The 57,671-nt window shown below is 38.1% G+C and carries 54 protein-coding genes and 1 tRNA gene (2 of these 55 running past the window's edge); 23 read left to right on the top strand and 32 right to left on the bottom strand.

Annotated elements, in window-relative coordinates; all coding sequences use genetic code 11:
• The 3 genes from hemL to J580_RS13250 all read right to left on the bottom strand — a co-directional run.
• On the bottom strand, positions 1 to 396 hold the beginning of the coding sequence (gene hemL, locus J580_RS13260; protein ID WP_032004478.1) for a glutamate-1-semialdehyde 2,1-aminomutase. Its footprint begins 903 nt before the window's first position; 396 of the gene's 1,299 nt are visible here — the first part of the coding sequence; the start codon lies at positions 394 to 396; the stop codon falls past the left edge of the window.
• Positions 397 to 438: 42 nt separating this feature from the next.
• Positions 439 to 1,050, bottom strand: coding sequence for a thiamine phosphate synthase (thiE, locus tag J580_RS13255; protein WP_032004477.1), 612 nt, complete (start codon positions 1,048 to 1,050; stop codon positions 439 to 441).
• A gap of 115 nt (positions 1,051 to 1,165) precedes the next feature.
• On the bottom strand, positions 1,166 to 1,549 hold the full coding sequence (locus tag J580_RS13250) for a DUF962 domain-containing protein (protein WP_081403646.1): 384 nt from the start codon (positions 1,547 to 1,549) through the stop codon (positions 1,166 to 1,168).
• Positions 1,550 to 1,714: 165 nt separating this feature from the next.
• Here J580_RS13250 and J580_RS23820 point away from each other — a divergent pair, with 165 nt between their 5' ends.
• Positions 1,715 to 3,178, top strand: a complete 1,464-nt coding sequence (locus J580_RS23820) for a CYTH and CHAD domain-containing protein (RefSeq protein WP_032004472.1) — start codon at positions 1,715 to 1,717, stop codon at positions 3,176 to 3,178.
• 35 nt (positions 3,179 to 3,213) lie between these two features.
• On the opposite strand, the gene J580_RS13240 is transcribed toward J580_RS23820, so the two are convergent.
• On the bottom strand, positions 3,214 to 3,846 hold the full coding sequence (locus J580_RS13240) for a hypothetical protein (RefSeq protein WP_016140335.1): 633 nt from the start codon (positions 3,844 to 3,846) through the stop codon (positions 3,214 to 3,216).
• Positions 3,847 to 3,953: 107 nt separating this feature from the next.
• On the opposite strand from J580_RS13240, the gene J580_RS13235 reads away from it, so the two are divergent.
• A complete protein-coding gene (locus J580_RS13235; protein WP_002118682.1) occupies positions 3,954 to 4,337 on the top strand; it encodes a DUF3144 domain-containing protein in 384 nt (127 codons plus the stop codon).
• A 61-nt stretch (positions 4,338 to 4,398) separates the two neighbouring features.
• On the opposite strand, the gene J580_RS13230 is transcribed toward J580_RS13235, so the two are convergent.
• The 4 genes from J580_RS13230 to J580_RS13215 all read right to left on the bottom strand — a co-directional run bounded on the left by J580_RS13230 (position 4,399) and on the right by J580_RS13215 (position 10,733).
• Positions 4,399 to 7,161: a M16 family metallopeptidase gene (locus J580_RS13230; protein ID WP_032004470.1), complete on the bottom strand. Its 2,763-nt coding sequence runs from the start codon at positions 7,159 to 7,161 to the stop codon at positions 4,399 to 4,401.
• A gap of 122 nt (positions 7,162 to 7,283) precedes the next feature.
• The gene (locus tag J580_RS13225) at positions 7,284 to 8,099 is read right to left on the bottom strand and encodes a PhzF family phenazine biosynthesis protein (protein ID WP_032004468.1); all 816 of its coding nucleotides are present in this window, start codon (positions 8,097 to 8,099) and stop codon (positions 7,284 to 7,286) included.
• Positions 8,100 to 8,248: 149 nt separating this feature from the next.
• Positions 8,249 to 9,643, bottom strand: coding sequence for an L-cystine transporter (locus J580_RS13220; RefSeq protein ID WP_032004466.1), 1,395 nt, complete (start codon positions 9,641 to 9,643; stop codon positions 8,249 to 8,251).
• 208 nt (positions 9,644 to 9,851) lie between these two features.
• Positions 9,852 to 10,733, bottom strand: a complete 882-nt coding sequence (locus J580_RS13215) for a LysR family transcriptional regulator (protein WP_016146078.1) — start codon at positions 10,731 to 10,733, stop codon at positions 9,852 to 9,854.
• A 96-nt stretch (positions 10,734 to 10,829) separates the two neighbouring features.
• Between J580_RS13215 and J580_RS13210 the strand changes: the two genes are divergently transcribed.
• Together J580_RS13210 and J580_RS23170 are read left to right on the top strand one after the other, a co-directional pair.
• Entirely contained in the window at positions 10,830 to 12,008 is a 1,179-nt protein-coding gene (locus J580_RS13210) for a YbfB/YjiJ family MFS transporter (RefSeq protein ID WP_032004464.1), read from the top strand.
• Positions 12,005 to 12,130, top strand: coding sequence for a hypothetical protein (locus J580_RS23170; protein WP_014207334.1), 126 nt, complete (start codon positions 12,005 to 12,007; stop codon positions 12,128 to 12,130). Before J580_RS13210 ends, J580_RS23170 begins: the two co-directional genes overlap by 4 nt.
• Before the next feature lie 35 nt (positions 12,131 to 12,165).
• Here the strand turns inward: J580_RS23170 and icd are convergent, their stop codons facing one another.
• The gene (icd, locus tag J580_RS13205; protein WP_005067916.1) at positions 12,166 to 13,422 is read right to left on the bottom strand and encodes an NADP-dependent isocitrate dehydrogenase; all 1,257 of its coding nucleotides are present in this window, start codon (positions 13,420 to 13,422) and stop codon (positions 12,166 to 12,168) included.
• Positions 13,423 to 13,618: 196 nt separating this feature from the next.
• Here icd and J580_RS13200 point away from each other — a divergent pair, with 196 nt between their 5' ends.
• Positions 13,619 to 14,407, top strand: coding sequence for an rRNA large subunit pseudouridine synthase E (locus J580_RS13200; RefSeq protein ID WP_005067912.1), 789 nt, complete (start codon positions 13,619 to 13,621; stop codon positions 14,405 to 14,407).
• Between the two features lie 115 nt (positions 14,408 to 14,522).
• Here J580_RS13200 and J580_RS13195 read toward each other — a convergent pair whose 3' ends face one another.
• Both J580_RS13195 and J580_RS13190 read right to left on the bottom strand, forming a co-directional pair.
• Positions 14,523 to 16,760, bottom strand: coding sequence for an NADP-dependent isocitrate dehydrogenase (locus J580_RS13195; RefSeq protein ID WP_032004463.1), 2,238 nt, complete (start codon positions 16,758 to 16,760; stop codon positions 14,523 to 14,525).
• A gap of 400 nt (positions 16,761 to 17,160) precedes the next feature.
• Positions 17,161 to 18,864, bottom strand: coding sequence for a M61 family metallopeptidase (locus J580_RS13190; RefSeq protein WP_032004462.1), 1,704 nt, complete (start codon positions 18,862 to 18,864; stop codon positions 17,161 to 17,163).
• Positions 18,865 to 19,034: 170 nt separating this feature from the next.
• On the opposite strand from J580_RS13190, the gene J580_RS13185 reads away from it, so the two are divergent.
• The 9 genes from J580_RS13185 (at position 19,035) to J580_RS13145 (ending at position 29,732) form a co-directional block, all read left to right on the top strand.
• Positions 19,035 to 20,354: a D-alanyl-D-alanine carboxypeptidase PBP6B gene (locus tag J580_RS13185; protein ID WP_032004461.1), complete on the top strand. Its 1,320-nt coding sequence runs from the start codon at positions 19,035 to 19,037 to the stop codon at positions 20,352 to 20,354.
• A gap of 98 nt (positions 20,355 to 20,452) precedes the next feature.
• Complete coding sequence (locus J580_RS13180) at positions 20,453 to 21,739, top strand: NAD(P)/FAD-dependent oxidoreductase (protein WP_032004460.1); 1,287 nt, start codon at positions 20,453 to 20,455, stop codon at positions 21,737 to 21,739.
• Positions 21,740 to 21,874: 135 nt separating this feature from the next.
• The gene (locus J580_RS13175; RefSeq protein ID WP_002118581.1) at positions 21,875 to 22,357 is read left to right on the top strand and encodes an FKBP-type peptidyl-prolyl cis-trans isomerase; all 483 of its coding nucleotides are present in this window, start codon (positions 21,875 to 21,877) and stop codon (positions 22,355 to 22,357) included.
• Between the two features lie 118 nt (positions 22,358 to 22,475).
• A complete protein-coding gene (locus J580_RS13170; protein ID WP_032004459.1) occupies positions 22,476 to 23,918 on the top strand; it encodes a cryptochrome/photolyase family protein in 1,443 nt (480 codons plus the stop codon).
• Positions 23,919 to 24,112: 194 nt separating this feature from the next.
• The gene (locus J580_RS13165) at positions 24,113 to 24,856 is read left to right on the top strand and encodes a hypothetical protein (protein ID WP_002118735.1); all 744 of its coding nucleotides are present in this window, start codon (positions 24,113 to 24,115) and stop codon (positions 24,854 to 24,856) included.
• Entirely contained in the window at positions 24,856 to 25,752 is an 897-nt protein-coding gene (locus J580_RS13160) for a hypothetical protein (protein ID WP_032004458.1), read from the top strand. The genes J580_RS13165 and J580_RS13160 overlap by 1 nt, the downstream gene beginning before the upstream one ends.
• Positions 25,739 to 26,989 carry a glycosyltransferase family 2 protein gene (locus J580_RS13155; RefSeq protein ID WP_032004457.1) on the top strand — a complete coding sequence of 417 codons (1,251 nt, stop codon included), beginning with the start codon at positions 25,739 to 25,741 and terminating at the stop codon, positions 26,987 to 26,989. Before J580_RS13160 ends, J580_RS13155 begins: the two co-directional genes overlap by 14 nt.
• Positions 26,990 to 28,834: a hypothetical protein gene (locus tag J580_RS13150; RefSeq protein WP_032004456.1), complete on the top strand. Its 1,845-nt coding sequence runs from the start codon at positions 26,990 to 26,992 to the stop codon at positions 28,832 to 28,834.
• Positions 28,812 to 29,732, top strand: coding sequence for a hypothetical protein (locus tag J580_RS13145; RefSeq protein WP_005073204.1), 921 nt, complete (start codon positions 28,812 to 28,814; stop codon positions 29,730 to 29,732). The genes J580_RS13150 and J580_RS13145 overlap by 23 nt, the downstream gene beginning before the upstream one ends.
• Here J580_RS13145 and wecB read toward each other — a convergent pair.
• Together wecB and J580_RS13135 are read right to left on the bottom strand one after the other, a co-directional pair.
• On the bottom strand, positions 29,717 to 30,859 hold the full coding sequence (wecB, locus tag J580_RS13140) for a non-hydrolyzing UDP-N-acetylglucosamine 2-epimerase (RefSeq protein WP_032004455.1): 1,143 nt from the start codon (positions 30,857 to 30,859) through the stop codon (positions 29,717 to 29,719). The genes J580_RS13145 and wecB overlap by 16 nt on opposite strands.
• Before the next feature lies 1 nt (position 30,860).
• The gene (locus J580_RS13135; protein ID WP_032004454.1) at positions 30,861 to 32,078 is read right to left on the bottom strand and encodes a tetratricopeptide repeat protein; all 1,218 of its coding nucleotides are present in this window, start codon (positions 32,076 to 32,078) and stop codon (positions 30,861 to 30,863) included.
• A 267-nt stretch (positions 32,079 to 32,345) separates the two neighbouring features.
• On the opposite strand from J580_RS13135, the gene J580_RS13130 reads away from it, so the two are divergent.
• Entirely contained in the window at positions 32,346 to 33,047 is a 702-nt protein-coding gene (locus J580_RS13130; protein ID WP_002118524.1) for a VIT1/CCC1 transporter family protein, read from the top strand.
• 117 nt (positions 33,048 to 33,164) lie between these two features.
• The gene (locus tag J580_RS13125; protein ID WP_032004452.1) at positions 33,165 to 34,211 is read left to right on the top strand and encodes an NAD(P)H-dependent flavin oxidoreductase; all 1,047 of its coding nucleotides are present in this window, start codon (positions 33,165 to 33,167) and stop codon (positions 34,209 to 34,211) included.
• A gap of 37 nt (positions 34,212 to 34,248) precedes the next feature.
• Here J580_RS13125 and dusB read toward each other — a convergent pair whose 3' ends face one another.
• Entirely contained in the window at positions 34,249 to 35,274 is a 1,026-nt protein-coding gene (dusB, locus tag J580_RS13120; protein ID WP_032004451.1) for a tRNA dihydrouridine synthase DusB, read from the bottom strand.
• An 83-nt stretch (positions 35,275 to 35,357) separates the two neighbouring features.
• On the opposite strand from dusB, the gene J580_RS13115 reads away from it, so the two are divergent.
• Positions 35,358 to 36,566: a DUF1615 domain-containing protein gene (locus J580_RS13115; protein ID WP_050675757.1), complete on the top strand. Its 1,209-nt coding sequence runs from the start codon at positions 35,358 to 35,360 to the stop codon at positions 36,564 to 36,566.
• Entirely contained in the window at positions 36,533 to 37,189 is a 657-nt protein-coding gene (locus J580_RS13110; protein ID WP_005067866.1) for an HAD-IB family hydrolase, read from the top strand. Before J580_RS13115 ends, J580_RS13110 begins: the two co-directional genes overlap by 34 nt.
• Before the next feature lie 26 nt (positions 37,190 to 37,215).
• Here the strand turns inward: J580_RS13110 and proB are convergent, their stop codons facing one another.
• From proB to uvrB, 8 genes are all read right to left on the bottom strand, one after another.
• Positions 37,216 to 38,349, bottom strand: coding sequence for a glutamate 5-kinase (gene proB / locus J580_RS13105; RefSeq protein WP_002118789.1), 1,134 nt, complete (start codon positions 38,347 to 38,349; stop codon positions 37,216 to 37,218).
• Between the two features lie 15 nt (positions 38,350 to 38,364).
• On the bottom strand, positions 38,365 to 39,585 hold the full coding sequence (gene cgtA, locus J580_RS13100; protein ID WP_002118576.1) for an Obg family GTPase CgtA: 1,221 nt from the start codon (positions 39,583 to 39,585) through the stop codon (positions 38,365 to 38,367).
• 179 nt (positions 39,586 to 39,764) lie between these two features.
• Positions 39,765 to 40,439, bottom strand: coding sequence for a hypothetical protein (locus J580_RS13095; RefSeq protein WP_005073191.1), 675 nt, complete (start codon positions 40,437 to 40,439; stop codon positions 39,765 to 39,767).
• Between the two features lie 11 nt (positions 40,440 to 40,450).
• A complete protein-coding gene (locus J580_RS13090; RefSeq protein WP_032004447.1) occupies positions 40,451 to 41,176 on the bottom strand; it encodes a hypothetical protein in 726 nt (241 codons plus the stop codon).
• A 149-nt stretch (positions 41,177 to 41,325) separates the two neighbouring features.
• Positions 41,326 to 42,783: a glyceraldehyde-3-phosphate dehydrogenase gene (locus J580_RS13085; RefSeq protein WP_002118702.1), complete on the bottom strand. Its 1,458-nt coding sequence runs from the start codon at positions 42,781 to 42,783 to the stop codon at positions 41,326 to 41,328.
• Positions 42,784 to 42,999: 216 nt separating this feature from the next.
• Positions 43,000 to 43,947 (bottom strand): EamA family transporter RarD, encoded by a 948-nt coding sequence (rarD, locus tag J580_RS13080; protein ID WP_014207355.1) that lies wholly within the window; start codon positions 43,945 to 43,947, stop codon positions 43,000 to 43,002.
• Between the two features lie 110 nt (positions 43,948 to 44,057).
• The gene (locus J580_RS13075; RefSeq protein ID WP_017402788.1) at positions 44,058 to 44,645 is read right to left on the bottom strand and encodes a lipocalin family protein; all 588 of its coding nucleotides are present in this window, start codon (positions 44,643 to 44,645) and stop codon (positions 44,058 to 44,060) included.
• 93 nt (positions 44,646 to 44,738) lie between these two features.
• A complete protein-coding gene (gene uvrB / locus J580_RS13070; protein ID WP_002118463.1) occupies positions 44,739 to 46,760 on the bottom strand; it encodes an excinuclease ABC subunit UvrB in 2,022 nt (673 codons plus the stop codon).
• Between the two features lie 179 nt (positions 46,761 to 46,939).
• Here uvrB and J580_RS13065 point away from each other — a divergent pair, with 179 nt between their 5' ends.
• Both J580_RS13065 and J580_RS13060 read left to right on the top strand, forming a co-directional pair.
• Positions 46,940 to 47,731 carry a hypothetical protein gene (locus J580_RS13065; RefSeq protein WP_002118650.1) on the top strand — a complete coding sequence of 264 codons (792 nt, stop codon included), beginning with the start codon at positions 46,940 to 46,942 and terminating at the stop codon, positions 47,729 to 47,731.
• 175 nt (positions 47,732 to 47,906) lie between these two features.
• Positions 47,907 to 49,346: a sensor domain-containing diguanylate cyclase gene (locus tag J580_RS13060; protein ID WP_032004442.1), complete on the top strand. Its 1,440-nt coding sequence runs from the start codon at positions 47,907 to 47,909 to the stop codon at positions 49,344 to 49,346.
• A gap of 29 nt (positions 49,347 to 49,375) precedes the next feature.
• Here J580_RS13060 and J580_RS13055 read toward each other — a convergent pair whose 3' ends face one another.
• Entirely contained in the window at positions 49,376 to 49,555 is a 180-nt protein-coding gene (locus J580_RS13055; protein WP_002118942.1) for a hypothetical protein, read from the bottom strand.
• Between the two features lie 208 nt (positions 49,556 to 49,763).
• On the opposite strand from J580_RS13055, the gene J580_RS13050 reads away from it, so the two are divergent.
• Positions 49,764 to 50,999 carry a pyridoxal phosphate-dependent aminotransferase gene (locus tag J580_RS13050; protein ID WP_002118408.1) on the top strand — a complete coding sequence of 412 codons (1,236 nt, stop codon included), beginning with the start codon at positions 49,764 to 49,766 and terminating at the stop codon, positions 50,997 to 50,999.
• 52 nt (positions 51,000 to 51,051) lie between these two features.
• Here the strand turns inward: J580_RS13050 and J580_RS13045 are convergent, their stop codons facing one another.
• Entirely contained in the window at positions 51,052 to 51,894 is an 843-nt protein-coding gene (locus tag J580_RS13045; RefSeq protein WP_017480581.1) for a DMT family transporter, read from the bottom strand.
• A gap of 239 nt (positions 51,895 to 52,133) precedes the next feature.
• Here J580_RS13045 and J580_RS13040 point away from each other — a divergent pair, with 239 nt between their 5' ends.
• A complete protein-coding gene (locus J580_RS13040; protein WP_017480580.1) occupies positions 52,134 to 52,571 on the top strand; it encodes a PaaI family thioesterase in 438 nt (145 codons plus the stop codon).
• 15 nt (positions 52,572 to 52,586) lie between these two features.
• Here J580_RS13040 and J580_RS13035 read toward each other — a convergent pair whose 3' ends face one another.
• The gene (locus J580_RS13035; protein ID WP_017386246.1) at positions 52,587 to 53,018 is read right to left on the bottom strand and encodes a hypothetical protein; all 432 of its coding nucleotides are present in this window, start codon (positions 53,016 to 53,018) and stop codon (positions 52,587 to 52,589) included.
• A 41-nt stretch (positions 53,019 to 53,059) separates the two neighbouring features.
• Entirely contained in the window at positions 53,060 to 53,206 is a 147-nt protein-coding gene (locus J580_RS23165; protein ID WP_079381033.1) for a hypothetical protein, read from the bottom strand.
• Between the two features lie 46 nt (positions 53,207 to 53,252).
• Between J580_RS23165 and J580_RS13030 the strand changes: the two genes are divergently transcribed.
• Positions 53,253 to 53,328, top strand: a tRNA-Asn gene (locus J580_RS13030).
• Between the two features lie 169 nt (positions 53,329 to 53,497).
• Here J580_RS13030 and J580_RS13025 read toward each other — a convergent pair.
• The 6 genes from J580_RS13025 to era form a co-directional block, all read right to left on the bottom strand.
• A complete protein-coding gene (locus J580_RS13025) occupies positions 53,498 to 54,256 on the bottom strand; it encodes an SDR family oxidoreductase (protein ID WP_017480579.1) in 759 nt (252 codons plus the stop codon).
• 273 nt (positions 54,257 to 54,529) lie between these two features.
• Complete coding sequence (locus J580_RS13020; protein WP_017480578.1) at positions 54,530 to 55,174, bottom strand: tRNA-(ms[2]io[6]A)-hydroxylase; 645 nt, start codon at positions 55,172 to 55,174, stop codon at positions 54,530 to 54,532.
• 6 nt (positions 55,175 to 55,180) lie between these two features.
• Positions 55,181 to 55,906: a pyridoxine 5'-phosphate synthase gene (gene pdxJ, locus J580_RS13015; RefSeq protein WP_017386244.1), complete on the bottom strand. Its 726-nt coding sequence runs from the start codon at positions 55,904 to 55,906 to the stop codon at positions 55,181 to 55,183.
• Positions 55,907 to 55,919: 13 nt separating this feature from the next.
• Positions 55,920 to 56,633 (bottom strand): DNA repair protein RecO, encoded by a 714-nt coding sequence (gene recO, locus J580_RS13010; protein WP_032004439.1) that lies wholly within the window; start codon positions 56,631 to 56,633, stop codon positions 55,920 to 55,922.
• Between the two features lie 9 nt (positions 56,634 to 56,642).
• On the bottom strand, positions 56,643 to 56,846 hold the full coding sequence (locus J580_RS0104270) for an NF038104 family lipoprotein (RefSeq protein WP_005067833.1): 204 nt from the start codon (positions 56,844 to 56,846) through the stop codon (positions 56,643 to 56,645).
• Between the two features lie 17 nt (positions 56,847 to 56,863).
• On the bottom strand, positions 56,864 to 57,671 hold the 3' portion of the coding sequence (era, locus tag J580_RS13005) for a GTPase Era (RefSeq protein ID WP_014207367.1). Its footprint extends 215 nt past the window's final position; only the last 808 of its 1,023 coding nucleotides appear in the window; its start codon lies off the right edge, out of view; the stop codon is at positions 56,864 to 56,866.

The following is a 57,671-nucleotide window of genomic DNA, read 5'->3' as shown; positions in this document are numbered from 1 at the left end:
ATAACCACGCGCTAAACGAATAGCCGTCATGGTAGCTTCTGTACCCGAGTTAGTCATACGCACCAATTCAATGGATGGCATGATTTCACAGATAATATCTGCCAATGTTGTTTCGTGTACGGTTGGTGCACCAAAACTTAAACCGTCTTCTGCTGCTGTTTGTACAGCCTTAATAATCTCTGGATGAGCATGACCTAAAATCATTGGCCCCCAAGAACCAACATAGTCAACATAACGCTTACCATCCACATCCCATAAATAAGCACCTTTTGCTTTCTCGATGAAAACTGGTGTTCCTCCAACGCCATTAAAGGCACGTACCGGAGAGTTCACACCACCTGGAATGTGTTTGCTGGCTTGTTTAAATAACTGTTCTTGCTTTGGAGATAAACTCATGGAAATGCTCGTCTTAAATATCTAAAAAATAATTTTGAAAGCTTAAGAAAATAATTGTGCCCACGCCTGTACACGGGCAGGAATTTCAGCAGTTGATCGACCTAATATATCACTAATGACTGCACACAGGTCAGCCCCTGCCTCAATCACAGGTTGTGAGTTTTCAACAGTTAAACCACCAATCGCACAAATTGGTACATCATATTGAGCTGCTGCCTGCTTAATTACTTCGATCCCCACATTACCTGCTTCAGGTTTTGTAGAAGTCGCGTAAACCGCACCAAACGCAACATAAGTTGCACCATCGGCAATAGCTTTTTGGGCAAGTTCTAATGAATTTAAGCAAGTACGGCCAATAATGACACCTTCTGGTAACTGCGATTTTGCATCGGTGATTTCACCATCGCTTTGACCTAAATGCACACCTAAACCAAACTGAGCAGCCAGTTTTAGGTCATCATTAATGACAAAAGGAACCTGATATTTTTCACATAATTGTTTGATCTGTTCAACTTCAGCCAGCTGGTCGGCTTTGTCAACTTTTTTACGGCGGTACTGTAAAATTGCGATTTGACGGGTTGCGAGTGCGGTGTCTAATTTTTCTAATAATAATTGGATTGGGTCATCATTGGTAATGAGGTATAAACCGCGCATACTCTACTCTCGCTTTTGAAAACTTCGCTAGTATAACGGATTTATAAGTCATCATAAGTACCGATTGATATAGGCTTACCAGTACCAATCGGTATATTTAGAATAGATATAAAAATTAGCTCGGTATTTTATCGTGCTTACGATCAATCAAACTTAATCGACCAGTCGCTACGTCAGATAGCATTCGCCAATCAGAAATAAAGCTATAGAAAGGCTGTTTAAAACTGGCAGGCTTATTTTTTTCAAACGCAAAATGTCCAACCCAAGCATTTGCATAACCCGCTACCAAACCATAGAGTACATATTTGGCTTGCTTCTTACGGACTGCTTTTGAAAAAAAGTATAGACCAATGCTACTGCCCACCACATGCAAACGTCTGCTCATGATATTACGGTGTTCAGTTAAATAATAACGATAAAATTCCTGATAGTTTTTAATCGGCAATTCAAACTCTGGCTGAGCTTCATGGCTAAAGTTTACTGGTGCATTCACGATCATCTTCCTGATTTTTATTTGATCAAAACCTCACCTGATTGTACACCTAAATAAAAGTGTAGCGTCATATGTTTGATTGTAACTTTCTCTATCAAAATCATTATTTTTAACGCTAAGCTATTATACTTATTCAAGATAGTCTAAATACCTGATTCAGGGAGATATATTATGGTCGAAGTCGAACTAAAGTTTCAGTTACCTGAATCGAAGAAAAAAACTGTCCAGCAATACTTAAAAAAACACAAAGCAAAGAACATCCACTTACAGGCAAAGTATTACGACACTCCTGATCGATTACTTGCAAAAAACGGTATGGCCTTACGTTTACGTAAAGAAGATGATCAATGGGTACAAACATTTAAAGCGGCAGGTCAAAGCCATCTCCACCGTGTTGAAGAAGAAATTCATTTAGGTGTATGTGACCAAGAACCTGACTTAAACCTTGAGTTATATAAAGACAATAAAGCCGTCACAGATTTGATTACTCAAGCTTTAGGCTCTGAAGTCGAAAAGCTAAGCTTACAGTTTGAGACTGATGTACAGCGCACCTATCATGTTTTTGAAGCAGATGACACGGCAATTGAAGTCTGTCTTGATGATGGGGTCGTAAAAACAGCAGATGCACAAAGTGTAATTTGTGAAGTCGAATTTGAACTCAAGCAAGGGGCTGTGAAAACGCTTATTCAGTTTGCGCAGCAATGGATTAATCGTTATTCACTTTGGCTTGATGTAAGAAGTAAAGCCGAACGTGGCAACTTATTAGCACTAGGGCAAGCTGCCTCACCTGCTGTTCATGCTAAAAGTCTGACATTAAATAAAGATATTACTGCTGAACAGGCTCTAAAAAAGATTGTTGAAAACTGTTTAGGGCAATTCTTACCAAATATGGCTGTCATTGCCGATGGAGTTGCCGAAGCTGAGCATATCCATCAGGCACGGGTAAGCTTACGTCGTTTACGTAGTGCCCTTAAGCATTTTGCAAGTTGGTCAAGCGAGCTAAATCCTGTTTGGGAAGAACAAATTGCTGAGCTTTTCCGTAAACTTGGAGACACTCGTGATGAAGATGCGATTCGTACCGAAGTGTTACCTATTATTCAACAACACGGTTCACCTGAACTTTTACTACCAGTTTCAGCCCAGCCCTCAAAAGAACTCTCAACAATCTTTACCTCTGCGGACACGATTAAGCTATTACTCGATTTATTAGCATTTGCTTATTCAGAAGAAGATTCAGAGAGTAAAACTGGTGCGTTAAAAAAACATATTAAAAAGAGTTTAGATAAGCTACACCATAAAGTGATTCGCAATGCTGACCATTTCTCTGAGCTTGAAGTGAATGAACAGCACAAAATAAGAAAGCAAGCTAAGCAGTTACGTTATTGTGTTGAGTTTATTTCGAGTCTTTATTCAAACAAAAAAGTACAGCAATATTTAAAACAGCTACAACCTGTACAAAACACATTAGGTCAATATAACGATTTGTTTATTGCAGAAGGTATTTTTAACAATGTGGTGGAACAAGATCCGTCTTTTTGGTTTGCTCTAGGTTGGGTCAAAGCCAAACAGCCACAATTACAAAAGCGCTCAGCAAAAGCTTTACAGACTTTTAGTCAGGCTGAAACTTTCTGGTAATTTATAAAAAGTCGCTGTAAACGTGCAGCGACTTTTTATCGGTATTTACCAAATACTTTCCATACGCCGTTATCTGCTAATGGATCACTATAGCTATCGCTGCGTTGCTTTCTTGGCTTATCACGAGCATCGACCAGCTTAAAATGCGGCTCAACCCCTAGCACAATCCCATTGGTATAAAAGCGCGAACGTGTATATTCGCTTTGTCCATGCTGGAATACATAGGTTCTTAAATCGATGAATTCACGGTGAGCAACCAGAGCCGCGGTATCATCACTTTGCAACCATTCTTGCATCGTAAATATTTGGTCTGTTTCAAACTGCCCGCATTTTTCAATCAGACTCGCAACACCGCGGAAAGTTTTAGATTCTTTTGCGCGTGTTTTATTAATCCTTATTCGGTCTACATGAAAAAAGAACAGCGGTAAATTTAAGTGACTTGGTAAATGAATAGCATCTGGTAATTCATCTTCCATAAATGGCTGAAAAAGTTCTTGTGCTCTTTCAATTAGCCCCTGCCATTGTTGGTAATAATTTTCGACTTCTTTTTGCAAGCCATAATAAATCGGCAGTCCTTCGACATGCTCTAAATATTGAGGTGGGAAAACATGCTGGCGTAATAAAGCAATATCTGTCTTTAAACTTTGAATCGCAATTGCATCTTGCATATTAGTCTCTCCTACCAATACTTAGGCTATTTACAGACTAAGTCAATGGTTTTGTTTCCGCAAGCGTTTGCCTATAATAAGCAGCTCTATTTTTGCGGGAATAAGTCATGTCTCAAAAGATTAATGCAACAGATATTACTGAAGAAGAAGCGTTAAATGCGGTTTTCTTTGAGCGTGCGGATGAATTCATTAAACAAGCCAATGATTTTTGTCGCCCGCCAAAAGATAAAAAAGTTGATCCAGCTGAGCTACGTGGTCAAGTGAGTGCTGCAATGTTATTTGCTACTGCCCGCTTCAATACATGGGTAGCAGCAAATAACTTTAAAGATGGTAATGAAATGCGTGATGCGAAAGATCAGGTTATGTCTTACCTTCTTCAGCAATTTCAGATGATGCTTGAAGATAACTTCGATGAATATTGTGAACAATTCGAAAATTATTTACGTTTCCGTAAAAATGAAGATTTTCACGCGCATAAACATGATCATTAATATGATTTAAAGACCTAAATAAAAAGCCACAATTTAGTGGCTTTTTATTTGCGAGAAGACTTTATTTCTTTGCTACCTGGCCATATTGATCAGCCATTACTTCAACCAAATGTTCAGGTTTAATATACTTCTTAATTACTCTGTTAACGTCAGCAACAGTCAATTTAGTTAACTCTTGATCATGACGAATTCGGTCTTGCAATGTTTTGTTTGTTTCAAGTTGTAGATTTAACATGCCATGAATATTACGCTCATCTTCTAATGCCGTAACTCGTTTCTTCATGATATCTGCTTTAGCAGCTTCAAGCTCTTGCTCAGTTACCCCATTTTTAACCAAGTCATTTAACACTTTGTGTATTGAGGCAGACACTTGTGCTGAGCGACCCGAAGTATAATTTGCACTAATACTCAAAGCTCCTACATTCGTGTCACGATCAAGTTGTAGCCCACTTCCAAAACCATAGACTAGCGCATTTTTCTCACGAAGCTCTTGAGCTAAACGTGATGAAATTTGAGATTCCCCTAAAATATAATTCATTAAAATGAGAGCAGATGCATCTGGATGGTTTTTACCAACTGGAATTGAAAGCACACTCTGGTAGCTACCAAATTCACGTTGCTCAGATAAAACATGAACTTGCTGTGCTGGAAAATCAACGTGATCAATCAAGATTTTTTGATATGGCTGTTTACCGTTCCAACGACCAAATTCCTGATTCAGTAATTTCTGCATCTTTTTCGCATCAAATTCGCCTGTAATGGCAATTTGAGCATGGTTCATTGCAAAGAAACGCTCATATAACTCTTTCACCTGTTCTTGAGTTGCGTTTTTCAACTGCTGTTTTGCTAGTTCAGGTTCAAAGTGATAACGCAAATCACCTGGTTGATATTCTTCAAGTAAACGTGAAAGTGTTAAGCCCGCTACCACATCTGGCTCGGTATAAGGACGATCTAGGCTTGATAAGCTTTGCGATTTAATTAAATCAAACTGAGATTGTTCAAATTTTGGATTCTTCATTACATCAAGAACAAACTTGAAAAACTCATCAAATTTTTCTGATTTAGACTGAATATTAATGGTCATGCCATTGCCGTCAGCACTTGCATAAGCCGCGCCGCCTGCATCAATTGATTTATCGGCAATATCTTGCAAACTATATTTATCAGAACCACGAAGCAATAAATATGAAGTTAAATCAACTACCGTACCTTTATTAAATAAAGATTTTTCTGTTCCGAAGTCCATCGTAATCGTTGCGTAAGTACGATCATCACGTGTTTCAACTGGGAATAAAGCATACTTCATTCCATTTTTTAGTTTTCCACGAATAATCTTTTTCTCATTACTTTCAACATATTGCTTAGAGGTTTTTAAAAACTCAGCGACTTCTTGTTGATATACCTTCGGATCTTTTAAAGGCTCGACCTTTGCTTCGACCTGATCTAGAGTTTTAGGTGACTCTTTTGAATTTTGCTGTTGCGCTTTTTTCTGGTCTTCAGGTGTTGGTAAAATATCGCCATCAATACGATGATCAGCCACAAGGAACTGTTTTAAAGTTTGATTCACATCATCTAGCTTAACTTTTTCTACAGAATCTAAATCTTTAAAATATTGATCCCATTGCCCGCCAGCGACGGTGTAATCACTTAAACGTGACCCAAGTGCTACCGCATCTTTAGTGATTAAGTCACCTTGAGTTTTCATTAAACTTTTAACACGATTTAATTCAACTTCGGTAAAAGGCTTCCCTTTTTCAATGCCCGCTAACAAAGAGCTTTCAACTTTTTTAGGGTCATTACTTGGTGAGTAAATCGCGCCTAAAAACACCACATTAAAATCTTGGTCTAACCAAGTACTAGCTTCAACATTTGTGGTAATACCTGTTTCCACCATGTTCTGGTATAGGTGACCACTTGGCTGCATGGTATATAACAAAGGGGCTAAAGCGAGTGTTGGCTGAATTTTGGTATTTTTACCATTCATATAGATATGGAATTTAGCCAGATCACTGCCCTTTTTCACCATAAACTGACGATTTTTTATTTTTGTAGAGTCAAGCACAGGAATCTGTACAGGCTTTGGAACCTCTCGTGCCGCAATAGGACTAAAATATTGATCAATTGTTTTTAAGACATCCGTCTTATCAAACTTACCTGAAATCACCATAACCGCATTATTGGGTGCATACCAGCTACGATAGAACTGGTTCAATTCAGGCATCTTAATAGATTTAAGCTCAGGCAAATCACCAATCGGTAAACGTCCTAAATATTGATTACCGTAGGCTGACTTCCACATTTGATCCATCAGCACAGCAAAAGGCTGATCCATGCGGACTTCGCGTTCACGCTTTACAATTTCAATCTCGGAAGGAACAAACTTTTCTTGAAGAACTAATTTATCCATACGCTCAGATTCAAGATACAGTACCTGATCAAGCGCGGTTTTTTCTGGACGAACGATATTGGTATATTTTGTTGAATAATAATCAGTGCTGGCGTTTGTCATCAATGTATATTGATCTAAACGACGCTGGAATTCTTCCCCTTTAACGTTTTTAGTCCCTTTAAAAGCCAAGTGCTCAAGCAAATGAGCTAAGCCACTTTTACCTTGTGGGTCATTTAATGAGCCTGTTAAATAAATGGTATTAATAAAGATTTTATTTTCTTTGTCATTCGGTGCAAGCACAATCCGAAAACCATTATCTAATTTATATTCCTCAATATTTTGCTTACTTTTTACTAGTGTAGTTTGTGCCCAAGACGCAGCACTTAAACCAAGAATACATAGGGAGAGTGTCAGTTGTTTAAACTGCATAAACATATAAATACCAATTAATTTGAATAATAAAAAATCAATAGTTGTGGGACTATAGTAGGAAATTTGAACTAACTTTCATAGTAAAGTTTTGAAAAAAAAGCCGTTTATTTAAACGGCCTTATATTTTAAGAAAAAATTTCAGCTTGCATATATAGTTTCCCATATCCTGCGATTTCAATACGTTCCTCCGACAGGACATTGCAATATAAAACCCCACCGCGGCTAGAAGCCTGATAAGCCGTAATATTATTTTTAGCGAGTTTTTCTGCCCATAGTGGCGCTATTGCGGTATGAATTGAACCTGTAACAGGGTCTTCATCTATACCCGCGACAGGAGCAAAATAACGCGATACACAATCATATTGCTGGTCTGCTTTTGATGTTATTACAACATCCATATCTGCAGTTGTAATTGCAGTTCTTTTACCAAGAGCTTTGAGCAAACTCATGTCAGGCTGCTCATCTAATACATCTTGTACTGATTCATACTCAACAATGTAAGCTTGAACATTTTGATAAACCGCTTTAAAGGGTTTTGTTAAAGCTTGACGTAAAATAGCTGGATAATCTTCAACTTGATGAGCTTTACGAATCGGGAAATCCATTCTGATTTTGCCATCTTCATCTTGGTGAACCACAAAAAGGCCCAAATTTCGTACATGGAAATTAATGGTCTTTTTTTCAGTAAAATCTTTAAATAATGCGAAAGCACTGGCAAGAGTCGCATGCCCACAAAAATCAACCTCAACCGTTGGAGTAAACCAACGGATTTCATAATTTTCAGCATCTATAATTTTTACAAAGGCAGTTTCCGACAAGTTGTTTTCAAGTGCTATCTTCTGCATTAAATCTGTATCTAGCCATTCTTTTTCAACAATCACAGCAGCCGGATTTCCACGAAATAGCTCTTTTGTAAAAGCGTCGACTTGATACATTTTCATGATAGTACTCTCTTTTGTAATAGACTCATTTTCGAAAATTATTTAAAAGAAAAACAGATACAGTTTTTTAAAAATTAACATCACAGTGGCAATTTACGTATATAAAAAAACGGCTCATCCAAAGTAGATGAGCCGTTTAGTATCAGTTGTTAATGATGTTGAGTTAACTCAATTTCATCTTCACTGTTTAATATTTCTTTATCAGTCTGACCCATCAATTGACTGGTCACAACACCAGCAGTCATTGAACCATTTACGTTTAATGCAGTACGTCCCATATCAATGAGGGGTTCAATTGAAATAAGCAGTGCAACCAAAGTTACAGGTAAACCCATGGCAGGAAGCACAATCAGTGCAGCGAAAGTCGCCCCACCACCTACTCCTGCAACCCCAATTGAACTTAAGGTCACAATACCGACTAACGATGCGATCCACATTGGGTCTAAGGTGTTAATACCCATTGTAGGTGCAACCATTACCGCGAGCATTGCAGGATACAAACCCGCACAGCCATTTTGACCAATGGTGGCACCAAAAGAAGCAGAGAAACTTGCAATAGATTCAGACACACCCAAACGACGAGTTTGTGTTTCAATGCTCAGTGGAATACTGGCAGCACTTGAACGGCTGGTAAATGCGAAAGTCAGAACAGGAGCAACTTTTTTGAAGAACTTAACTGGAGAAACACCCGTCATAGTCAAAATAATGGCATGTACGACAAACATAATCGCCAAGCCTAAATAAGATGCAACCAAGAAACCGCCTAGATTTAAAATATCTGCGACGTTTGAACTTGCCACGACTTTGGTCATAAGCGCAAAAACACCATACGGCGTAAGTGTCATCACTAAGCGCACAAGCTTCATTACCCATGACTGCAACGTCTGAATCGCAGTCAGAATACGTTGACCTTTTTCTGCGTCATCCTTCATTAGGTTAAGCGCTGCTATACCTAAAAAGACGGCGAAAATAACCACGCTAATAATTGAAGTTGGGTTTGCACCAGTTAATTCAGCAAATGGGTTACTTGGAATAAAGGAAAGAATAAACTGCGGTACACTTAAATCGGTAACTTTACCTACATAGTCCGTATTAATGGCAGTTAAGCGTGCAGTTTCAGCAGCACCTTGCACCAAACCTTTTGCAGTTAAGCCAAACAGGTTAGTAACAAATACCCCTACCAGTGCAGCAATCAGTGTTGTAAAGAGTAAAGTACCAATTGTATAAAAACTGATTTTGCCTAAAGATGAGGCTTGGTGTAATTTTGCAACCGCTCCCAAAATAGACACAAATACCAAAGGCATCACGACCATTTGTAAAAGTTTTACATAGCCGTTTCCAACGATATTAAACCAGCTAATAGATTCAGCAAGAATCGGATGGCCACCGCCATAAATCAAATGTAGTCCTAAACCAAACACTACACCTAGAACTAAGCCAGCCAGAACTTTTTTCGATAAGCTCCAGTCTGTTTTACGTGTTTGGGCGAGTAAAAATATTAACCCGACAAAAACCACAATATTGATGATTAAGGGTATATTCATTCCCAAACTCCAAATTATTGCTTGTGTCATCTTTCAAGGGGGCATATTTGACCATAGCCAGCCTATATAAACTACCCTTTTCCACAATTTTATAGCATCAAGATGATTACAAACCTCTGTGAGAATATAAAATGACTTTTTCATACATATATATCACTTTTAATTTATAAATTAAGTTGGATATTTACGTATGAAAATCAATCACAACCTAAGCAACCTTTAATTCAAATTGTTGCTCAATAAAATGAATAAACTGCTTTAAATTGGTTCCCCATGTTTCGGGCGACTGGGCAACCAAGTAGGTAGTAAAATGAGCGGATTCAGTATTAAGTTCAAAACAACTTAATGACACTTTATCGACTACTTTGTTTAGATATGACTTTGGCAATAAAGCAAAACCAACGCCTAATTCTACACAGCTTACAATCCCGTCCAGACTGCCCATTTCCATGATTTGTGAAGGTGGAACACTGTGATCATTTAAAAATAACTCGATTGCATGACGATAAGAACAACCTTGTCGAAACGCAATAAATCGGGTCTTTGCAAGCTTGGCAACATCTGGAAAATGAGTTTGCTGTTTCGGACAAACCAAAACCAATTGTTCTTGCCAAACAGGTAAACTATACAACTCTGGAATTAAATATTTAGAAGCAACAAAAGCACAGTCGACCTCTCCTTGCTGCACAGCGCTTAACAAATATCGTGTCGGGTGAGTTTGCAGCTCAATCGGCAAATTCGGATATTGCTGCATACATTGATTGAGTAATTGAGGTAGACGTATTGCTGCTGTTGTTTCCATACTGCCCAAACGAATGGTTTCGTTCGGGTCAATATCACCCTCTTGAAAGATTTTTTTCGCTTTATTATGTAGAGCAATCATTTGAACAGCATAACTATGCAGCTGTTGTCCGGCATTCGTTAAAGTCACAGGGTTATTACGATTGAATAAAATAACCCCTAACTCTTCTTCAAGTTTTTTCACATGGCTCGTGATATTCGATTGCACCGTATACATTTTTTGTGCAGCTAAGGAAAAACTTCCACTCTCTGCAACAGCTAAAAAAAACTCTAGGGACTTAAGTAACATTTCACTATCTCAAAACAAGATAATCAACATCATATTAAATCATTTTTAAAGATTTAAAAACTCGCTTTTAATAATAAAAAAATTGAGCGTCCTCTCATGTCTACGTTTTATCGAATGAGCTTAATTGTCTTTTTGGCAACTTGTTTGGGGATTGGTGTTTTTAGATTTTCCTATACTGCGCTTATGCCCATCATGATCGAGCAATACCACTGGACTCACGATTTTGCCAGTTACTTAGGCAGCGCAAATTTATTGGGATATCTCATTGGTGCCTTATTAGCGCTCTTAAGTATTAAGGAAAAGTACATCACATCCATGATTGTATTTTCAGCTATGGCTGGCAGCCTTAGCCTACTCTGCTGTTCATTCGTTGATATGCCTTTAGTGTGGTTCATTGTCTGGCGTACGATTTCAGGTATTGCTGGCGGCTTACTTATGATTTTGGCACCTAGCTTTGCGATGAAATACATTCCTACCACGCAAAGATTAAAAGTTAACTTTTTAGGATTTAGCGGAATTGGTGTGGGGGTGTTATCTGCCACCATTATTATTCCCCTACTTCAAAATATGCCTGTTCATTATGTTTGGAATATTTTTGCGGGTCTTTCGCTATTAGGAAGCTTAACTCTTTACCGATTATTAAGCCGTAATACTGCCCAATTTATTAAGCCACTATCGAGCGCTCTTCAAACCTCACAAAAATCACGTTTAGGCCTTGTCATTATTATTGCCTATATGTGTAGTGCCTTTGCATATATTCCACACTCTTTGTTTTGGATGGATTATTTATCCGGAACTCTGCATTTCCCATTACAGCAAAGAAATCTATTTTGGGTTCTCTATGGAGTGGGAAGCTGCATTGGTGCACTTGTCGCTTATTGCTTAAGCAGACTAATCGGATATCTACAGGCCATTAAATGGTTATATGCCATTTACAGCTTAGCCGTTGTTTTGCCGTTCCTTTCACATACCGCATCTTTACTGGCCTTATCTTCGCTTCTGACAGGCTTACTGACTCCCGCAACCGTATTTATTAGTTCTTATAGTCTGCTACAGATTTATGAGCACCGTTATCAAAAGCTTTGGAGCGTTGCCACCATTGGCTTTGCCAGTACTCAACTTTTGGGTGGTGTTGTCATTAGTACTTTGCATCATTTGCATTGGTCTTATGCACATCTCTTTCTTTTGGGTGGAACCGTTCTTCTCTTTGCGGTTTGCCTTTTAATTCCCCTACGCCCTTCTTTCACCTCAACTTTCGGAGAAACCAAATCGTGAAAACTCTGCTCTTTCCTTTATTTCTAGTTACTTTCGTTCTTGTTATTCAAGCCCTAGACCAGAGTTATCAAAAGAAAACTGGCTTTATTAAAACTCCGAAACATCCCGAATTTATGCAATAAAAAAAGCCCTCAACCGAGGGCTTTTTAATAGAAGATTACTCTCCCATATGTTTGATAATTGCATCACCAAATTCAGAACAACGTAACAAGGTTGCACCCGGCATTAGGCGCTCAAAATCGTAAGTTACGGTTTTGGCAGCAATCGCCCCAGAAATTCCTTTAATGATCAAATCAGCTGCCTCTGTCCACCCCATATCACGTAGCATCATTTCCGCAGAAAGAATAATAGAACCAGGGTTTACTTTATCCTGACCTGCATATTTAGGTGCTGTGCCATGAGTTGCTTCATACACAGCAATAGCACCACCAATATTTGCACCTGGTGCAATACCAATACCTCCAACCTCTGCTGCCAAAGCATCAGAAATATAATCACCGTTTAAGTTTAGCGTGGCAATAACAGAGTAATCGGCTGGACGCATGAGAATCTGCTGTAAAAACGCGTCTGCAATTACATCTTTGATAATGATATCTTTACCAGTCCTAGGGTTTTTAATTTTAACCCATGGGCCACCATCAATTAGCTCTCCACCGAAACGATCTAGAGCCAATTCATAACCCCACTCTTTAAATGCGCCTTCGGTGTATTTCATAATATTACCCTTGTGAACCAGCGTCACAGAAGGTTTGTCATTTTCAATTGCGAACTGAATGGCTTTACGGACTAAACGCTGTGTTCCTTCTTTTGAAACAGGTTTAATTCCAATACCACATCCTTCAGGAAAGCGAATTTTTGTGACGCCCATTTCTTCTTGAAGGAACTTAATGACTTTTTTTGCCTCTTCAGAATCGGCTTTCCACTCAATACCTGCATAGATATCTTCCGAGTTCTCACGGAAAATCACCATATCAGTTAATTCGGGGTGTTGAACCGGTGAAGGAACGCCTTCAAACCAACGTACTGGTCGTACGCAAACATATAGATCTAATTCTTGGCGCAAAGCAACGTTGAGTGAACGAATGCCTCCACCTACTGGTGTGGTTAAAGGACCTTTGATGGATACAACAAACTCGCGGAGTGCTTCGAAAGTTTCTTCGGGCATATAGTTGCCATAAATTTTATTGGCTTTTTCGCCGCAATACACTTCCATCCATTCGATTGAGCGTTTGCCACCGTAAGCTTTTAAAATAGCAGCATCTACGACTGCTTTCATGGTTGGTGTAATATCTACACCAATACCATCACCCTCAATGAAAGGAATAATTGGATGATTTGGTACGTTCAGTGATAGGTCTGCATTTACTTTGATTTTGTCGCCGTCGGCAGGAACCACGATCTTCTGATAACCCATTGTGTAGATTCTCCCTTTTATAATACTTAATTAACTAAAAATAATTATCGATAAACAATACTTTCAACTTTTATTAACGCATAATAGCTTAATCGAATTTAATTCTTTTTGAGATTTATGTGGGAAATAAGCAAATTTCGCACTTAAATATAGCTCAATGTTTTCTCTAGTTATTTGAAAGAAGAAGCCATTTTTTATGAAAATTGTGATTCTCAACAAGCCTTATGACGTTCTCTCCCAGTTTCGTAAAGACGAAGCGCACATGACCGTCTCTGACTTTGTTGATGACCCGACTTTGCGCTTGGCAGGCCGTCTTGATATGGACTCTGAGGGTTTAGTTTTTTTAACCGATCATGGTGGTCTGAATCAGTTCATTACCAACCCTGCAAATAAAAAATACAAAACGTATTTAGTTCAAGTTGATGGCGATGTAACCGAAGAAGCGCTTGAGCAACTTCGTAAAGGTGTAGAACTGAATGATGGTATGACGCTTCCTGCTAAAGCCATTAAAGTCAGTGAACCTGAATGGTTATGGGAACGCAATCCACCCGTACGTTACCGTGCAAATATTCCGACATCTTGGATTGAGATTTCAATTTGTGAAGGCCGTAACCGCCAAGTTCGTCGTATGACTTCTGCGGTAGGTTTTCCAACTTTACGTTTAATTCGTACTAAAATTGGCTCAATTGACTTAGTTCAACTTGGTTTAAGACCGGGTGATGTAAAAGAAATTGAACCATTACTCTACCCTGACTTTAAAGATGTACCAGCTGAACAGCCTTATCGCTCGCGTTCATACGTGAAAAAACCAGGCGGTACGGGTGGCAAACCAATGGTTCGCAAGAACAAAGATGGTTCTGCGAAAAAGTCTGGTACAAAACGTATCTGGCAAATGGATGAAAGCGAGAAGCCACGACGTAAGACCAACGGTACAACTCGTCCAAATACAAAAGCACCACGTGGTCGTGGGCGTAATGGTCGATAAGATTTAATCTTTTAAAAGCTCACATCAGTGGGCTTTTTTAATGTCTTTTATTTTAGGCAATAAAAAACCGGTGCATATGCACCGGCTCTTAAGCTAATTACTAACGAGTTAGTAATTAAGCCTCAACTGTTGCAAGAGCTGCATTAAATGTAGCACTTGGACGCATTACAGCATTTACTTTAGTTGGGTCAATTGCGTAGTAACCACCGATGTCCGCTGGTTTACCTTGTACTTGAGCAAGTTCAGCAACAATCTTCTCTTCATTTTCAGCTAAAGCTTTAGCAAGAGGAGCAAATTTAGCTTTCAACTCAGCATCTTCGTTCTGAGCAGCAAGTGCTTCAGCCCAGTAAAGTGACAAGTAGAAGTGGCTGCCACGGTTGTCGATTTCACCAGTACGACGTGATGGAGACTTGTCATTGTCAAGCAATTTACCAGTCGCTTCATCAAGTGTCTTCGCAAGTAACTTAGCACGAGCATTATTTTCTTTAATGCCCATTTCTTCTAAAGATACTGCAAGGGCAAGGAACTCACCAAGTGAATCCCAACGTAAGTGGTTTTCTTCAACAAGTTGTTGTACGTGTTTTGGCGCTGAACCACCTGCACCAGTTTCGTACATCCCCCCACCCGCCATTAGCGGAACGATAGACAACATTTTTGCAGAAGTACCAAGTTCCATAATTGGGAACAAGTCAGTTAAGTAGTCACGTAAGATGTTACCAGTCACAGAAATCGTGTCTAGGCCACGTACTACGCGCTCAAGTGTGTAACGCATTGCACGTACTTGAGACATGATTTGGATATCCAGACCAGTCGTATCATGATCTTTTAAGTACTTTTGTACTTTCTTGATCAATTCGTTTTCATGTGGACGGTACGGGTCAAGCCAGAAGATTGCAGGCATACCTGAGTTACGTGCACGAGTTACTGCAAGTTTAACCCAGTCACGAATCGGAGCATCTTTAACCTGACACATACGCCAGATATCGCCTTTTTCAACATTTTGAGTCAATAACACTTCACCAGTGTCAAGATCGGTAATATTTGCAATACCAGCTTCTGAAATCTCAAAAGTCTTATCGTGAGAACCGTATTCTTCAGCTTTTTGAGCCATCAAACCAACGTTTGGTACTGTACCCATAGTCTTCGGATCGAAGTTACCATGCCACTTACAGAAGTTGATCATTTCTTGGTAAATACGGGCAAATGTTGATTCTGGCATAACAGCTTTAGCATCATACTGCTTACCATCAGCACCCCACATTTTACCACCGGCACGGATCATTGCTGGCATAGAAGCATCTACGATGATGTCGTTTGGAGAGTGGAAGTTTGTGATGCCTTTTGCCGAGTCAACCATTGCAAGTGCAGGACGGTGTTCTTGACAAGCATGTAAGTCTTCAATGATTTCTTCACGTAATGAAGTTGGAAGAGTTTCGATTTTCTCGTACAACCCAGCCATACCGTTATTAACGTTAATGCCTAATTCGTCAAATAACTTACCGTGTTTTTCGAAAGCTTCTTTATAGTAAATTTTCACACAGTGACCGAAAACGATCGGGTGTGAAACTTTCATCATTGTCGCTTTTACGTGTAAAGAGAATAAAATTCCCGCTTCTTTACAATCATCAAGTTCTTTTTCATAGAAATCACAAAGTGCTTTCTTGCTCATGAACATTGAATCAATGATTTCACCTTCTTGAAGCGCAACTTTTGGCTTAAGAACAATGCTCTTACCACTATTCGTGATAAGTTCCATTTTCACATTACGTGCGCGATCAAGTGTCATTGATTTTTCACCATGGTAGAAGTCACCTTCTTCCATATGTGAAACGTGAGTTTGTGACCACTGTTTCCACTCGCTCATTGAATGAGGGTGTTTTTTCGCATAGTTTTTAACTGCTGCTGGAGCACGGCGGTCAGAGTTACCTTCACGAAGGACAGGGTTTACTGCTGAACCAAGGCACTTACCATAACGAGCTTTGATTGATTTTTCTTCTTCAGTCGTTGGATTTTCCGGATAATCAGGAATTGCGTAACCTTTTGATTGAAGCTCTTTAATACATGCAGTTAATTGCGCAACAGACGCACTAATGTTCGGTAGTTTGATAATGTTTGTATCTGGATCTTGTGTAAGACGACCTAGCTCTGCAAGGTTGTCAGATACCTTTTGCTCTTCACTTAGGTAATCAGCGAATTCTGCGAGCACACGTGCAGCTACAGAGATGTCACTTTTAATAATCTCGATGCCAGCTGGCTTGGTAAAGGTCTCAATGATCGGCAGTAGCGAATAGGTCGCCAATAATGGCGCCTCATCAGTCAGTGTGTAAATAATAGTTGACTTTTCACCAGCCATATATAGCCCCTTCCGTTTGATTGAGTGTTGAGGACCGAGCTTGTGGCCCAGTGCCTACGAACCGATATGCTTAAATAAAACCCTGAGAGTATCGGCTCTCATTGTCTTCCAGTCAACGAAATATCCAGTGATAACGACATTTCGCAGCGAAATAATACATAATTTAAATCTATTGATAATATTCCTATACCCAACTTTAAGTAATACATAATTCATCATTACTTTTTTATGGGTTGAATACGATTAAATTACATGAGATATCTTTCAGAGTTCTGACAATTATTATACTTTTCATTCAAAACAAACTCAAAGATAAAACGAATCTCATCGTTTAGTAGCACTTAAAAATAAAAAACCGATGTACAAAACATCGGTTTTTTATAAACTATTTAACTGTTATTTAAGCTTTTAACCATTTTTCAGTTTTAGCCTGATCTTCAATAATAAGTTCAACTTCAGTTAAATCAGATGTAGCACACTCAACTTCAAAAGATAGTAACTCATCGCGACGGAAAGCAAACACGGTATAAATACCGCCCTGCTTTGCATACTTCTCAACAAGTTTAGTGGTCGCTTTTAAACCATCAATTGCAATAATTACATCATTGGCAGAAATACCTGCTTTAGCTGCTGCGCTATCGCGGCGAGCACTTTGTACGAGTACACCTTCTGGCTTATCAACAAGTTTCAAACCAAGTGGCAAAGATTTGTCAGTTTTAACTCTATAACTTAAGCCAAACTCAGGGAACAGTTGATCAAGTGGCAATTCATCAGTGGTATTAATCAAATGATTAATTTGTTCAATCCAGCTATCACCCGTCAGCTCTTTACATAAATCAAAAATGGTTCTTTCGTTTACTTGCATACCATTTTGAGTGTTTTCATATAACCGACGCATTAAAGCATCAAGACTAGAACCACGCAGGCGTAAACCTAAATCTAGACATAACGCAACTAACGAACCTTTATTGTAGTAACTGGTGCCCGCATTATTCGAGTTTTCATCTTGACGATAAAATTTAATCCATGCATCAAAACTTGATTCAGCAACTGTTTGAACAAAACGGCCCGGGTTTTGCAAATAACGGTCAATTTGTGCTTTGAGTAAATCAAGATAAGACTTCTGAGAAATCACGCCGCTACGTAATAAAATCAGGTCATCGTAATATGAAGTAAAGCCTTCAAATATCCAAAGTAAAGAAGTATAGCCTTCTTGATGCAAATTATAGTTTGCAAAGTTTTCTGGGCGGATAAACTTGACTAACCATGAATGAAAATATTCATGACTACATAAGCCTAAAAAGCGTTGATAATCTTTAGAAGGTTCAGTTGGTTCATTCGACTTTGGCAAATCATCACGCGGTGTAATCAAGCTTGTGCTATTGCAATGCTCTAATCCACCATAACTATTACCTGTTGCCATGGTCATAAAGGTATAGTTTTTAAATGGTGCCGAACCGAACATATTTATTTCAGCTGCACAAATCTTTTCAATATCGGCTTTTAGGCGATCAATATTGGTATTGTGCGAACCAGAAATTACGAACTCATGTTCAATGCCGTTCGTCTCAAAACTAAAGCGTGTTTGATCAGCCAATTCAAATGGACTATCAATCAGTTGATCGTAATGATCTGCTTTTAAAGTAAATCGACCTTTAACTAAGCTTTTTGAAGCTAAGCCTGTTGCTAACTGAAAATGCTTTAATTCATCCGGCAAGAAAACTTCGACTTCACAAGCGGACTGCTCCTGCCCCTCTAAAGCTAAACATACACACGCTGGATTAATATATAGACGAGTCTGGTCTACATAAGCACCACGGACAGACAAATCATATGCATACACATCATATTCAATCGTCATTAATTCATGATCTGTATTAAATAAACGCCAGCGATTCTTGCTCATTTTTTTAATATCCAGCAGACGTCCAGCTTCATCATAAGCTTTAACGGATTCAATATGTTTTGAGAACTCTCGAATTAGATAACTACCCGGAATCCACGTTGGTAGCCAAAGTTCCTGATTCGGGTTGGCTAAAAAACGAATTGTCACGTGAACAAGGTGCTGTTTGTAATCATCGAACTCAATTTGATAATGCAACATAAATTCTTCAATTTAAAAATAAGAACGGCTTCACATTAGATTATCACTTTTTTGTATCGTCTTGCGTAGATGTATTTTTTGGCAACAATTCCCACTAGCCTTCCATGGAAAAAAGGCATAGCATGCTGTGCATCTGTGTCCCGTATTTGCCAGTGAAGTTAAGGTCATCCGTGAAATTTTTTCTATCTCTTTTTACCCTCTTTAGTATTTTTTGTACTACTCTAACCAATGCTGCACTACTCAATATTGCACCTGAAAGTGTTGAAGCTGCTGCATGGACTATTGTAGATACTCAATCGGGTCAAATCATTGCTGAGCATAATAGCCATGTTCAACGCGCACCAGCATCTTTAACCAAAATGATGGTTGCCTACATTGCCCTAAAAGAGATTAAAGCTGGAAAACTGAAAAAAGAAGAAATCATTACTGCAACTCCAGTGGTTAGTGTTGTGCAGTGGGATGAATCACAAATGTATCTTAAAGCTGGTGAACAAATTTCAGTTGATCAGTTATTGGCAGGTTTAATCGTGATGTCTGCTAATGATGCAGCCGTGACTTTAGCTGAAAAAATCTCTGGTGATGTTCCGCGCTTCGTACAACGTATGAATCAGGAAGCTCAAGCTTTGGGTATGAAAGATACTCATTTTAGTAATCCTGCCGGAATTACGATGCCTGATCATTTCACTACAGCACACGACCTTAGCTTATTAAGTCAGGCGTTAATTAAGCAGACCCCTGAATATTTGCATTATTCAAAAATGCCAAGCTTTAGCTATAACCAACGCTTCCATCATGCGACAAACCTTGCGCTCAAATATGATCCATATGTAGATGGCCTTAAAACGGGATATACCAAAGCAGCAGGTTATAACTTGGCACTCACAGCTTCACGTCCTTCATTCTCATCTGACTTAACTCAAAGACGTTTATTAGTCATTGTTTTAGGTACACCGAGTGCTGTAAAACGCGCTGAGATTGCAGATAAATTAATGAATCTTGCTTACGCCTATACACGTGATGAAGTGATTATTCCTGAGCAGAAGTTAATTGCTGAACTACCTGTTGTAAAGTCGACTTTAAAAATGTTTAAGGTTGAAACAAAGCAACCAACAATTGTAACGACATCTTTATATGCAGACCCAGCACCAATTGACCTAAATACTTTTGATAATATGACTCAACGCGTTCAAGTACTCGATAGTAATCAACAACTTAAGGTGATTGCTCCACTTGAAACGACTCAAACCCATGTAAACATTGAGCTCAATGAAAAACAATTAACTGCGCCATTAATGAAAGTCGTAAGTTTGGCAACAGTATCGATTTATCAAAATAATCAACTGATCCGTAGTCTTCAAATCGAAGATAACGTACATATTGAAGAAGCCAATATTTTCCAAAAAATCGCAATGTGGTTTTCTAGCCTCTTCTCTATTTTTTCATCAAGTGAACATAGTGCTGCAAAACTTTACCCAGTAGATTCGCACTAAAAACATCAAATTGTGCACAGACGCACAATAATTTTTATAAATAAAAGATGGCATAATTTAGCCATCTTTTTTTATAGAAAAATAATTAGGTGAAAAAAATGACCCAAAATTTACATCATATTGTAATTGTTGGTGGTGGTGCTGGCGGCTTAGAACTGGCAACACAACTCGGTGAAACTTTTGGGAAAAATCGTAAAGCAAAGATTACATTGGTTGACCAAAACCTTACCCATATTTGGAAACCATTGCTTCATGAAATTGCTGCTGGTTCTTTAAATCCACACGAAGAACAAACTAACTATTTTGCGCACTCAGAAAAACATCATTACGAATTTGTGCTTGGAACATTAGTTGGCATAAACAAAGACAAAAAATTAATTGAGTTGATTCCCCCTCAAGTGTCTAAAGATCAACAGAATCATCCGCAAGAGCTAAGTTATGACACACTTATTTTAGCGCTTGGGTCAGTATCAAATGACTTTAATACCACGGGTGTACGTGAAAACTGCCATTTCCTTGATAGCAAAAAACAAGCCGATATTTTCCAGCAAGATTTATTACATCTTTATATTGAAGCTCAAAATCAACCCAATCAACGAACTTTAAATATTGGAATTGTTGGTGCGGGAGCAACAGGTGTAGAGCTGGCAGCTGAGTTAATTGAAACAACTAAAAACTTTTATCGATATGGTTTAAAGAAGATTCATCCAGACCAAGTCAAAATTACACTAATTGAAGCTTCTGAACGTATTTTACCTGCTCTAAGCGATAAAACTGCTGAACACAGTGCTGGGCAACTCAAAAAAATGGGTGTTGAAATTTTAACTCAACACCGCGTTGAAAAAATTGATGAGCATTGCATCTACTTTAGCAATGGCAACCAACTCAAAAGTGATATTACCGTTTGGGCCGCAGGCGTAAAAGCACCGAAAGTATTAGAAAGTTTTACCGATTTTAAACGCGATAACATTAACCGCCTGATGGTCTATGCAACCTTGCAAACCTATTCTGATCCAAATGTATTTGCGTTTGGTGACTGTGCTCATTGCCAACTTGATGCAAGACATCCTCCACTTGGTCCACGCGCTCAAGTTGCAAGCCAACAGGCCAGCTTCTTAGTCGATGCTATGGCTGCTCGACTAAATGGCCGATCACAGCCGATGTTTACATTTAACGACAAAGGTTCTCTCGTGTCTTTAAGTCGTCATAAAGCCGTTGGAGAATTACTTGGTGATGTCAGCGTACAAGGCTATATTGCGAAAACAATGTATGTCTCTTTATATCGTTTACATCAAGCAACGATTCACGGATATACTCAGGCTGGACTACTCACAATGAAAGATTTACTTACAAGACGTGTACGTCCAAAAATTAAGCTGTATTAAGTTGAATTTTTTAAGTTCGTCCCTATTTATATAAAAACGCATCAGAAAAAGTGCTAAAGATTAAGATTTTGTAGTCTACAAAATTTATTTTTCACTTTATGATGTACGCTTCAATTGATTGAATGGATCAAAAACATGACTGCTATTGCAAATAACCACGTGGTTTCATTCCACTACAAATTAACAAACGCTGAGGGTGAAACACTTGATCAATCTCAAGGTGAACCACTTGCCTATTTGCACGGTGCAGGCAATATCATTCCTGGTTTAGAAAATGCATTAACAGGTAAAACTGTTGGTGAAAAATTCACTGTTAACGTTCCAGCTGCTGAAGGTTATGGCGAATACAACCCAGACCTAGTACAAGAAGTTCCAGCTCAAATGTTCCAAGGTGTTGAGAACATTCAACCTGGTATGCAATTCCAAGCTCAAACAGATGACGGCGTACAGATCGTTACTGTTAAAGCGGTTGAAGGCGACAACGTTGTTGTTGATGCTAATTTCCCACTTGCTGGTCAAGATTTAACTTTTGAAGTTGAAATCGTAGAAATCCGTGATGCTTCTCAAGAAGAATTAGATCACGGTCACGTACACGGTGCTGGTGGTCATCACCACTAATTCATCTTTAAAGATGATAAGAGCAAAGCTTCGGCTTTGCTTTTTTTATGTATTTATTTTTATATAATATTTTGATAATAATCCTTTAACTCATCTCACTCTATAAGGGCCAATTTTCATGTCAAACGTAAATCAGCTAATTTGGTTTCGTCAAGATTTGAGAGTTCGAGACCATGCTGCTTTATGGCATGCCTCTCAACAAGGGCCTTGTATTGGGTTAATTATTTTATCGCTTGAACAATGGAAAATGCATCACGATGCGCCTATAAAAATTAATTTCTATTTACGTCAACTTCAACAACTCAAAAAAGAACTAGAACAACTTAATATTCCCCTTATTATCCAAATCATTCCTTACTGGAAAGATATCGCTGATTATATTGGTGAACTTTGCACTCAACTTAATATTGAAAATGTCTATTCAAATATAGAGATCGGCGTTAATGAATTAAAAAGAGATAAAACTGTACAAGATTTTTTAAATCAACAAGGTAAAGAGCTCTTTTTATTCCATGACCGTACGATTTTTCCTTTATGCTCTATTCGCAATCAGTCACAGCAGCCCTATCAGGTTTTCGGTGCATTCAAAAAAGCATGTTATTCAAAATTGGATATCAGTGGTTTACCTCAATGCTATCCAATTCCTGAAAAGCAAAGTAGCTATCCAGCGTCTTTTTCAAAAATAAACAGCTTAACTCTAGAAAATATTGAAGCTTTTTTTGATCCTTCTGTTTCTAAAGAGCAACAAGACTTATGGCCAGCTGGAGAAAATTTTGCTCTAGAGCAGCTCGACATATTTATTAAAGATCATTTATCTGATTATAAATTAGAACGTGACTTTCCCAATGTAAGAGGAACTAGCCAACTTTCTCCCTACTTAAACATTGGGATTTTGTCTATCCGCCAGTGCCTGCAAGCTCTTTTTAGGGCTGAACATGGCAACTTTCATTTGACAAATGAAGGCCAGCAGACTTGGTTAGATGAACTCATTTGGCGAGAATTTTATCAACATATTTTATTTGATTTCCCCCATGTTTCTAAACATATTCCGTTTAAAAAAGACACTCAGAAAATTAAGTGGAATCACAATCCAGACCACCTAACTGCATGGCAAACGGGCCAGACAGGTATACCGATTATTGATGCTGGAATGCGTCAACTTTTAAAAACGGGATGGATGCATAATCGTGTTCGCATGATTACTGCCATGTTCTTATGTAAAAATTTGCTCATCGATTGGCGAGTAGGTGAACAATGGTTTATGGAGCATTTAATCGATGGGGATTTAGCAGCAAATAATGGTGGCTGGCAATGGTGCGCTTCTACCGGAACTGATGCTGTACCTTACTTTAGAATTTTTAACCCTATTGCTCAATCAAAGAAATTTGATCCAAATGGAGATTATATTCGTCAATGGGTTGAAGAATTAGCTCATCTAGACAATAAAGCCATTCATGAGCCCTACTCGACTAAAACGAATATTCAGTTAAATTATCCAAAACCAATTGTAGATTTAAAGGGAACTCGTCTTAAAGCAATTGAAACTTTCAAGAGTATTTAAATAAGAATTACGTCTTAAGTGTTTATTTTTAATTAAAAAATAATAACAGTATTTGACTATAGTGAGACTTTGTTCTACAAATAAACATAATAGATACTTAAAAAGGCCATAAACAACAACAACTTCGCAATGTCTCACATTTAGTAATAAAAGTATAAAAAAATTAACATTACAATAAGGTAGCTATAGCTCACATGCAACAAAAGAACCCTGGAAGAACACTCGTCTTATGGATTATCGCAGCTCATCTATTTATGGGCATGGTGGCGTATGAGTGGTTGCCTGTAAGTTTTAGAGGAAGCTGGATTTTTATTCTCATTCTTTTAATTTCTGGAGCTTTTTTACAAGTTGGTGCATCCTTAATTGTGGGGTTACTCGCTTTTATCGGTGTTGCAGTATATTTTTTACTCGACTTAGGGGCTCAGACGCATATTGAACGTCAGCTTCTTTTACTTTTTATTATTCCCCTCATTCCTCTTTTTCTGAGTGCTGTTCGCCATAATATCGAAATTAACGTTCAAAAATACCGTGATATCCAAAGTTATGACCGTAATTATCGTCGTGATATTTTCCCGCTGAGTGCACTCAAGTATTTTCAACGCAGTTTCTTTAAGCTTCTTGATCATCATCACATTCAAGACTATGAAGTCTTTGAAATTAGAATTCTCAACCGAAGCTTAATTAAAGAAATGTTAGGCGATGATGTATGGAAAACCACGCAAAATGAAATGATTAAGATTTTGAGTCAGCATCATCCACAAGAAATCGTTTTCCAGTTTGCTGATGATGATCTTGAAACTATATACAGTATTGTAATTCGCAAGCAAAAAACGGATGAAGAGCCTGAATTTATTAAAAAGCTAAAAGAAATTATGACTTTGCGGCTTGAAGTCGAATATAAAGTTATTCAGATTCCACCTGAAGAGGAGATTACTTAATGTCTAATCTTCTTAATATTTGTGGAATTATTATTGCATCTAGTCAGTATCCGGATGCTACTTTACAGCAGTTCTATCGACAATATTATCATTGTGAGATTAAAACTGAACACACCAAAACAGAAGTTCAGAGTACCGATGATCTTTCCATGTTTTTTCCATATCAGGATACATGGTGGCCTATCTTTACAATTGACCAAATCAGCTCGGATAGCTTTCAACGACTTATTCATAAAGGGATCAAGCCCGGCATTATATTGCCTGATGAAGTTTTTAGCTTTTCTCATTATTTCTTGCTCAAAGAAGCAGTCAGCCAAGGTGCGATTCCGATTGCACTTTATAAATCAGAGCAACCTCAATATTTTGCGGCTAAAGCCACATTTTCGACTGCAATTGGGTTGCGCCCAATGGCTGCTTTTGTCTCAACGGGATGGGATGAAAATTTAATTTCACAGACCGCTGGTAGTTATATTATTCAATTTAATTCGTCGCAGCTCCCGTTACCCTCTAGAGAAATTAAGCAAAAACAGCATTTATTTTATTCGGCTAAACGTTTTAACGGTCATATTTCTGGGTATGAAATTATTATTAATCCTCCTGCTGATCTACCCACAACAAATATTCGATATCCTCAACTCGGAATATCTTGGAAATTTAATAAGATTAATTACATAAGTACGCCAGAGCATGTAAAAACTAATTTCCTTGGATACATTTTTATCGGTTTAAGTACTGTTGTAGTTCCACTCGATCTAATTCTCACGAGTACCTACCCTGACCTCCTTGGTACGTTTGGCAGCTATATTTCATGGTTCTCTCTTGTAATCGGGTTGATTTTATTAGTCTTGCTCATCTCGTCTATTATCAGGAGGGTTAAATCAAATGGCTCCCATTGATATTCTCTTCTTATTTGGATTTTTAGGGATTTGGATTCCACAAGCATTTTGGGCGTGGTTAAGTTATCAAGCTTGGAAATATTCAAAAACAGCAGAAAAAGAGTTACAAAACCTTCCAATACCAGAGAGATGGCCCATTTTGAGTGTCCTCATCCCTGCCTATAATGAAGGTGTTGTGATTGAAGATACTTTGCATGCAATTGCTCAACAAGATTACCCAGCCGAAGCATATGAAGTTTTACTCATTAATGATGGGTCAAAGGATAACACCTTAGAAATTGCCGAAAATTTGGCACAGATTTATCCTTGCATAAAGATTGTTAATGTTCCTAAAGGAATGGGCGGTAAAGGCAAGTCTAGAACGCTTAATAATGGCCTCCCCCATGCTCGAGGTGAATTGATTGTTGTCTATGACGCAGACAGTACACCTGAACCCGATTGTGTTCGTCTGCTCGCTCAAACCCTGCTTGCCGATAAAAAATTAGTAGCCGTTAATGGAAAAGTAAGAACACGTAATTGGCAAGATAGTATTTTGACCCGATTTATTGCCATTGAGTTCATCTTTTTCCAATGGATTTTCCAAGGCGGTCGTTGGCAACGTTTTGAGCTATCAACATTAATGGGTACTAACTATGTGATTTGGCGTGATGCTTTAGAAACCTTAGGCGGTTTTGATGAAAAGTCATTGGTCGATGATACAGAAATGAGTTTTAGGATTTTCATTGGCCAAAAACGAATTAAATGGGTGCCCTATGCGATTGGTTGGCAGCAAGATCCTCCATCTCTGAGTGTGTTTGTTAAACAGCGTTCACGTTGGACCCAAGGTAATTTTTATGTGACTCGTAAATATTTACCCGTCGCATTAAGAACGCCTTTTCCTATCGGAATTGAAATTCTTAACAACATTATGTGCTACATACTTTTTGTACCCGCTTTATTCTGGAGTCATATCACCTTAACCCTTGGCATACTTGATATTGCGGGTATTTCAGTTCCAGGCCCATTCACAACTCTATGGGGTCTGTCGTTTTGCCTATATGTGGCACAAATGTGGTTTACTCTCTCTTTAGAAAGGGTCAAACCAGAACTCTACTTTTATTCAGTTCTATCTTACGTAAGTTACTCACAAATATTTCTATTTATTGTTTTTAAAGCCGCATATGACATGCTTAAAAATAAAATACAGGGCAACTCCCTTCAATGGTACAAAACGGAACGTAGCAAGGAGAAAAAATAAATGAAAAAGACTTTTGATCTTTACAAAACAGCTCAAGTGCTCCTTGCCAGCACCAGTCTTATGCTCGCCATGTCTGCTCATGCATACATATGGAAACTTGACGATATTAGTACTTCTACTAAATACACAGTCGAGCCTCATTTTTTCTATATTGGCAAAGGTGCCCAGTGGCAAAACATTCAATTTTCAAGTGATTATTCCACTGAAAGCGATACAACTTTACTTGTAAAATATGATGATAAACTCATTTATAACACTACCCTAAGTGGGGATGGTCAAGTCAAATTTGATATTCCAGCAAGTCAGAGTGGCTTTCATCGTTTAGATTTTATTATTCAACAATATGCTAAACCCACTACGCTGAATCAAACCAAAGAAACATTCTGTACAGAAGATATTGATCACTTAACTTATTTAAGCAATTCCCAACTCGACTTTACGCCTATCCGTAATGTATACCGTTTAAAAGACTTACCAGACGCTTTAGCTAATCCACAAGCGAGACGGCCTACTCCGTTTGTTGGTATTTTAAAATATAACCGTAAAGAGATTATAGAAGCTTCTATGCTCGCTAGATTAGCAAGTTCATGGACTTCTATCACACCAATTGAATGGGTTGATTCAGGACAAACTAATTTAAATGATGAAACAAATTTTATTATTGAAGTGATTCGCTCAGCTACGCCACTTAAAGGGGGAGCATTCGTACAAATCGCAAAACCAGCAGATGGAGTGGCTACTCTTTCAATTACTTATCACACCCCACAAGAACTCACTGCTGCCATAAATGGACTAATCAATCCCTCATACGTAGAGCAACTTGATACAGGAAGTGCAATTTTCCCCACAACAATCTCCACCCCAACTTGGGCACAATTTAAAAAAATCAATACACTTGCCGATTTAGGCATTGAGGACTTCAGATTAAATCATGCTGAAAAGAACTTATTCCTTGATTTCCCTGCAGTATGGCAACCAACCGATATCTTGCAAGGGCAAATTGCACTTCGTATTCAAAGTGGTTTATTACAAGGTTCCAATATTACAGCTTGGATTGATGGAGGACTTGCTGGAAGCATGAAAACAGCCGACCTTGCTTCCGATCCGGTAAACCGACAATTCAACATTTTTGCAAAAGCTATTTCTAATACGACCAATTTTAGTTTAAAGCTTGAAAACTCGGTGATTGCTAACTCTCAGTGTTTACCCACTGCACATGGTTCGCTCTGGATTGATACAGCCAAGTCTACTGTAAAACTACCCCACAAACTCAAAAATGGTGTAGCCGCAATTTCAATGACTCTAGCAACGACTCCGACAATTGCGATTGATGATCAATCAGGTGCGTTAAATATCGCTATTGTATTAGGTCAAACCGCGAAAAAAATGCTTTTAACACAAGCACCAATGCCTCTCAACCTAGTCCGTTATTCACCGAGCGCGCCACAATCTGTAAATGTCCGCGTTAACAAAGATATTTATCAACAACAGGTGTTAATGCATCAGGATATTATCTATGCTCCTGCTGCTCAAAATGGTTTTATTGTCAGTTATAACAATAACCGCTTTGATGTGATTACCGACTCACAAGGTGGCGCACAAACGTTTATGCACCTTTGGGAAAAAATACAACATAAAATTCCAAACAACGTGACGAAAATGCTGGTTTCAGAAAATGGAAATATCTATGTTTTACAAAAACTCATTGTCGGAAATCAAAAGGCGCCTCTAGTCCAACAGTCTTCTTTCTTCTTACTAGTTGTGATTATCTCTGCAATTATGATAATAATTATCTTCTTGTGGTACTGGTTAAGACGAAATAATGAGAAAACAGATACCAATTAAAATAGCTGCTTTTATTATTTTAATTATATGTAGTGTCATTGGATATGCGGGGCTTTTCAAACATCAAGGTCAAGCCCCTCATATTGAAGGCATTTTCTGGCAACCTGACAATAACACGACTCCTCCAGAAGGAAATTGGCACTACTTAGGTGTCGATACATTTGTTCCTCAATGGTCTGTGGTTGAATCTAAATCTTGGTGGAAAGAATCAAATTTTCCTCAATGGGAAAAAGCTATTAATTTAGAAAAGATTAAACAAGAACCTTGGGCAAAAAATCTTATATTAGGCTTAGCAGGTGAATATAATGAACCTAAAGCTCGGGCTAATGTCATTGAATTAGGCGAAAAATCTGCCCAAATTATAAAAGAGCAAAAAACAGCATTTAAAGGTTATTACTTTCCGGTAGAAGCAGATCCAACTTGGCTACGAGTCAGTGCTTTAGGTCATGTGTTATCGAAGCTTCCTTCACCAGTCTGGGTGAGTATTTATAGTGGCGAAACTGAGCCTGAAAATTATGATTTATGGGTTAAAAGCTGGCTGCCTGACCATACGGGAGTTTTTTTCCAAGATGGTGTTGGCGTAGGCGTTCGATCACCTAAACAGGCCAAACATATTTTAGATCAGCTTGAACATAAACTTGGAAAAGACAAAGTAATTATAGTATTAGAAGCTTTTAGAGTGAAAAAGAATGGGCAATTTAGAGCCGCATATCCTTGGGAAATTATTTCTCAGCTAAAAGCATATGAAGGTAAAACTGTTTATATTTTTGATGGTCCTCATTACATGAGCCGCTGGTGCGTTAATATTGTGAGCTTATGGTACCGCCTCACTTATGGTCATGCCAACAAAACCATAAATGAGACGAGATCCTTAAATCATAATTATGCCGATTCATAAGATTTAGCAATTTGATTGAGAATACGTTGAGCAGCTTGCCCATCGCCAAATGGGTTTTCCACATGTGCCATTTTTTCATAATGCTGTTGGTCGGTGAGTAACTTTTCAGCTTCTTCAATAATTTTTTGTTGATTTGTACCCACCAAAACGCCTGCTCCCACCTCAACAACTTCTGGTCGCTCGGTAGTGTCTCGCAAGATTAAAACTGGCTTATTAAATGATGGACTTTCTTCTTGTAAGCCTCCTGAATCCGTCAAAATAAAAGTAGATCGGTCTATCACTGCCAATAGACTTGGGTAGTCTAATGGTTTAACAAGATGAATTTGGGAATGGTCTTTAAACTTATCATGGACTACGTCATGGACGGCTGGGTTTAAATGTACAGGCCAAATGAAATGTAAATCCGGATGTGCTTGAGCTAAGTGCTCAACCGCATTGCAAATATTTTGAATTCCACCGCCAAAGTTTTCACGACGATGGGCAGTAATGAGTACTACTTTGTCATCTTGCTTTAATTGAATTCCATAAGGTTCAAGCTGGTTCTTCAAATCAGATTTTTCAGCAATTAATTTACGCCCTAAATACACAGCGTCAACAACTGTATTGCCTGTAACTGTAATGAGCTCTGGCGGAATTTGTTCATTGAGTAAATTTCTTTTTGATTGTTCAGTCGGAGCAAAATGCCATTTGGTAATACGTGAAACTAACTGGCGATTTCCTTCCTCTGGAAAAGGATGATCTAAATCATAAGATCGTAAACCAGCTTCAACATGCGCAACAGGAACTTTCATTGAAAACGCGACTAAGCCAGCTGCTAAAACAGTTGTTGTATCCCCCTGAATGACAATTGCATCTCTTTTTTGTCCATCAGTGTACACATTCTCGATTTGACTCAAACCATGAATTAATAACTGATTTAAACTTTGTCCAGCATTCATAATTTTAAGACGGTGGTCAATTTCAACCCCAAAGAAATCTATCGCATCTCTTACTAGTTCGTCATGCTGTCCAGTAAAAATCACTTCAACTTGAAAGCGAGGGTCTTGTTTTGCCAATAAAATAACAGGGGCAAGTTTGATTAATTCAGGACGGGTTCCAAATACAATAGATATAAAAATTTTATTCACTTTAGAAATCCTTATAAAAAACGAGCTCTACTCGAGTATTGTTGTAATGATCTTTCGTATTTACTGGCACATCTTTAAAGTAATTGCCATATAGACGTTCAACACGTAGTTTTATTGGTTGATAATTAAAAGGCTGCCATGAAATACCTGGGCCATATTCAAATAAATTATTGTAATACTCATCTTTGCTGTCAGCTAAGCCATGCAATTTCATATAAGCCTGTACAGTGCCATTCTCACCTTTATAGACATTCAAACCCGTTCGTAATCGCAAGTCACCAATAACGTTATAATCTTCTCTAGAATAAGTTGCTGCGTTGCCATATAAATCAGTGAAGTAATCATTAAAACAAAGTGACTGATTACAACTATTTTGAGAGTACCACTCTTGATAACCTGCTACCCCACCCACAACACTTTCACGAAATTTATCTCTATTTCGATCAATCAGATCATAGCTTCCACCTACTTCTAAATACATGCGCACAGGTATAGAAGTCCAAGGTTGATAATTAGCGCCTACACCTAGAGTTACTGCATTTTCATCAATGATTTCAGGTCGAACACCACCTTGAGATTGAGTATCGCGGTTTAGATTTAAAAAGCCATACACCTGCGCTCGACCATTATCGAGGTTCTTACCATAGCGAGCTTTAAGTGGGAAAATTACATCGTCGTAACGTGACTCATATGAAGGTGCAAAATATACATCACGGAAATAAGTTTTGACTTCCCCTCCACTCAGATTTTTTACAGCCTGTGTCGCTTTATTGGCAATATCCGCATCTTTAGATTGCGTAAGCTCCTTAAAAACTACCAAAGCTTCTTTATTATTTTTTTGAGAATTCAATAAGTAGGCTTCTTGGAGTTTTAAATTATCATCTGCTGGGTCTAAGGCCTCTGCTTTTCTCAGACTTTGCAAAGCTGCATCTTGTTTCCCTAGTCGAATTTGTAAATAAGTTAAGCTTTTCCATACTTTAATATCTTGTGGTGTCATCTCTCCAAGTTCTAATAATAACTTCTCGGCATTTTCAGGTTGAGTCTTTTCAATTTTATAAAATTGATCCCATTTATCATAAATTGGATTACCTGGTTTATATTCTTGATTAACAATCTCTTGCGCAAAACTAGTCTCAATACTTAAGAGGCCTAAAGCTGGACAGATCGAACCAACAACGATAAAGGAACGGGTTATAGATTTTATTGTTTTGCTATTCATTGGGACCTCTAGAGTAAAATGGGTAGAATGCTTGCGTAGCAATCAAATTAAAATTTAATCAATAAGTATTATAATTAAACCCATAAATGACATTGTTTATATAAGTAGATGAGTTCTTTAAATTGTTCATTTTATCTCCTTTAACATTATGTTTTAAAAAAGTTCTTATCTGTTTGTTTTTCCTATAATGACACATTTTTTAATCGTATTATTGTAAATAATCTTATAGGATAAGATAAAAATTTATAACTACAAATAGGGGAAAATATGTCCTTTTCTCAGCATCCAGAACATCATTTTATTCACCGCTCAGGTTGGTTAAGGGCGGCCGTTTTAGGGGCAAATGATGGAATTATTTCTGTTACTAGTCTAATCATGGGAATGGCTGCAAGTGGGGCCTCTGCTCATACACTTCTTATTGCATGTATTGCTGGTTTAATTTCCGGTGCAACCTCTATGGCTGCAGGAGAATATATTTCAGTAAAATCACAAGAAGATATTGAAAAAGCCGACTTAAAATTTGAAGAACAAGAACTTAAAAAGCATCCTCAGCGTGAACTGGACGAACTCACCCAAATTTATATATCCAGAGGCTTAGCACCTGATTTAGCTCTACAAGTTGCTACTGAACTTACAAATCATGATGCATTAGGGGCTCACGCGCGTGATGAAATTGGTATTCATGAAAATACCGCAGCAAACCCTATTCAAGCCGCATTAGCTTCAGCTGGCTCATTTTCATTTGGGGCATTGTTTCCTATGCTGGCTATTTTACTCAGTCCAGATATATGGATCGAAAAAACAGTCTTAATATTTGGCATTATTTCATTAGCCTTTTTAGGAGCGCTATCAAGTCATTTCGCAGGTACTTCCAAGCTTAAAGGGAGTCTACGCATTACCTTGTGGGGAATTTTAGCGATGGGCTTTTCAAGCTGGATCGGCTCTTTATTTCATGTTACTCCACTTTAAAAAATCAGAACTTATCAATGTTTAAGAACTAAATATTTAAAAACTAAATGCCCAATATTATTTGCTCTTGGTTCGGTTTTCACGCTATGGTGAATAGAAAGAAATGAGGTGAATAAAATGGACCTATTACAACAACTTGAAATCAAACATCCAATTTTTCTTGCCCCTATGGCAGGTGTATCTACACCTGAACTTGCAGCAGAAGTTTCTAATCAAGGTGGTCTTGGTTCCTTAGGTCTAGGTGCAAATACGGCGCAAAGTGCACGTGAACAGATTTTAAAAACCCAAACACTTACAGAAAAATCATTTCAGGTTAATTTTTTCTGTCATCAACCCGAGCAACTTAACCTTCAAGCTTCTGCTCAATGGATTGAATATTTACGCCCACAATTTGAAAAGTTCGGAGAACAGCCTCCTCAAAACTTAAACTGTATTTATCCAAGTTTTCTTGATAACGATGATTTTCTAAATGTCGTATTAGAAACCAAACCTAAAGCGGTCAGTTTTCATTTTGGCATTCCCCATCCCCATCAAATTCAAGCATTAAAAGATGCCGGAATTATTACGATGGTGTCTGCTACCAATTTAGTTGAAGCACAAGCCATTGAAGCGGCTGGTATAGATATTATTATTGCTCAAGGGATTGAAGCAGGCGGACATCGTGGAATCTTTAATAAAACCTTTGATGCAGCAATTAAAACGAGCGATTTAGTACAGCTTATTGTCAAGCATTGCAAACCACCTGTGGTAGCCGCAGGCGGTATTATGAATGGAGCACAAGCACGACATATGTTGAGCTTAGGAGCTAGTGCTGTTCAACTCGGAACAGCATTTGTGCAATGCCATACATCAAACGCATCTGCCGAATATCGTAAAGCTTTATTTAATGAGCCTGTGACACAAATTAGTGCCAGTCTTTCTGGACGTCCTGCACGTGGATTGCTCAACCATTGGCACACACAAATTGATCTACCAAATCGCCCTTCTCAACCAGAATATCCATATACTTATGATTTGGCTAAGCAACTCAATGCAATTGCAAGCAAAAATAAAGACTATGGCTTCGGCGCTTTTTGGGCGGGTAGTAATGTCTCGCAAATACGAGAGCTAGATGCTGCTGATCTGGTTAACCAGTTAGTTGTAGAAATGCTAGAAGATGAGTAAATCTTAAAAAGCCAGTAATCATATACTGGCTTTTTATTTAATGAGCTTCTAGTAAGTTAACCTGCTCAACTTGCACATCACTCATCAAATTGCCTTCAGCTAATAACTGATTAAAATAATTTTCGACTACTATTGCCTGTTCAGCAGTGCTTTCAACTTTATACATATTTTGGCGAAATTCGTTACTTGAGCGTAAACCTTTTGTGTACCAAGCAATGTGTTTGCGGGCAATACGGCAGCCAGAGTATTCACCATAAAATTGATAAAGTTCTGATAAATGTCCTAGTAACACCTGCTTCACCTCTTCAATATTAGGTGCAGCCAAATGTTCACCAGTTTTTAAATAATGAGCAATTTCACGAAAAATCCATGGTCGACCTTGAGCAGCTCGACCAATCATAATTGCATCGGCCCCTGTATAGTCGAGTACATATTTTGCTTTTTCAGGACTATCAATATCACCGTTCGCAATAAGTGGAATATTGATTAATTCTTTGACATGTTTGATCAAATCATAACGTGCTGTATTTAAATACATGTCTTCGCGAGTACGGCCATGTAAAGCCAGCGCAGCAATCCCCGCTTCTTCTGCCCTTTTTGCGACTCTTAAAATATTTTCCTGACCATTTAAAAAGCCCAAACGGGTTTTCAAAGTCACGGGAACATCAACAGCAGCGACCACTGCATCAAGAATTCGAGCCACTAAGTCTTCATCTTGTAATAACGCTGAACCAGCGAGCTTATTACATACTTTCTTGGCAGGACATCCCATATTAATATCAACAATTTGTGCGCCATTTGCTACTTGATAGCGTGCAGCCTCTGCCAATTGTTCAGGATCAGAGCCTGCAATTTGAGCAGAGATCGGAGCGAGCTCCCCATCAAAGTTCGCACGGTAGAGGCTCTTTTTGCTCATCCGCAAAGTTTTATCAGCAGTCATCATTTCACTGACTGCATGGCCTGCGCCAAAATACTTGCAGAGTGTTCTAAATGGACGGTCAGTAACTCCCGCCATAGGAGCAACAATTAAATTATTTGACAGTTGATAGGGACCAATATACATATATATTCATACAATTGATGATCAACATAGTATACTTCATCCGCTTAATCGGCTCATCTTTTTATGCAGGTGCTTTCCTCGCCATGAACAAACCGTTGTCTTCCCGTTTTTTATTAAAATCATTCGGCATGGCTGCCGTATGCATGAGTTTAGCTGCTTGTGGTGATAAAGCTTGGTGGTCAAACAATGATGAGCCTGAACTAGAAAGCCAACAGATTAAACGTCTAATTCCATCACGTGTGCATGACCGTGAGTCATGGGCTAAAGATATTGATGACATTATGAAAGACTTGGATATTCCTAAAACCAAGAAAAATGTCTGTAGTATTGTGGCTGTAGTGGATCAGGAATCCAACTTTGTTGCCAACCCTCAAGTGCCTGGGTTAGGACAAAAGGCAGTTGAAGAAGTTAGTACACGTTTAAATGAAAAATTTGAAGATAAGCTTGGCAAAACCGTTGGTGGAACAATTGCTGGTTACTTTGAAGAAGTTCTAAGAACTCAGCCCTCTCCTGATAATAACTATATGAGTCAAATGCGTAAAGTTAAAACCGAGAAAGAACTCGACTTACTTTACCGAGAAATTTTCGACTTCATGGCTAAACACTATCACGTGAGTGCCTTAACTGGTGCAGCCAAATTGGTTGGTCAAGATATTGGCGAGAAAATGAACCCTATTACGACTTTGGGTTCAATGCAAGTTCATATTAATTATGCGAAAGCCAATAAGCGTTCGAGTATGAGTACTGCTGCGCTCCGCGATGACCTATATACTGAATATGGTGGTTTATATTACGGCATACATCGTTTAATGGTTTATCCAGCAGACTATGATAAAGCCATTTATCGTTTTGCGGATTATAACTCTGGTATGTACTCTAGCCGTAATGCAGCTTTTCAAAAAATGCTACGAGAGCTTACCGATAAAGATATAAGTCTTGATGGCGATCTACTTCTTTATACAAAAGATGGGGATCCACGCGCAGCTCAAAGCGAGTCAGAAAAAGAGCTGATTACGGTATTTGCAAAAAATAATGTATTGGTTACACCAAGACAAATTCGTGATGATCTTAAATTAGAAAAAGAGAAAAAGTTTGAAAGTACTCAAACTTATATTGCGCTGACTAAACTTTATAAATCAAAAACTGGCAAAGAACCGCTCTATGCAATTATGCCTCAAGTGGTAATTTCTGGGCCTAAATTAAGTCGTGATTATAATACCAACTGGTATGCAACCCGCGTAAACGGACGATATGAAACATGTATGCAACGAGCGAAACGAATAAGACTATAAAAAGTCTCGCCCTGTTCGATTTTGATGGAACCTTGTGTAGTAAAGATAGTTTTACAGGGTTCATCTTTTATGCTTTATCTAAGCGTCACATTGTTAAGCAAGGCTTGAAAATTCTGCCATGGATTCAAGCCTACTATCTTAACTTTTACCCTGCCCATGCTATGCGTGCCAAGTTATTCCGTAGCATGTTTAAAAATACGCCTGCAATCGAATTACAAAAATTAGGTGAAGAATACGCACAAGAGTTAGTCTCTGTGCTTTCGCCTGAAATTTTTAATCAGTTACAACACCATCAATTGCGTGGTGATCAGGTCGTATTAGTTTCAGCTTCAATTGATGTCTATCTTGCTCCACTTTGCAAGTTACTAGATATCGAATTAATTTGTACTGAAACTCAAATTAAAAACGGCATGATGACGGGTTACTATTCCACTCCAGACTGTAGTAGTGAACAAAAGAAGTTAAGAATACATCAGCAATATACGCTACAGCATTACCACCAGATTTATGCTTATGGTAATAGCTCGGAAGACTTAGACATGCTTAGTCTCGCCACACATCCATATATGGTAGGTGAAGACCGTGTTTTACCTCGTTTAACACCAGAAAAAAAGCTCGCTTAAAGCGAGCTTTTTTATTTGAGTAAAACTTAATAAATTGCCATATGATCACGGTGAATCATTTCAAGTGAACGAGCTTCACCAAGCACTTGATAAACCTTATCTGAGGCTAAGCCTTTAATAATTTCGGCTGATCGTGAACTAAAGTTCACTCGACCTACCGCAATACGTTTACCTTGTTTATCGACACATTCAACCACATCACCACGATCAAAATGCCCTTCAACATTTTTAACTCCAACAGGGAGCAAACTGCGATGCTTCAATTTAATCGCTTCAACAGCACCATCATCAATCACAAGACGACCTGCTGTTTGTAAATGAGCAGCAAGCCACTGTTGATGAGCTGTCATACGGTCTTTATCTGTAGTAAACAACGTACCTAGCATCTCGCCTGCCATCGCACGTGACAGCACATTATCACTTTCGCCACTCGCGATGAGGGTTGGGCAGCCCGATTTAGCAGCTAAACGTGCAGCACGAACTTTAGTGACCATGCCACCTCTGCCAAGCACACCACCACCGCCGGCCATATCGAATAAATCATCATCCATAGCACGAACAGTAGAGAGTAATTTAGCATCAGGATTATGACGCGGATCTGAGTCAAACATACCTTGCTGATCGGTTAAAATGATCAGCAATTCTGCATGAACCTGACCTGCCACCATAGCAGCTAAGGTATCATTATCACCAAAACGGATCTCATCGGTAGACACCGTGTCATTTTCATTAATGACAGGAATCACACGCCAATCAATCAAGTTTTGCAGAGCATCACACGAGTTCAGATAACGACGGCGATCTGCCAAATCATCATGAGTCAATAAAACCTGAGCAGTACGAATACCATGGTTTTCAAGCACACTAGACCAAGTATGAATTAAGCCCATCTGCCCAATTGCAGCACAGGCTTGTAGACTGGGTAGATCGGTGGGTCGACTCGCAAGCTTCATACGAACCATACCTTCTGCTACAGCTCCTGATGACACTAAAATAATCTCGTGTCCAGCATTGTGCAGATCTGCAATCTGTTTCGCCCAATGCGAAATAGCATCTAGATCTAAACCTTGCCCATTAGCCGTAAGTAAAGATGATCCGATTTTAACAACGATTCGTTTACACTCACTGAGCTGACGTTGCCCATCGACCACTTCTATCATGTTTCCCTCGGTTTTCTAGTCACGAACGTAGATGACTTCTACATCATTGTCGTCTTCATCATCGTCAAAATCATCATCATCGTCCATCATGCTTTCGAGACGTTGTGCTCGACGCATTGCACGATATGCTTCTTTTGCCGCAATGGTTTGTTCACGTGTTTCAACTTCTAGTTGTTCACGGAAAGCTCTTACTTCTGCTGCATATTCAGGATCTTCAACTTCGCGTTCACGTTGTTGTTCAATCTGATCCATCAGGTAATACACAACTTCTTTTGTACCTTCGCTTAATAAGCCCGATGTCTTAAAGACAGGTCCAGTCCACTCTAGTTCATCTAGAATGTGCTGACACCACTCTTCGCGGCTTTCTTCAGCAATCTGATCAAGTTTGTTGAGTACTAAAACAACTGGTAATTTAGCCAAAGTTGGTGAGAACTTAGCCAACTCATTCATAATCGCTTTTGCATTATGTGCTGGATCTGAACCATCAATTGGTTGTACATCAATAATGTGTAAAAGAATACGAGTACGTGCCAAATGTTTAAGGAAACGAATTCCTAAACCTGCACCTTCTGCTGCACCCTCGATTAACCCTGGAATATCGGCCATTACAAATGAACGATGGCGGTCAGCATCGACTACACCCAAGTTTGGAACCATGGTTGTAAATGGATAATCTGCCACTTTTGGTTTTGCAGCGCTTACAGCACGAATGAAAGTAGATTTACCGGCATTTGGCATACCTAGCAAACCAACATCTGCCAATACTTTTAATTCAAGACGAATTTCGCGGAACTCACCTTTTGTACCAGTCGTACATTTACGCGGTGCTCGGTTAGTTGATGATTTAAAGTGAGTGTTACCTAAACCACCTTCACCACCACCAGCAACCAGAATTCTTTGGCCGTCTTCAACCAAATCGCCAATAATATCGCCTGAATCTGTATCAACAATTGTTGTACCAACGGGTACTTTTAAAACCACATCTTCACCACCACGTCCAGTACAGTTAGCACCTGCACCGTTTTTTCCACGCTCAGCACGGAATTTACGTGTGTAACGGTAATCGACTAGCGTACTTGTATCGTCATCAGCTTGAATATAGATACTTCCACCACGTCCGCCATCACCACCATCTGGGCCACCAAATGGTACAAATTTTTCACGGCGAAAACTGGCTACGCCATTGCCACCGTCGCCAGCCTCTACGGTAATGACTGCTTCATCAACAAAGCGCATCTGCCAATCCTCTAAAAACTCTAAAACCGCCTATTCTGCCATATTTTCATAAAATTCTCGAATAGAAAATGGAACAATTCCCTTTATAACGATCTGTTTTATCTTTAATCCAGCAGATTCTTTTAGTTTTGCAAATAGTATCCTTATAAAAAATAAAATTTAGCCAATTTATTTAATTATCAAGGATGAACATTGCGCAGAGGTAAGGTCATTTGCATATCAAGATTTGCTTTTGTTTTTGGCACAGAATTATACATGATGGCATTAAATGACGAGACATTCCCCATTTCCATAGGATCATTTACGTTTAGGCTTGGTTTAAACTGATGTTTCACCGATAAATTTACAGGTTCATCGAATTCAAAATAAACTGGACCATCAAAAACAATTTTAACGGGAACGGTATAACTACGTTTTAAATTAAAAGGCACATCTAATTTAATAGGGATATCTAATTTAAGTGGAAATTTTGGTAAAAACTTACTTTGATAAACCAAATCTGTGGTGGTTTCTAAAGGCATAACCTGATCAATTTTTAGAGTCGTTGAATAATCGACACTTACCGTAATAGGTGTTTCTACAGCAAAATTTAAATCTGCCAAATATTTCCCTTTTAGGGGTAAAGTTAATTGGCGATCTATATCTAAAGTTGTATCAAGTTTACCAATAGACTGAACCTGCAAAGTATTACCAACTTGAATTTTTGTTTCTAAAGAGTCAGGTAAACTAATATCGGCATTATGAGCCGAAACGACTAAATTTGCTTGAATATTGAGATACACCCAAAACATAATAGCGGCAAGTATCATCATTAAAAAGAAACTGATTAACATACTCTTGAGTGAACGGAACATTAGCATCCACCCTATTGATCAGCTGTCTTTTGTGATGTTTCTGAACCTAATACTCGATTTAATCGCATAGTGGACAGAGGAATCTTTAACTCACCATTTGCAATCTTAACAGGCAGCGTATTTTTCACATCAACCGAAGCATTTAATGCAGTTTTAACAGGTACACTTAAATTACCCTCAATTGGGATATTCGTGTCTAATCTTGCTTTTAAAGGAATATGTAGATTTTCTTTTAATACCGTGCGTACTGGGGCATCAAATTTTAAATGAACCTTTTGCTCAAGCGGGACATTAATATCAATTGGCACATCAAGTTTTAATGGAATTGTTCCTTTTAATGGCAACGTAATATCACGCCCCAAAACACGCACCTGAACCTTGGTATCAATTGGTAGATTTTGCTCAACTTTTAATGTTTCTTTGACTGGAATGGTTGTACTAATCGGCACCATATTATCGAAGTAAACACGCGGAGTTAATGTTTGTGTTAAAGGAATATTCAGTTTCTCATCAATTGGAATACTGGCATTTACGCGCCCCTTTACATCCACATTTAAAGCATCTTGTACTTTAACCTTAACCTGTAGAGGCTCTTGTAAATCAATAGCAACTGCCTGATTTTTCAGTGGAATATAAATATTAAAGTGCTTAAATACCCATATTGCAATGAGTACACCACATAAATTGGCAATAATGATGAATACAAAAACGACCAACAAACGTTTAAACTGCGACAATTCCTATCCCTTACTATTTTCTTTTTTTCCTTAATTTGTATTCTCATTTATTTACAAAAAATAGTCAGCATATATTTTGTACGGTTGTAAAAAAACCCAGTCTAAACTGGGTCTTTTTGTGAAAATATTTTATAGATCGTTAAATGATCTTAAGCATTCAATTCTGCTGGGATTTTTTTGTAGCTTACGCCGCACATTTGTTCAGCAATACGTAATACCTGACAGCTATAACCAACTTCGTTATCGTACCAAACGTAAGCAGTTAAACGGTTACCAGAAGTAATCGTTGCTTGAGCATCGTATACACCTGCTGTGCGAGAACCGATAAAGTCACTCGATACAACTTCAGTCGAGTTGGTATAACCAATTTGACCTTGAAGGTTAGAGTTAATCGAAATTTGACGAATGTATTCGTTCACTTCTTCACGATCAACTTCTTTATCAAGTGTTAAGTTCAAGATTGCAAGAGATACGTTTGGTGTAGGAACACGTACAGAGTTACCAGTTAATTTACCTTTCAATGCAGGTAATGCTTTAGCAACTGCTTTAGCTGCGCCAGTCTCTGTAATTACCATGTTCAAAGTAGCAGCACGGCCACGACGATCTGCTTTATGGTAGTTATCGATTAAGTTCTGGTCATTTGTAAATGAGTGAACAGTTTCAACATGACCGTTAAGAACTTTATATTTGTCATCCAATACTTTAAGAATTGGAGTAATTGCATTTGTTGTACAACTTGCAGCAGAGATGATTTTGTCTTCATCTAAGATATCTGTGTTGTTTACGCCAAATACAACGTTTTTCATTTCGCCTTTACTTGGTGCAGTCAATACAACACGTGCAACGCCTGGGCATTTCAAGTGTTGGCTTAGACCTTCAGCATCACGCCATTTACCAGTGTTGTCGATTAAAAGTGCGTTTTCAATACCGTATTCAGTATAGTCAACTTCACTTGGGCTAGACGCATAAATCACTTTAATGAAGTTACCGTTAGCAATGATTGCTTCGTTTTCTTCATCAACAGAAATTGTACCAGCGAAAGTACCGTGAATAGAGTCACGACGAAGTAAAGAAGCACGTTTTGCCAAGTCACCGTCAGAAGACTTACGTACAACGATTGCTTTAAGGCTTAAACCACGACCTAAACCTGATTGGCTAATGATTAAACGAGCCAAGATACGACCAATACGACCAAAACCGTAAAGAACTACATCTTTAGGTTGTTCAGAAGTTGCGCTACCTTTGATTGACTCAACTGATTGAGCAACAAAAGCATCAACATCACCGCCTTTTTCTTTGTATTCAACAGCAAGTTTACCGATATCAACTTCTGCAGAACCAATATTTTCAACTTTTGCTAAAGCTTCTAAAATTGGGAATGTGTTTACAACAGAAAGTTCAACGTCTACAACACGTGTACGACGGTGAGTTTTCAAAATTTGGATAACAGAACGGTTAATTAAAGAGCGACCGTAAACAGATACGACAATATTTTTTTCACGGTATAATTGACCGATTAATGCAATCATACGTTCCGCGATTTCTTCACGGTTTTTCCAACGGCCTTGGTGTTCAGCGTGCAGGGCGATGATAGTGTCTTTGCTCACAGATACGTCCTCTAATTAATTATATCTAGGCGTGATTTTTAAAACCCCGTAATTGTAATGGAATTATTGGCAAGAATGAATCAAAAGCTGACGTTAGTGACTAGATTTTCCTAAAATTCATCATAAATTCATAAAATACCTATAATTATTTTTTATTATCTTATTGTTTAAAGCAGCTAAATTTTTGCTTTTTCTTACTTTTTAGGTTCTGACGACCTAATTGAACTCATCATTTTTTAATCTTTTTTGATATTTCGTGATATTAAGTTGCAGATTTTGGGCTTTTTGCCGTTGTTGATAAAGATGAATAGCTCCTTCTAAAACGAGTACAAAAACAGCACACCAAATCGGAATATAAGTGAACCATTCTTCTTGGCCAATGCTCTCCCCTAAAACTAAAGAAGCTAAAGCCAGTAATACAGGTTCCAAATACCCCAAGAGTCCAAACACAACTAAAGGTAGAAAGCGACTTGCCAGAATATAACTTCCCAGACCAATAGCACTTAAAATTCCAAGCCCAATAATGATCAAAGAAAGACTTGGTTGGTCTATAAATTTACTATATGGCAGCAAACCTGTATGAGTTAAATAAATCGCAACGGGCATAATAATGACCAAATCCCACCAAAAGCCCCCTAAATTATCTGTTTTAATTTTTTTACGTAATAAAAAGTAGGCAGAATATCCAACTGCTACCAATGCAGTTTCCCACGCAATACTTCCTAAACGCCATATCTCATGGCTAACACCAATGACTGCAAGAATAATTGCTACCCATTGAAATTTTGATATTTTTTCGCCATACAACACACTTCCAGCTAAGACAAGAACCAGCGGTAATAAGAAATATCCCAAAGAGACTTGTAACCCACGCCCATGCATCGGCCCCCACAAAAAAAGCCAAAGTTGTACTGAGGTTAAAATAGAGGTTGTGATTAACAATAATAGTAAAGAAGGTTTAGCCAAAATACGTTGATAGATATTTTTGATATAAGCTAAATCACCACTCCACCACATAAATAAAGTAAGGAACGGTAGTGTTGCAATAATCCGCCATCCAAAAGTTTGCTCACTATCTAGCTGGCTTAATAATTGAGTATAAAAATAAAGTACACCAAAAGTGAATGATGCCATGACAGACAAGATCACGCCCTTAAACATCATAAACCTCTTAGACTTTAGTAAAAATAACTCACTACAATACTTGATTTATCCACTATAAAAAAGAAAAAACCATGTAAAAACATGGTTTTTTCTTAAACAGACATATACCACTATTCTTTATGTTCTGTACGAATAATATCTCGAATATCAAAACCTAATGTTTTTGCATAATTTAAATATTCATCTACCACTTCTTGCTCTGGATGAGGGTCTCTTGATAACACCCAAAGGTATTTACGTGAAGGTTCCCCAACCAAAACAGTCTGATAGTCTTCATCTAGCTTTAAAATCCAGTAATCCCCACGGATTACCGGAATCCATCTTACAGCTTCCGGTAAAAAACTTACCTTCAATTTGGTGTTATATGGCGGGTTAACCACAAAGGCCTCCCCGATAGATTGCTGTAATTGTTTTCTATTATCGTAGCAGCGATTATCTACTACTACATTTCCATTTTCGTTTAAGGTGTAGGTTGCAGATACATTATAAGCACACTTTTTTTGAAAAAATGCAGGTTTACGCGCGACTTCATACCAAACACCTAAATATCGGTCCAGTTCAACTTTATAGACAGTTTGCAGAGGTTTCGGCTGGGCATAGACATAGGTTCCAACAGCCAAACCAGCCAAAACGACACCGCCCAACGCAATTTTAGCCAAACGCCAACTGGCTTGCGGAACATTATTTCGAAATGCCATTGTTGCCCTCAACGATTAGTTGTGAATACAAAAGAACTCAAATATCTACAGTAGCTTGTTTTTTAAACACATTATGTAGCGTTATGTATTCGTTTATTGCAACATTTGCGCTTTTAGTCGAATGATTTCATCGCGTATCCGAGCTGCCTGTTCAAACTGCAAATCTTTCGAAGCTTTTAACATCTCTTTTTCAAGCTTAGTAATATGCTTACTAAACAATTTTGGATCAGAGAGAATATGTCTTTCGTCAGCACTTAAAGCTTGTGCTTGTTCAAGCACCTTCTCATCAATTTCGTCGTCTGAAAGCACTTCGCCTGAATCAATTTCTTTGATGACCTGACGAACAGCACTACGTGGCGTAATACCATGCAACTCGTTGAATTCGATTTGTTTAGCTCTTCGGCGTTCAGTCTCATCTATTGCTTTTTGCATAGAGTCAGTAATTCTGTCAGCATATAAAATTGCTTTACCTTTCACGTTACGCGCGGCACGACCAATTGTCTGAATGAGTGAGCGTTCTGAACGTAAAAAACCTTCTTTATCTGCATCTAAAATAGCAACTAAAGAAACTTCTGGCATGTCGAGACCTTCACGCAACAAGTTAATACCGACTAAAACGTCGAATACACCTGTACGTAACTCATGAATAATTTTGACACGTTCAACCGTATCAATATCAGAGTGTAAATAAGCGACTTTAACCCCGTATTCTTTTAAATAAGAAGTCAGATCTTCTGCCATACGTTTTGTTAAAGTGGTCACCAACACACGTTCATTTAGGTTCTTACGAATATTAATTTCAGAAAGAACATCATCGACTTGAGTTAATACAGGACGAACTTCAATTTCAGGATCAATTAATCCTGTTGGACGTACCACTTGTTCAACCACTTGGTCAGACTTTTCTAACTCATATTTAGCGGGTGTTGCACTGACAAAAATAGTCGTCGGTACAATGCGCTCCCACTCTTCAAATTTCATTGGTCGATTATCAAGTGCGCTTGGTAAACGGAAACCATAATTCACTAAATTTTCTTTACGTGATCGGTCGCCTTTATACATCGCCCCAATTTGCGGAACTGTAACGTGTGACTCATCAATAATCAGCAATGCATCTTCAGGTACATAATCAAATAAAGTTGGAGGCGCTTCACCAGCTGGACGACCAGACAAATGTCTTGAATAGTTTTCAATACCATTGGTATAGCCCAACTGTTGCATCATCTCTAAATCATAACGGGTACGCTGCTCAATACGCTGGGCTTCCAGCAATTTGTCATGTTCACGGAAGAATTTAAGTTGATCTTGTAATTCATCTTTAATTGTATCAATTGCACGAGTCAGATGATCTTTCGGGGTTACATAGTGGCTTTTTGGATAAATCGTAACACGTGGAACTTTACGAACCATTTTACCCGTTAACGGATCAAACCAACGGATCGAATCGACCTCGTCATCAAATAGTTCAATACGAATCGCATGTTGATCAGATTCGGCAGGGAAAATATCAATAATTTCACCGCGAATTCGATATGTACCACGTAAGAACTCAAGTTCATTACGCGTATATTGCATTTCAACCAAACGGCGGATAATTTCATCACGACTTACACGGTCGCCCTCAACCACATGCAGTAACATTTGCATATAAGCATTTGGGTCACCCAAACCATAAATTGCAGAAACCGAGGCCACAATAATTGCATCACGACGCTCTAATAAAGCACGTGTTGCTGATAGTCGCATCTGGTCAATGTGATCGTTAATGGCAGCATCTTTTTCAATAAAAGTATCTGAGGATGGAACGTAAGCCTCGGGTTGATAGTAATCATAGTAACTTACGAAATACTCAACCGCATTATTAGGGAAGAATGCTTTAAACTCTCCATAAAGCTGGGCAGCCAAAGTTTTGTTATGAGCCATCACAATTGTAGGTCGCTGTGTTTGAGCGATCACATTCGCCATGGTATAGGTTTTACCCGAGCCAGTTACACCAAGTAATAACTGATTACGAAAACCATGCTCGATACCATTTACCAGCTTTTCAATGGCCTGTGGCTGATCACCTGCTGGCTGATAATGAGTGACCAAATCAAAAGGTTGATTTTCGTTCAAAGTTATCTCTCTTTATGAAAAATTGAATTTAACGTCTCCCCTTTTAATGGGGATTTTTATCTTAATTTAAAGTCTAAATTGAGCTGGAAATTCAATGTAAAAGATTAAGCATCTTAACACTTGACCAATGCCCTAATCGGTTGCAACATGAAGCTATCCATTAAACAAAAAGTATAACCATGACCTATCAATATCATGATGAAAGTATTGTAACTGAACTTCCCGAAGATACAGTTTTTGTATTTGGAAGTAATCTTGCTGGACAACACGGTAGTGGTGCAGCGCGCGTTGCAAGTCAGCACTTCGGAGCAGTTGAAGGTGTAGGTCGTGGCTGGGCTGGTCAAAGCTTTGCAATTCCAACTTTAAATGAACACATTCAACAAATGCCACTTTCACAAATTCAGCATTATGTTGAAGACTTTAAGATATACACAAAAAATCATCCTAAAATGAAATATTTCATTACTGCATTAGGTTGTGGCATTGCGGGTTATAAAGTTTCCGAAATCGCTCCTCTTTTTAAAGGGATTTATCATAACGTTATCTTTCCGGAATCTTTTAAACCCTATGTAGAAGATAATGCAGTATCACAATTTCCGACTTTAACTCAAAAGATGGTACAAAGTTTCATTAATGATGAAGTTATTTTTTACTTTAATCATGGCAGTGAATCATTTGAAGAAGCTTTAGATAAAACTGATTTATCAGATGCTGAAAAAGCAATAGCTCTTATTGTCTTAAATGAAGAGTTGTACCCACGAGATCGTTATGGACGAGGCCGTGATCATGAGCTTAGTGATATTTTAGGGAAGTTAAACGGTAAAATTTTCAATCTTCATGGAAACTCTGAAGGTGCCATGATTTTTGTGAGTGCTGTTGTTGCACTGATGGAACTTTACGATTTTGATGAGCAAGATTTTATTAAGTTATGGCGTGGTGAAAAAAACATTGATCACCCTATTAATCGTTAATTTTTCTTATGAATTTATGAATTAAGCAGATAATCTCTGCTTTCTCATTATTTTATTTTTAATTACATTTAATCCTTTTATTTTTAATTATTCTAATATATTTAAACTCTTTATCCTCCCAAATCTTAATTTTTCTCATTATACTTTAAGGCAAACTGAATACTTAAAGAAACATATGGAAACTTTAGATTCTTCGATTTTTGACCTTAGCCCAATTCCAATGTGGATTGAGGATTTCAGTGAAGTTAAACAACAATTTGATTTATGGAGAAAGCAAGGAATTGAAAACCTCCATGAATTTTTAAATCAAAATAAACACTTAGTTATCGAATGCGCACATAAAATTAAAATTATTCGTGTTAACCAAAAAACCTTGGAACTTTTTGAAGCAACAACGCGCGAGGAACTATATTCAAATTTGAATCTTATTTTTAAAAAGGAAATGTTCGAATCACATATTTATGAGCTTGAAGCGTTATGGAATGGCAAAACCCATTTTTCAAGCACTACCGTGAATTACACCTTATCAGGCAAACGTATTGATGTTCAGTTAAGAGGTTCCATTTTACCTGGTTCTGAATCTACCTTTGAACGTGTATTAATTACTACAGAAGATATTACCCCTTATCAAAATGCACTCCGTCAGGAAGAAAAAAACCGTCGACTGGCTGAATCTATGTTTATCTACTCGCCTACTTCGCTGTGGGTCGAGGATTTCAGCCGTATAAAGAATAGAATTGATCAGCTTAGGCTATTGGGAATTGAAGACTTCAGAACTTTTCTAGATGTTCATCCTGAGTTTGTCCGCCAGTGTGTAGAAGATATTTTAATTTTAGATGTTAATCAGGCCACGATAGATTTATTTAAAGCTCCTGATAAGTCGACACTTTTAAGGAATACACATAAAATTTTTGCTGAAGAAATGGTTGAAACCTTTCGAGACCAACTCATCGAGTTATGGCAAGGTAATATCCATCATAAACGTGAAGCCGTTAACTACGCTTTAGATGGCCAAATAAGAAATGTCTTGCTTCAATTTACCGTTTTTCCGGGATATGAAGAGACTTGGGGATTAGTGCAAGTTGCGCTGACAGATATTACTGCCCGGAAAAAAGCGGAAAACTATCTTGAATATTTAGGGCAACACGATGTTCTTACTAAACTATATAACCGTGCTTTTTTTACAGAGGAACTTAATCGCTTAAACCGAAGTATTATTCGACCAGTTTCTTCAATTTTTTTAGATATGAATGGATTAAAAGAAACCAATGACCAGTTTGGGCATGATATTGGAGATGGTTTATTACGCCGTGTTGGAAATATTTTAAGTCAGGCTATTTCAAATACAGCCTATACTGCATCCAGAATCGGTGGTGATGAGTTCGTGATCTTAATGCCAGGCGCAGATGAAGCGCACGTTCAAATTATGCTTCAAACGATTCAGGAGCTTTTTAATATCGACAATCAATACTATTCAAGCCATCCAGTAAGTATTGCAATTGGACATGCAACCACTCAAACAAATGAACAAATTGAGGACATGTTAAAACGAGCAGACCATCACATGTACCAAAAGAAAAAAAGTTATTATCAAGAAATTTTATTCAATCAATAAAAAACAGGCATATTGCCTGTTTTTCAAAATTAGCGTTTTCCCATAGAACGACGCGTACCACGTGGAGGCATCCATGTTCTATCCGCGTATTGCTCTGGTTTTGGACGCACTTGGTTGTGTACCGCATCATCTGCTTGATTGCTTTCATTCGGCATTGGAAATGGCAATTTCACCAAAGCCTTTTTCTGTTTTGGCTGTTGCTCAGTCATGATTCATTCTCGAAATTTCGATTGCGACCTATTATAAATGATTTTTATCATTTCTTTTCAAAAAAGCTTCAATTGAGTAAAACAGCAACAAGAACCTTCTTAAATTAAACTTTTTTACATCTAAAAATACCCGTATCCGCAAATTGCTTAATTTTTGCGATAAGATAGTATGCTTTTTATTTTTTAATCCCATAAGAGGAATATTGCCGTGGACGTACGTCTTTCTGATCGTGTCAATGCTATCAAACCGTCCCCTACACTTGCTGTAACAAATAAAGCTGCTGAACTTAAAGCTGCTGGCAAGAACGTGATTGGTTTAGGTGCTGGCGAGCCAGATTTTGATACCCCTCAACACATCAAAGATGCTGCAATTGAAGCGATTAATAATGGTTTCACCAAATATACGGCTGTAGATGGTACTCCTGGGTTAAAAAAAGCAATTATTGCTAAGTTCAAGCGTGATAATAATCTTGATTATCAAGCGAACCAGATTTTGGTTTCTTGTGGTGGTAAGCAAAGCTTCTTTAACTTGGCACTTGCTCTATTAAACAAAGGCGATGAAGTTATCATTCCAGCACCTTTCTGGGTAAGCTATCCAGATATGGTCATTATTGCTGAAGGTACACCAGTCATTGTGAAATGTGGCGAAGACCAACGCTTCAAAATCACTCCTGAACAATTAGAAGCTGCTATTACACCTAACACTCGTTTAGTTGTATTAAACAGCCCATCTAACCCAACAGGCATGATTTATAGCAAAGCTGAATTAGAAGCTTTAGCTGAAGTTTTACGTCGTCATCCACAAGTATTTGTTGCATCTGACGATATGTATGAACCGATTCGTTGGGAAGATGAGTTCTACAACATCGCAACTGTTGCTCCTGATTTATATGATCGCACAATCGTTTTAAACGGTGTTTCTAAAGCATACGCAATGACAGGTTGGCGTATTGGCTATGCAGCCGGTCCAGCAAAAATCATTGGTGCAATGAAAAAGATCCAATCACAGTCAACTTCTAACCCAACTTCTATTTCGCAAGTTGCTGCTGAAGCTGCATTGAATGGTCCACAAGACGTTTTACAACCTATGATTGAAGCGTTTAAACGCCGTCATGACTTAGTTGTAAATGGCTTAAATGATATTAAAGGTATCTCTTGCTTACCTGCTGATGGCGCTTTCTATGCCTATGCAAACATTCGCCCTCTTATTCGTGCAAAAGGCTTAAAATCTTGCACAGAGTTCTCTGAATGGTTACTAGAAGAAACTGGCGTAGCAGTTGTTCCTGGTGATGCATTTGGTTTAGGCGGTTTTATGCGTATTTCATATGCAACAGCTGACGAAGTACTCGTTGATGCGTTAGCACGTATCAAAAAAGCTGCTGACTCAATTGAAGGTGTAGACGCTGCTATTGCTTCAATTGAAGCTGAAAAAGCTGCGAAATAATCTGCATTTTGCATAAAAAGGGTTCTCTTGAGAGAACCCTTTTTTAATTCACTTATGCATTTTTGGCTTTTTGAGGTCTTACATAAATAACTAATAAAATTCCAAATAAAACTATAAAACTCGATAAAATCACTCGCCCTGTCACAGTCTCATTTACAAATAGGCTTCCACCTATAATTGCCAAACATGGAACACTTAGCTGTACTGTACTCGCTGTCACTCTATCAATATGCTTCAAAATCGCATACCAGAGTACATAAGCCCCGCTTGAAGTGACACCACCCGACAAAATCGCTAAGACCCATCCTTGCACATCAATGTATCTATCTTGGGTAACCAATACATTCGCCAACAAAACCATTGGCACAGCTAGCGTAAAATTTGCCAACGTACTACCAATCGGTTGTGTCATATTACGACCAGCAATGCTGTATCCTGCCCATGCTAAACCAGATATCACCATAATTAGAGCATATCCCCAATCAGGCGCATGAGCACCCGGTAATAGCAAAACAATGATTCCAGCTAAAGCAATACATAGACCTATACCACGGTATATGCCAATCTGTTCCCCCTGCCAATAGCCATAAAGCACCATAGTCAGCTGTACAACCCCAAACAATAACAGAGCACCAATACCAGCGTCGATCTGAAGATAAGCATATGAAAATGCCAAAATATAAACCGCTAGAAAAAATGCGTTTTTTAAACTCCATTGGACTTTGGTTTGAGACGATTTTGAATATAAAAACAGTCCTAATAAAACAACCGCACCACTTCCCACTCGTATTAGACTAAAAGTCATTGGGTCAATATGTTGGCCTGCCAAAGCCAAACGACACAATACAGAATTTGCTGCAAAAGCCACCATTACGAGTGCAATTTTAAAAAGCATTGTCCTTATGCTCCTGTTATTTCTTATAGTGTAAAAGAAGTCTTTCTTATCTATCTAATTCATTATGCAACTCATTTAATTCAATTTTTATAATAAAGGAATTTTATATTAAATGGACAAGTTTTTAAAATTCAACTTATCAGTTCAATCTTTAACTCTAGAATTGACTTATCGATGACTTAATAATAGGCTAATATCAAGTTCCATTTTAGAACCTTAATAATTAAAGGACCAAAAAAATGAAAAATCCGATGGAAATGACTGGCCTTGAATTTTTACAAGCAATGATAGAAGGCCATATTCCACCTGCCAGCATTAGTAAAACAATACCTATGCAACCTACTGAAATTTCAGAAGGATCTGTTACCTTTAGAGCCCAAGCAGATCATAACCATTTAAATCCACTCGGTGGCGTACATGGCGGTTTTGCTGCCACCGTCCTAGATTCAGTGACTGGCTGTGCAGTACATACGATGTTACCTGCGGGTGTAGGTTACGGCACAATCGACCTTAACGTAAAAATGTGCCGCCCTATTCCCCAAAATCAGGCTTTAATTGCAACAGGCAAAGTTATTAATTTAAGTAAAAATTTAGGTATTTCCGAAGGAAAGATTATTGATGAGGAAGGTAAACTGTATGCCTATGCAACAGCAACCTGCATGATTATTCGTCCATAATCATTAAAGGCAGCCTTAAACCGCTGCCTTTTTTATTAAGTCATCTGAATTATCTGGACGTTCACAAGTTTGTGCAATCACATACGGCGCCCAAATATTTTTAAGTTGGAGTTCTATAATTTCTTGATGCTCTACAGACCAAGCTAAAACTTTATTTTTACCCAACAATAACTCCCCTTCTAATTGAAAAATATATAAAGATTCAGAAGAGTTTAGTAGTTTCGAGCTTTTTAAAATCTTAAGTGAATTATGCACATTCCATTTAGCGCTAAACCAAAGCTGCAATAAATCGCCTAAATATAAATCCTGCTTTTTGAAAGGATAAGCATTAATCCATGCACCTTCTACAAGTGTGTAATAAGATTCTGATTGATTTAAGATATTGAGATAATTGTGTTGATAGAAATCAAAATTAGAAAAAATAGAAGCGATCGTAAGCGTTTTCATACTTATCTCCGATTTAGCCATTTTAGTGCTGGCAAGTTGGTTTAAATCCACACTGTTTGGATTTCTCCAAACGCTTGTTCTTTTTTGAATCTAGCAATTGATTTTTTAAAGTGCAAGTAATTTCTTAACTCATCACTCAACTGATCAAATAAAAAGCATACGACACAAAAATGAAGTAAACATGACAATTTAGACTTGACCCTTCTCAAAATCTCCTTATAATCGCATGCAGATTCTCCCATAGCTCAGTCGGTAGAGCGACGGACTGTTAATCCGCAGGTCCCTGGTTCGAGCCCAGGTGGGAGAGCCAAATACTAAAAAGCCCGCAGCATTAAAGCGGGCTTTTTTTTGCCATAAATTTATCAATAACTATAAAAAATCCTCTATCAGCAGATAGAGGATTTAATTTTTTTATTAGAGTCTTTATTAGGTTTAACGCTCTAACCTAACTCGAAAGAATATATTTTCTTCTTAAATTATTATTCCACTTCAACCACTTTTAAAGGATTAAAAGATTGAGTGGTCGGCATCATTTCAATACGATTAATATTAATGTGTGGAGGTTGTGAAGCAATCCAAGCTACTGTATTTGCAATATCTTCAGGCAAAAGTGGATTCTTTTTATCATATAGACTGTTTACTTTATCCTCATCACCTTTAAAACGCACAAGAGAAAATTCAGTACCTCCACACAAGCCTGGTTCAATGTTAGTTACGCGCACACCAGTACCAGCCAAATCAGCACGAAGATTTAGACTAAATTGCTCCACGAAAGCTTTGGTTGCCCCATATACATTGCCCCCTGGGTATGGGTATGTACCTGCAATAGAGCCCATATTAATAATCAAACCTGATTTTTTCTTTACCATACTTGGCAAAATTAATCGGGTAATCGTAACAAGCCCCTTAACATTGGTATCAATCATCGTGTACCAATCATCTAATTCTGCTTTATCTGCGGGTTCCAATCCTAATGCCAATCCAGCATTATTCACCAATAAATCAATTTGATTGATTTGAAATTCAGCTGGTAAATCAACCAATGCCTTACTTATATTCTCTGCCGTATCTGTCATGTCAAATACTAATGGGTAGAATTTTTCACCAAGTTCTTGTTTTAGTTCTTCTAGTTTTTCTGCTCGTCTTCCGCAACCAATAACTTTATATCCTAACTCAATCAGTTTTTTTGAAATGCTGTAACCAAAGCCCGCTGAGGCACCTGTAACTAATGCTAACATTCTTATATCCTTAGAAATGATCAACTATTTCAGTTGAACTCATGATGAACATATCAGTCTTTATATTTACACAATATTTATTATTAGCCTAAAAAAATAAAAGTTTTTTAAAAAATTTTAAGAGAAATTAAAATCTATAAAAAATATATTTATTAAATAATTATATGCATTAAAAAACTAAAAGCAGAACATGCTTACTACCAAAGGGATAATGCTCACCTAATAAAAAAGTTTACCGTGAAAGGTAAACTTTTTTATTAGAGACGTCCAAGACTAAGCAGGAATACCACTATGAAAACGGAAAGTATCATCTGGTGTTAAAATCAGATTCTTTTCAACTTCACGGATATGATCAATTCGCTGCTGAATATTCTCTTTAGGATCTTTCATTTTTGCAGTTTTCGCCACATCAAGCGCAAGTGCAAGATAGTCTTCAAAATGACGAGACTCTGACTTAAGCAAGTATCGATAATAACGTCCTAACTCATCATCTACACGCGGTGCAAGTGCATAAAAACGCTCACATGAACGAGCCTCTACGAATGCACCAATCACCAGCACATCAATTAAAGCTTCAGGCTCATACGTACGAATCTCTTTACGTAACCCACCTGCATAACGCCCAGCACTTAAACCAGTCCACTCTTGACCGCGCTTAGCCATAAGCTCAAGCACTTGTTCATAGTGAAGCATTTCTTCTCGTACAAGTTGAGCAAGTTTTACTTGTAAGTCAGGAAAGAAGCTATAGCGGAACATTAAGTTCATTGCTGTACTAGCAGCTTTCTTTTCACAATTAGCATGATCTTGCATCAAGATATCTAAATTATTGATTGCCTCATCCAACCATGCATTTGGTGTTTGACATCCTAAAAAGCCCACCACAGGTTGCATTAATTCATCGTAATTGATACTCGACATAACCAACTATCCTGCTGCCTGAATCGCTGTTTTCATATCTTTAACAGCTTGAACCAGACCTACAAAAACACTTTCAGCAATAATTGAATGACCAATGTTTAATTCATGAATTTGTGGAATAGCTGCAATTGGCGCAATATTTTTAAGGTTAAGGCCATGACCTGCATTTACAACCAAACCTTTTGAAGCTGCATATTCAACACCTTTGATAATGCGCTCTAACTCGGCTTGTTGATCTTGCTCTGTTTCCGCATCTGCATATGCACCCGTGTGCAACTCAATCGTAGGTGCGCCACACGCAACTGCTGCATCAATTTGAGCTAAATCAGCATCAATAAATAATGATACGTCGCAACCAATAGCTGCTAAAGTTTGAGTTGCAGCTTTAACTTTTTCAAAGTTACCCACTACATCCAAACCGCCTTCAGTTGTTACTTCCTGGCGTCTTTCTGGCACAAAACACACGTGCTGCGGCTGAATTTCTTTCGCAAACTCGACCATTTCATCAGTAACAGCCAACTCTAGGTTCATACGGGTTTTTAATAATGGACGCATGCGACGTACATCGTCATCTTGAATATGGCGACGGTCTTCACGCAAATGCAAAGTAATCCCCTCTGCACCAGCTTGTTCACAAATAAGAGCAGCTTCTACAGGGTCTGGATAAGTAGTACCGCGCGCCTGTCTTAAAGTAGCAACATGGTCTATGTTTACACCAAGCAATGCAGCCATAAATAAATCCTAATTACGATTGAGTTTGAGTATTTTGAATCCACAATTGTCGACTTTTTAGGGGACGATCTCCTAAAAGCGATGTAATCATTTGACGGTATAGTTTACCTAATAATTGCAATTGTTCGTGAGAAAAATCCTGGTCTTGCTCATAATCCAACATAGATAAAATTGCTTTACCTGACAATGAAGAACGGCTTGCCTGAACAATGGGCGCAAAACCTTCAGTCACCTGAAATTGATAAAACTGGTGAGCCTGTATTGGCTGTTGCTGAGTATCAATTGAGAAATCAATCGCGTAACCCAGCTCAGGAAGCAAAACATGTTCGAACTGGCGCAAAATCTGTCTGAGAAAAAGATCAGGATTTTCATGGGAAGATAATTGCTGTAATTGAAGCAAAGTTAATTGATATTGCTCAAAAGTTTGTGGCATTGCCTCTTCTAATGGGCAAAGTCGAAGAACAATTTCATTTAAATAAAATCCGGCAAAAAAAGCATCACCAAAAAAGAAAACAGGCTGATTTAATATTTCCAGCTTAGTAAAATTTTTGAGTTCACTTTTACCTGTGGCTTGCAGTCGAATAGGTTGATATTGAGGGGGCGGAGTCTGTCTTAAAATACCATCAACTCGCCCATATTCCTGAGTAAAAAGATGCACAATATGACTTTTTTCACGGTACTTACGGTGATGAATCATATATCCATGGAGGACTTCATTGCGCATCATAAAAAGAATCTATTCCTCAGATTCTTTTTCTTTTTTATCATCCTCATCATCACCGTCAGGAATAACAGCACCTACAACAGCTGCTGTACCTTTAACTACACCTTTAGTAGTTTTATAGGCGATACCTACTGGTACGGTTACAAGCTTATATACACAACCTTGTAACATCAATGTACATCCAACTATAGCGATTAATGATGTAATTGTTTTCATACCAGCCTCCTTATCCTTTAGATATCACTGTATCCTAAGCTTTTGAGAGCACGCTCATCATCAGACCAGCCACCCTTCACTTTCACCCAAAGTGTGAGCATAATTTTTTGCTCAAACATTTTTTCCATGTCTTTACGAGCATCCATACCAATCGTTTTAAGCTTAGTACCTTTTTCACCAATCACAATGGCTTTTTGACCAGCGCGGTCTACAAAAATCGTTGCATCGATATAGGTACAAGCCGGCTTTAAACGACCAGTTTTTTCATTAACAGTTGCTTCTTCTGTTTTGAAAGATTCAATTTGTACTGTTAAATCATAAGGAAGCTCTTCACCCAACTGACGCATGATTTTTTCGCGAATAATTTCACTTGCCAAGAAGCGTTCAGAGCGGTCAGTAATCTGATCAAATGAATACAATGGTGGTTGGTAAGGAAGGTATTTCTCAATCGTTTCACTCAAGTGTTCCAAGTTTGCACCACGCAAAGCAGAAACAGGAACAATCTCAGCAAAATTCATAAGTTTGGCACGTTCTTGAATGAGAGGAAGAATTTCTCTTTTATCTTCAAAAGTGTCAGCCTTATTAATGACCAAAATAACCGGCATTTCAGCGTTCTTGAGTTTTTCAAGCACTAAATCGTCGTTTTGAGTCCACTTATAAGCATCGATAACGAATAAAACTAAGTTAACGTCACGTAATGCAGAATGAGCAGCACGGTTCATCATTTTATTAATAGCACGCACTTCTTTTTTATGCATACCTGGGGTATCTACATATACCGCCTGCATCTTTTCGCGCGAATCAATACCAATAATTTTATGACGT

It is taken from the genome of Acinetobacter sp. 1542444 (assembly GCF_000581835.1).
In the GTDB taxonomy this organism is placed as follows: domain Bacteria; phylum Pseudomonadota; class Gammaproteobacteria; order Pseudomonadales; family Moraxellaceae; genus Acinetobacter; species Acinetobacter pittii.
Note: the sequence above shows the minus strand (reverse complement) of the source record. Positions and strands in the feature narration are given on the sequence as shown.

Excerpts from the sequence above, each read along its gene's own strand:
- J580_RS13125 (WP_032004452.1), top strand. The coding sequence starts at position 33,165 with ATGGACCTATTACAACAACTTGAAATCAAACATCCAATTTTTCTTGCC.
- J580_RS13115 (WP_050675757.1), top strand. The coding sequence starts at position 35,358 with ATGAACAAACCGTTGTCTTCCCGTTTTTTATTAAAATCATTCGGCATG.
- J580_RS13235 (WP_002118682.1), top strand. The coding sequence starts at position 3,954 with ATGTCTCAAAAGATTAATGCAACAGATATTACTGAAGAAGAAGCGTTA.
- J580_RS13065 (WP_002118650.1), top strand. The coding sequence starts at position 46,940 with ATGACCTATCAATATCATGATGAAAGTATTGTAACTGAACTTCCCGAA.
- J580_RS13055 (WP_002118942.1), bottom strand. The coding sequence starts at position 49,555 with ATGACTGAGCAACAGCCAAAACAGAAAAAGGCTTTGGTGAAATTGCCA.
- J580_RS13225 (WP_032004468.1), bottom strand. The coding sequence starts at position 8,099 with ATGAAAATGTATCAAGTCGACGCTTTTACAAAAGAGCTATTTCGTGGA.
- J580_RS13240 (WP_016140335.1), bottom strand. The coding sequence starts at position 3,846 with ATGCAAGATGCAATTGCGATTCAAAGTTTAAAGACAGATATTGCTTTA.
- J580_RS13170 (WP_032004459.1), top strand. The coding sequence starts at position 22,476 with ATGTCAAACGTAAATCAGCTAATTTGGTTTCGTCAAGATTTGAGAGTT.
- icd (WP_005067916.1), bottom strand. The coding sequence starts at position 13,422 with ATGGGTTATCAGAAGATCGTGGTTCCTGCCGACGGCGACAAAATCAAA.
- J580_RS13130 (WP_002118524.1), top strand. The coding sequence starts at position 32,346 with ATGTCCTTTTCTCAGCATCCAGAACATCATTTTATTCACCGCTCAGGT.
- rarD (WP_014207355.1), bottom strand. The coding sequence starts at position 43,947 with ATGATGTTTAAGGGCGTGATCTTGTCTGTCATGGCATCATTCACTTTT.
- proB (WP_002118789.1), bottom strand. The coding sequence starts at position 38,349 with ATGATAGAAGTGGTCGATGGGCAACGTCAGCTCAGTGAGTGTAAACGA.
- J580_RS13160 (WP_032004458.1), top strand. The coding sequence starts at position 24,856 with ATGTCTAATCTTCTTAATATTTGTGGAATTATTATTGCATCTAGTCAG.
- dusB (WP_032004451.1), bottom strand. The coding sequence starts at position 35,274 with ATGTATATTGGTCCCTATCAACTGTCAAATAATTTAATTGTTGCTCCT.
- J580_RS13035 (WP_017386246.1), bottom strand. The coding sequence starts at position 53,018 with ATGAAAACGCTTACGATCGCTTCTATTTTTTCTAATTTTGATTTCTAT.
- J580_RS13250 (WP_081403646.1), bottom strand. The coding sequence starts at position 1,549 with ATGATCGTGAATGCACCAGTAAACTTTAGCCATGAAGCTCAGCCAGAG.
- J580_RS13025 (WP_017480579.1), bottom strand. The coding sequence starts at position 54,256 with ATGTTAGCATTAGTTACAGGTGCCTCAGCGGGCTTTGGTTACAGCATT.
- J580_RS13135 (WP_032004454.1), bottom strand. The coding sequence starts at position 32,078 with ATGAATAGCAAAACAATAAAATCTATAACCCGTTCCTTTATCGTTGTT.
- J580_RS13110 (WP_005067866.1), top strand. The coding sequence starts at position 36,533 with ATGTATGCAACGAGCGAAACGAATAAGACTATAAAAAGTCTCGCCCTG.
- J580_RS13045 (WP_017480581.1), bottom strand. The coding sequence starts at position 51,894 with ATGCTTTTTAAAATTGCACTCGTAATGGTGGCTTTTGCAGCAAATTCT.
- J580_RS13060 (WP_032004442.1), top strand. The coding sequence starts at position 47,907 with ATGGAAACTTTAGATTCTTCGATTTTTGACCTTAGCCCAATTCCAATG.
- J580_RS13145 (WP_005073204.1), top strand. The coding sequence starts at position 28,812 with ATGAGAAAACAGATACCAATTAAAATAGCTGCTTTTATTATTTTAATT.
- J580_RS13190 (WP_032004462.1), bottom strand. The coding sequence starts at position 18,864 with ATGTTGCATTATCAAATTGAGTTCGATGATTACAAACAGCACCTTGTT.
- J580_RS13220 (WP_032004466.1), bottom strand. The coding sequence starts at position 9,643 with ATGAATATACCCTTAATCATCAATATTGTGGTTTTTGTCGGGTTAATA.
- J580_RS23820 (WP_032004472.1), top strand. The coding sequence starts at position 1,715 with ATGGTCGAAGTCGAACTAAAGTTTCAGTTACCTGAATCGAAGAAAAAA.
- cgtA (WP_002118576.1), bottom strand. The coding sequence starts at position 39,585 with ATGCGCTTTGTTGATGAAGCAGTCATTACCGTAGAGGCTGGCGACGGT.
- J580_RS13095 (WP_005073191.1), bottom strand. The coding sequence starts at position 40,439 with ATGTTCCGTTCACTCAAGAGTATGTTAATCAGTTTCTTTTTAATGATG.
- J580_RS13180 (WP_032004460.1), top strand. The coding sequence starts at position 20,453 with ATGACCCAAAATTTACATCATATTGTAATTGTTGGTGGTGGTGCTGGC.
- J580_RS13200 (WP_005067912.1), top strand. The coding sequence starts at position 13,619 with ATGAAAATTGTGATTCTCAACAAGCCTTATGACGTTCTCTCCCAGTTT.
- J580_RS13215 (WP_016146078.1), bottom strand. The coding sequence starts at position 10,733 with ATGTTACTTAAGTCCCTAGAGTTTTTTTTAGCTGTTGCAGAGAGTGGA.
- J580_RS13175 (WP_002118581.1), top strand. The coding sequence starts at position 21,875 with ATGACTGCTATTGCAAATAACCACGTGGTTTCATTCCACTACAAATTA.
- recO (WP_032004439.1), bottom strand. The coding sequence starts at position 56,633 with ATGATGCGCAATGAAGTCCTCCATGGATATATGATTCATCACCGTAAG.
- J580_RS13075 (WP_017402788.1), bottom strand. The coding sequence starts at position 44,645 with ATGGCATTTCGAAATAATGTTCCGCAAGCCAGTTGGCGTTTGGCTAAA.
- J580_RS0104270 (WP_005067833.1), bottom strand. The coding sequence starts at position 56,846 with ATGAAAACAATTACATCATTAATCGCTATAGTTGGATGTACATTGATG.
- thiE (WP_032004477.1), bottom strand. The coding sequence starts at position 1,050 with ATGCGCGGTTTATACCTCATTACCAATGATGACCCAATCCAATTATTA.
- pdxJ (WP_017386244.1), bottom strand. The coding sequence starts at position 55,906 with ATGGCTGCATTGCTTGGTGTAAACATAGACCATGTTGCTACTTTAAGA.
- J580_RS13230 (WP_032004470.1), bottom strand. The coding sequence starts at position 7,161 with ATGTTTATGCAGTTTAAACAACTGACACTCTCCCTATGTATTCTTGGT.
- J580_RS13020 (WP_017480578.1), bottom strand. The coding sequence starts at position 55,174 with ATGTCGAGTATCAATTACGATGAATTAATGCAACCTGTGGTGGGCTTT.
- J580_RS13040 (WP_017480580.1), top strand. The coding sequence starts at position 52,134 with ATGAAAAATCCGATGGAAATGACTGGCCTTGAATTTTTACAAGCAATG.
- J580_RS13195 (WP_032004463.1), bottom strand. The coding sequence starts at position 16,760 with ATGGCTGGTGAAAAGTCAACTATTATTTACACACTGACTGATGAGGCG.
- J580_RS13210 (WP_032004464.1), top strand. The coding sequence starts at position 10,830 with ATGTCTACGTTTTATCGAATGAGCTTAATTGTCTTTTTGGCAACTTGT.
- J580_RS13155 (WP_032004457.1), top strand. The coding sequence starts at position 25,739 with ATGGCTCCCATTGATATTCTCTTCTTATTTGGATTTTTAGGGATTTGG.
- J580_RS13165 (WP_002118735.1), top strand. The coding sequence starts at position 24,113 with ATGCAACAAAAGAACCCTGGAAGAACACTCGTCTTATGGATTATCGCA.
- J580_RS13150 (WP_032004456.1), top strand. The coding sequence starts at position 26,990 with ATGAAAAAGACTTTTGATCTTTACAAAACAGCTCAAGTGCTCCTTGCC.